Consider the following 57,043-nt stretch of genomic DNA (forward strand, 5'->3'; position numbering starts at 1 on the left):
GGCCATGTTCGAGACCTGCCGCCCAAGGATGGATCGGTCGATCCCGAACACGAATTCGAGATGAAGTGGGAGGTCGGCAATGACAGCCGTAAGCATGTCAAAGCCATCGCCGACGCGCTGAAAGAAGACAATGCCCTGATCCTCGCCACTGACCCCGATCGCGAGGGCGAGGCGATCAGTTGGCACTTGCAAGAGGCGCTGACCAAGCGCCGCTCGATCAAAAAGGACACGCCGGTCAGCCGCGTGACTTTCAACGCCATCACCAAGGACGCCGTGACCGAAGCGATGCAGAACCCGCGTCAGGTCGACATGCCGCTGGTCGAGGCCTATCTGGCCCGCCGCGCGCTGGACTATCTGGTGGGCTTCAATCTGTCCCCCGTCCTGTGGCGCAAGCTGCCCGGCGCGAAATCGGCGGGCCGCGTGCAATCCGTCTGCCTGCGTCTGATCGTCGAGCGCGAGATGGAGATTGAGGCGTTCAAACCCGTCGAATACTGGTCGGTCAAAGCGCTGTTCGAAACCCCGCGCGGCCAGACCTATGAGGCGCGTCTGGTTACGCTGGCCGGGAACAAGCTGGACAAGCACGATCTGAAGAACGCCACGCAGGCGGAACTGGCCGTTCAGGCCATCACCAGCCGCGCGCTCAGCGTGACCTCGGTTGAGGCGAAACCAGCTGCGCGCAACCCCTCGGCCCCGTTCATGACCTCGACCCTGCAGCAGGAAGCCAGCCGCAAGTTCGGCATGGGCGCGCGCCATGCGATGCAGGTGGCGCAGCGGCTTTATGAGGCCGGTTACATCACTTATATGCGGACCGACGGCATCGACATGGCACCCGAGGCCGTGACCGCCACGCGTGACGCGATCACCGACCGCTATGGCGCAGAATATGTGCCGGACAGCCCGCGTATCTATAAGAACAAGGCCAAGAACGCCCAAGAAGCGCATGAATGTATTCGCCCCACGGATATGTCGCGCGATGCCAGCGACCTCAAGGTCACGGATGAGGATCAGCGCAAGCTGTATGACCTGATCTGGAAGCGCACGATTGCCTGTCAGATGGCCGCCGCGCGGCTGGAACGCACCACGGTCGAGATCGGCAGCGATGACGGCCAAGTCGGTTTGCGTGCCACCGGTCAGGTGGTCATGTTCGACGGCTTCATGCGCGTCTATGAAGAAGGCCGCGACGACGTTGCCGATGACGACGATAAACGCCTGCCGCAGATCATGCAGGGCGATCCGGCGCGGTTCGCCAAGACCTCGCTTAAGGATCAGTTCTCGAAAGCCGAGGACAAGGCCGCAGTTCTGTCCGACAATGAGGCCGTTCTGGCCCTGCAACACCATACCCAACCACCCGCACGCTATACCGAGGCCACGCTGGTCAAACGCATGGAAGAGCTAGGGATCGGGCGTCCGTCAACCTATGCCTCGATCGTGACCACGATTCAGGACCGCGAATATGTGCGCAAGGATAAGAACAGGCTGATCCCCGAAGAAAAAGGCCGGATTGTCACGATCTTTTTGCTGAACTTCTTCCGTCAGTACGTGGGCTATGAGTTCACCGCCAATCTGGAAGGCGAGTTGGACGATGTCAGCGCTGGCGAACGCGACTACAAAGACCTGTTGGGCAAGTTCTGGCGCGATTTCTCAGCCGCGATTGGGGAGACGTCCGAGCTACGGATTTCCGAAGTACTGGACAAGTTGGATGAAGCGCTGGCACCCCAGCTGTATCCGCCGCGCGAAGACGGCTCCGACCCCCGCGTTTGCCCGAAATGCGGCTTGGGGCAACTGCACTTGAAAACCTCGCGCACCGGCGGGTTTGTCGGCTGCGGCAACTACCCCGAATGCACCTATACCCGCCCCATCGCGGGCGAAGGGGCTGAGGGCGATGAACGCCTGCTGGGCGAAGATGCGGGCGATGAGATTTGGCTGAAATCCGGCCGGTTCGGGCCTTACGTCCAGCGCGGCGAGCCAACGCCCGAGAACAAGAAACCCCCGCGTGCGTCCCTGCCCCGTGGGTGGAGCAAGGATGACATGGATCTGGACAAGGCGCTGACGCTGCTGTCCTTGCCCCGCCAGATCGGCGAACACCCCGAGGGCGGCATTATCAGCACGAATTTCGGACGGTTCGGGCCCTATATCATGCACCAGATGCCGGAAGAGACGAAGCCGGTATATGCCAACCTCAAAGACCCCAATGACGTCTTTGAAATCGGCATGAACCGCGCGGTCGAGATGTTGGCCGAAAAGCGCGCCAATCCGGGCCGTGGACGCCGGGCGGCGGCAAAACCGCTTAAGGAGTTGGGCGATCACCCCGATGGCGGCGCGATGCAGGTGTTGGATGGACGCTATGGGCCGTATGTCAAATGGGAAAAGGTCAACGCGACCATCCCCAAGGATATCAAGCCCGAGGACGTGACGCAGGAAATGGCCATCGAACTGGTCAATGAACGCGCCGCCAAGAAAGGCACTAAAAAGAAGGCTGCCCCCAAGAAAAAGGCAGCGGCCAAGAAAACCACCAAGAAGGCGGCCTCTTAGGTAGAAATACCACCACCCCCTTGGATTCGTTGACTTCCCCGTGACGTGGCGGCAAAACCTGCCCATCACCATGTCATTGGGGGAGTTTTTCATGAAAAAAGTCTATGCAAACGCGGCCGAGGCGTTGGACGGGCTGCTGCATGACGACATGTTCATCGCGGCAGGCGGCTTTGGCCTGTGCGGTATTCCGGAACTGCTACTTGAGGCCATCAAGGAGGCAGGCACGCAGAACCTGACCTTTGCGTCGAACAACGCAGGCGTCGATGATTTCGGCATCGGCATTCTGTTGCAGACCAAGCAGGTCAAGAAGATGATCAGCTCGTATGTTGGCGAAAACGCCGAATTCATGCGTCAGTACCTGGCCGGCGAACTCGAGCTAGAGTTCAACCCGCAAGGTACTCTGGCCGAACGTATGCGCGCCGGTGGTGCCGGTATTCCCGGTTTCTACACCAAAACCGGCGTGGGCACCGTGATCGCCGAAGGTAAAGAGCATAAGGACTTCAACGGCGAGACTTACATAATGGAGGAAGGCATTTTTGCCGACCTCGCCATCGTCAAGGCGTGGAAGGCCGACGACACCGGCAATCTGGTGTTCCGCAAGACCGCCCGGAATTTCAACGTGCCCGCGGCCACCTGTGGCAAGATCTGTGTGGCCGAGGTTGAGGAGATCGTGCCCCGCGGCTCGCTGGACCCCGATGCGATCCACCTGCCCGGCATCTATGTGCATCGCATCATTCAGGGCAGCCACGAAAAGCGCATCGAACAGCGCACCACTCGCAAGAAGGAGGACGCATAATGCCGTGGGATAGAAATCAAATGGCTGCCCGCGCGGCTGATGAGCTGGAGGACGGCATGTATGTGAACCTCGGCATCGGTATTCCGACGCTGGTGGCGAACTATGTGGGTGACAAGGACATTACCCTACAATCGGAAAACGGAATGCTGGGCATGGGCCCCTTCCCGTACGAGGGCGAGGAAGACCCTGATCTGATCAACGCGGGCAAACAGACGATCACAGAATTGTCCCGCACCGCATATTTCGACAGCGCCACGTCGTTTGGCATGATCCGGGGCGGCAAGATCGCCGCCGCTGTTCTGGGCGCGATGGAAGTCGATGAAGAAGGCGATCTGGCCAACTGGATGATCCCCGGCGTGCTGGTCAAAGGCATGGGCGGTGCGATGGATCTGGTGGCCGGTGTGGGCCGCGTGATCGTAGTGATGGATCACACCAACAAGCACGGCAAATCAAAGTTGCTGAAGAAATGCACCCTGCCTTTAACAGGCAAAAAAGTGGTGAACCGCATCATCACCAATCTGGGTGTGATGGACGTGGTCGACGGCGGCCTCAAGATCGTCGAGATCGCCGAGGGCGTGACCGAGGACGAGATTCGTGCCGCCACCGAGGCCAATATCGTCAACTGAGTATCCAATGAAAAGGCCCGCTGGTTCAAGCGGGCCTATTTCAATTCAGCGTCTGAAACACGCAGCCGTCGGAAATGAATTGGGGTGGCGTGGAACAAAGCGCGCGGGCCACCTGAAACGCCGCTAGCACCTTGGGCACATAGTCCCGAGTCTCGGAAAACGGTGGCACCCCGGCATGTTTGCGCACCGACCCCTCGCCTGCGTTGTAGCCTGCCAGCACCAGAATCGGGTCGTTGTCGAACTCGTTCATCAGCCAGTCCAGATATTTCACACCACCCGAGATGTTCTGGCCGGGGTGAAAACTGTCCTCGACGCCAAAGCGCCTGGCCGTGGCAGGCATAAGCTGCATCAACCCCTGTGCACCTGCTGAACTGACCGCGTCAGACCGGCCAGCCGATTCCACCGAGATCACAGCCAAAACCAATGCTGGCGACACATTAGTGCCCACGGTCTGCCGCAGGATCTCAATCCCTTGCTGCTGTGCAATGGTCTGAAGGGTCTGCAGCCGAGGGGAGGCCACGTTGATTGCGATCAGCGCATTCATCGCATCTTCCAACCGGCCAGCCCGGGCCTGCGCCAATTCAGGAGATATCTTGTCCCAGAAGGCTTTGTAGGACCCAACCGGTTTGTCCGACCCGCCCGGCAAGGCCGGAGGTGCGACGCGGGTACGAGCGATTACCTCCGGCACCTCAATCTCTGCCCCGGTACTGGGCGCGGACGGAGCCGCCGCATGTTCCTGAGGTGTTATCTGCACGGTCACGCGTGGGCGCGTCCCCGGCTTTGGCGCTTTGACACGTTTATAGACACCTCTTGGCTCTTGCGTCTGCGCAAGCGCTTGAACAGGAGCCAATATCGTCGCAACCGCCAAGCTGACGCTCAGCATTACATTCCGGAGATTCATTTTGCCCGCCTCACGGATTTCTTTTGGCTGATATGAACCCGGAATCGACGGCTAAGGCCATAAAAACAACGTGAATTGGGGCAGATTCGCCTCATTTGCCGCAATTTTGCATCGCAGATTTCACATCCTTGAGCAAAAGAGAATATTTTAATTGTTTATTTTCAGTGTCTTATCGTGAAAGTTATCAAAAAGTTAAACTTAAGCGAAAAAATTTGGGGTTTGGCCCAATTCCTGCCACGCCTGCCCGTCAAACATAATGCCATACCGAGACGGTCGGGAGCGGACTGAGAGAGAAAGCTCTGGAAGACGCCGAGGTTTACTTAACTATTTTGATCCTTAGGAGGGACGTAACATGATCAAGTTCATCAAGAACTTCTGCAAAGACGAAGACGGCGCCGTAACAGTTGACTGGGTCGTTCTGACCGCAGCTATCGTTGGCCTGGCCGCAGTTGCTTACACTCAGATCGGCGACGGCACCGCGACTGTTTCGCGCAACGTCGGTACCGCACTTGGCACGGTTGACACTCCGTCCGACATCAACACTTCGTTTGGTACTACTCCGTAATACCACTCCTGTTGAAAACAAATTCGGTGGGGTCATGCTTAGTTAGGCTTGGCCCCATTTTTTTTAAGCGTCCTTGCCATGGTGCCACATGCTAAAAAGACTTAAACAGTTTTTGGATTGCGAACTTGGAGCAGTCACGGTCGACTGGGTTGTTTTGACCGCCGCGATTGTTGGATTCGCTTCTTTCATCGGCCTTTACATAGCGGAACCAGTAAAAGACTTGGACGCCAGAAACGGCGCCGCGGTCTCGTCTGTAGTTGTGCATGAAATAGACCTGGATTTTTCGGACAGCCCAGATTCTTAAGTTCAGTGTAGGCTTGAGTAAGCTCTGCACAAAAAAACGCAAAAACTATCGGGATTGTCCCTCTTTTCGACACAATTAACCGATACCCAAGGTCGAGCATGGCCGAAATCCAATCGGCGATTAAACGACAACAAAATGATACGAGGGGACACGAATGCGTGCAGTATTTGGACTAGTCCTGATTATAGGGGTGGCTTTGGCCGGTGGCGCTGTTTACTTGGCGCGGGACTATATCGCCCAGACTCAGGCAGAAGTGGAGCGACAGAAACGAGCGGCGGAAGAGGCTTTGGCGAATGTCAAATCCGTGCCGACTGTTGACGTTTTGGTATCAACACGCGCCCTGAAATATGGTGAGCGCATCGCCCAGGAAGATGTGCGCGTCGTGAAATGGCCCGAAGATGCGATTCCCGAAGGCACTTTTTCCGAATTGGCAGCATTTTTTCCGGAATCGGCAAAAGGCGACCGTTTTGTCCTGAGGACAATGGAAAAAGATGAAGCTTTGATGGCCGTCAAAGTGACGGAGCCGGGCGAAGCAGCAGGTCTGACCTCGCGCCTTGCCAAAGGGATGCGTGCGTTCGCAATCCGTGTCGACGTGGCCTCGGGGGTTTCGGGCTTCCTACGCCCCAGCGACAAGGTCGACGTGTATTGGACCGGCTCTCTTAGCGGTGCGATTGCCGGCAACAACGGCGAAATCACTCGTCTGATCCAGACAAATATCGAGTTGATTGCAGTCGACCAAACCGCCGGATCAGATCTGGCTGGCGCAACGATCGCGCGTACTGTTACTGTTGCGGCTACACCTGAACAGATTGCCGCCCTAGCGCAAGCGCAGAACACAGGCCGTTTGTCATTGGCTCTGGTTGGCGTACAAGATGAGACGGTCGCAAGCGCCGTCGAGGTTGACCAACGCAAGTTGTTGGGAATCAAAGAGACCGCTCCTGCGGCACCTGCAGCCGTCGAAGAAGTCTGCACGATTAAGACCCGTCGCGGCGCCGAAATCTTTGATACCGGAATCGTGACACCCTGCACAAACTAGCGCCAAATCAGCGCTTTAGGATGACAGGCCGCGCCTCTGCGCGGCTTGTTTCATTTTGGATGTTGCGAATTGTCCACATAAGGAAAATTCCAGAAACCCTTGATTATTGCAATAAATTCGTAATTCGCGCAGGGTTAACAGGCATAAGGTGCTAAACCTAAAACGAGGCGTGATCGGAGAGGCAGGTCACATGAAAATATATTCTTGGATCAGCGCAACCCTGCTGGGGTTGACGCTTGTTATCAGTTCAATCGGTGAGACCGCCTGGGCTGAAAGTCTTCGCGTGGTAAAGAAGGGAACAGCGGAAACGCTGGATGTCCCGATGAACCGCGCCATTGTTGTTGAGAGTGAGCAGCCGTTCGCCGAGCTCAGCATTGCCAACGCTGGCATCGCTGATATTTCGTCGCTTTCGGATCGCACGATCTATGTATTGGGTAAAGCGCCCGGTCTGACCACTCTGACATTGTTCGACGGTGCAGGTAACTTGCTTGCGAATGTTCGGGTCCGGGTTTCGCCGGATGTATCGGAGTTCAAAGAGCGTCTGCGTCAGATCCTTCCCAATGAGCGGATTGAAGTACGAACTGCCAATGACGGGATCGTATTGTCCGGGACAGTATCCAGTTCCGGCAAACTGGCCCGCGCATTGGAGTTGGCCGAGCGCTACGCGCCCGAACGTGTGTCCAACCTGATGTCGGTCGGTGGTGTTCAACAAGTGATGCTGAAAGTTCGCTTTGCCGAGATGAACCGGTCGGTTGCCAAAAGCCTGACCGCTTCGCTGGGCTTTGCCGGGACTGACGCAACGGGTGGTTTCAACACTCTGAACAACAGCTTGGCTCTGACGAATGCGCTGAACAACAACATCCCGGCCATTCAGACGAATACCGGCGCAATCCTCTTTGGATTTGGCGCAGGGTCTACTCAGGTTCGCCTGCTGCTTGAAGCGTTGGAATCCAAAGGTCTGGCCCGCAGCCTGGCAGAACCGAATCTCTCGGCCCTGTCCGGTCAGGAAGCCACCTTCCTTGCCGGTGGTGAGGTCCCGATTCCTGTGCCGCAGGACGATGGCGTCATCGCGATCGAATATCGCGCCTTCGGCGTCGAGATGGACTTTATCCCCTATGTTCTGGATGATGGCATTATCAATCTGGAAATGGCGGCTTCTGTGTCAGCCATTGACGGAAGCTCGGATTTCACAATCCAGGGTGACAACGTTCCCACTTTCATCGTTCGCCAAACCAGCACAACTGTTGAACTGCGCGATGGTGAGAGCTTCGCAATCGCAGGGCTGATTCAGGATGACTTTACCGACATCAACAGCCAGGTTCCATGGATCGGCGACGTGCCGGTTTTGGGTGCCCTGTTCCGCAGCGCGGAATACCAGCGTGCGCAAAGTGAGTTGGTCATCATTGTGACAGCACACCTGGTGTCGCCCACACGTGGCGAAGCTTTGGCATTGCCGACAGATCGGGTCAAACCACCCAGCGAATTTGATCTGTTTATCAATGGCCGTGTCGCACGAACCGAACCCGCCGGAGCCGGCGCGGCTTCCGAGGTCGCCAAGCAGGACTTCGGTAGCTCTTACGGCTACGTCCTGGATTGATAGGAGTATAGGACCAATGCAAAAGTGGATAATCGCACTGGGTCTTTCGGTCTCTGTCACCGCGTGTACGCGAGAGGCCGGATATGAAATCGACCAAGGCGCATTCGGAAATGCGACACTGCACAACACGCGTGTCCTAAACGGCGACCTGAGCTACGCTCAAATTCTGGGTCAGAGATTCGCCGCCGAGGTGCCGACGCAGATCAACTTTGCCTTCGACAGCGCTCAGCTGGATGAATCGGCACGGCGGATTCTGTTGCGGCAAGCGGCTTGGATCAAACAATTCCCAGAAGCGCGCTTCCGGGTTTACGGTCACACAGACGCGGTCGGCTCTCAGGCTTACAACCAAGCCTTGGGTCAACGCCGGGCAAACGCAGCAGTGGCATTCCTGACTCAACAGGGCATTTCACGCTCCCGTCTTGAGGCTGTTGTATCCTTCGGCAAAACACGTCCGTTGATCGACACGCCGAACAGGGACCGCCGCAACCGCCGGACCGTGACAGAGGTTTCCGGCTTTGTGGACGGTAACCCGCTGATTCTGGACGGTAAATACGCCGAAGTGATCTACCGCGAATATGTCGGAAGCGCGACGTATGAAAGCCAGTTACGCTCTGAAACGAACCTCGGTGACACCTCCGACGGCGGCGAATAAAACAATAAACTTGAATTGGGCGACATCGTCGCCCAATTCCCTACAATTGGTTCTTTTGCGCCTAAATCTTGCCTAAGTTCCAAGCCACATTTTCAACAATTGGGTGAAGTCGGCCGTAAAAGGTCGCAGCAGGGCAACAGCCAGCCTGATCGAACGATTGCGTTCGCCGGGATGGCTGCCCTCATGATGAGGATTGGGTTAATGACAAGCGCAACGACGCAAGATGATAACACCGCCATTCTGGCCTGCACGATCAGCAGAGATGTCCAGAATTTCGACTTGCTCATCGAAGATATGGAAGCCGCTCTGGGTGAGCGCTGGGGCGATCTGGGATTTGCGGAAGCACTTGCTTTCTTTGGACAGCCCGAGGCGGACAACCTGGAATTCGTCGCATTGGCCATTGACGGCGAAGACGAGGACAACCTGACCCAGATGGGCGAGATCATCTCGCGCGCTAAAGAAAAGAAAATCAAAGTCGTCCTTATTGCCGAAGATGTGACTCCGGCATCGCTGCATCAGTTGCTGCGCAAGGGCGCGGACGAATTTGTTCCCTACCCTCTTCCCGAAGGCGAACTGCAAGAAGCAATCGCGCGCATGAATCAGCCTGACCCCGTCGTTGTCGCACAACAAGCTGCGGTTCAGCTGACGCAGGGCGAGTCGAAAGAAGGTGCTTTGTTCGTTGTGCATGGGCTGGCTGGCGGCGTCGGATCGACGACAATGGCCGTCAACCTTGCCTGGGAATTGGCAACCGCATCGGACAAGGAAACCCCGAAGGTCTGCCTGTTGGATCTGGATTTGCAGTTCGGCACCGTGTCGACCTATCTGGACCTGCCGCGTCGCGAAACGGTGTTCGAGATGCTGTCAGACACGGATTCGATGGATGACGATGTCTTCTCGCAAGCGCTGCAAAGCTACGAAGACAAGATGCAGGTTCTGACGGCCCCTTCGGACATGGTGCCGCTGGATCTGATCACTCCCGAAGACATCCAGCGCGTGATTGATACCGCGCGCAAGCACTTTGACTATGTGATCGTCGATATGCCGAGTACGCTGGTGCAGTGGTCGGAAACCGTTCTTCAGGCCGCGCATGTGTATTTCGCCCTGATCGAGCTGGATATGCGCTCGGCCCAAAACGCTCTGCGCCTCAAGCGCGCGTTGCAGGCCGAGGAACTGCCCTTCAACAAGCTACGGTTTGCCCTGAACCGGGCCCCGAAATTCACTGATCTAAACGGTAAAAGCCGCGTGAAACGTATGGGCGAAAGCCTGGGTATTTCGATTGATCTGCAACTGCCCGACGGCGGCAAGCCGGTGATGCAAAGCGGCGATCACGGTCTACCGCTGGCCAATTCGGCAGCAAAGAACCCATTGCGCAAGGAAATCGCAAAACTGGCAAAGTCACTTCACACCCTTGGCAGCAGCAGCGCCGAGGCCGCGTAACATCATCCCAAAGGGGGATCCGACGTGTTTTCAAGATACAAGAAACAGCCCGCCGGACAGCCGGTCGAAGCAATCAAGGCGCAAGCCGCGACACCTGCCCCGGCGCCGGAAAAAGCAGCTTCGGCGACTGCGGTCGCGCGGCGTCCGCTCAAGAAAAAAACCGCCGAGCCGGTCGCAAGTGACAAGGAACGCAAGCGTAAGGAGCGGTTGGGCGAGATCAAGATCGAGTTGCATCGTGAACTGCTTGAGAACCTGAACCTGGCGGCCCTTGAGAATGCGGGCGAAGCCGAACTGCGGGCCGAGATCAGCTCGATCGCCAGCGAGGTTCTGGAAGACAAGAACATCGTGCTCAACCGCGATGACCGTTCGCAACTGAACAAAGAACTATATGACGAAGTCACCGGGCTTGGGCCACTGGAAACGTTGCTTCAGGACGATACCGTAAACGATATTCTGGTAAACGGCCCGCAACAGATTTTCGTGGAACGTCATGGTAAGCTGGAAATCAGCGACATCACGTTCAAAGATGAAAAGCACCTGATGCGGATCATCGACAAGATCGTGTCCGCCGTGGGTCGTCGTGTGGATGAATCCAACCCGTATGTTGACGCCCGTCTGGCCGATGGTTCGCGTTTCAACGCCATGGTGCCGCCAATTGCGGTGGATGGCTCGCTTGTGTCCATTCGTAAGTTCAAAAAGGATAAGCTGGGCATTGACGACCTGGTCAATTTCGGCGCGTTCACCGAAGAAATGGCGGCCTATTTGCAAGCCGCCGTGTCGACCCGGCTGAACGTGATCGTCTCGGGAGGTACCGGTTCGGGTAAAACGACCACGCTGAACGCCCTGTCCAGCTTTATCGATGACGCCGAGCGTATCCTGACCATCGAGGATACGGCGGAACTTCAGCTGCAACAGACCCATGTGGGCCGGATGGAAAGCCGCCCGCCCAACGTGGAAGGCAAAGGCGAAGTCAGCCCGCGCGACTGTCTGAAAAACGCCCTGCGTATGCGCCCTGACCGCATCATCGTAGGCGAGACGCGTGGCGCCGAGGTGATCGACATGTTGCAGGCCATGAACACCGGTCACGACGGGTCGATGACCACGATCCACGCCAACTCGGCCCGGGACGGGATCTCGCGTTTGGAAAACATGATTGCAATGGCTGGGATCGAAATGCCGATCAAGGCGGTCCGCAGCCAGATCTCAAGCGCTGTGAACCTGATCGTGCAAGCCAGCCGCTTGCAGGATGGCTCGCGCCGAATGACCTCGATCACCGAGATCACAGGAATGGAAGGTGACGTCATATCGATGCAAGAAATCTTTAGATTTCAACGTGTTGGATTGACGCCCGAGAACAAAATCATCGGTCATTTCACCGCCACCGGTGTACGTAGCCACTATTCCGAGCGGTTCCGTCTGTGGGGCTTTGACCTGCCCCCGGCGATCTATGAACCGACGACAATGTAAGGAGTTCCCATCATGCAACTGCCGGTCGAGGCCCTTATTTACGTCGTCATTTTCGTCGCCGTATTGGCACTGGTCGAAGGGATCTATCTGGTCGCCTTTGGCAAATCCATCAGCTTAAACAGCCGCGTCAATCGACGTCTGGACATGCTCGATAAAGGTGTCGGGCGCGAACAGGTTCTGGAACAGCTGCGCAAGGAAATGCAGCAGCACATGAAATCCCAGAGCATCCCGCTCTATTCGCTTCTGGCCGACAAGGCGCAGAAGGCGGCGATTGCGTTTTCGCCGCGGCAACTGATCATGATCATGGTCCTGGTGTCGGGCTTTGCCTTCATGGGGTTGAGCATCGGAACCGCTACAGATGTGGTCCTGCGTATTGCGCTCTCAATCGCTATCGGCGTTGGAGGCGTGTATGCGTGGGTGAATCACAAGGCCGGCAAGCGCATGGCCATGCTGGAAGAACAATTGCCCGATGCTGTGGAACTGATGGTACGCTCGCTTCGGGTCGGTAACCCGTTCGTCTCCACCATCCAGATTGTCGCGAACGAGGTTCAGGATCCGCTTGCAACCGAGTTTGGCGTGATTGCGGACGAATGTGCCTATGGCCGCGACGTGGGCGAGGCCCTGAAGGATCTGGCCGAGCGGCTCGACATGCAGGATCTGCGCTTTCTGTCCGTTGCCGTCGGCATTCAGCAACAATCCGGGGGTAACCTGGCCGAGGTTCTTGCTGGTTTGGCGCTTGTCATTCGATCACGGTTCCGTCTGTTCCGTCGTGTAAAAGCCATCACGGCCGAGGCGAAATGGTCCGGTAAGTTCCTGTCCGGCTTCCCCGTCTTTTGCCTGGTCTTCATTCTGGTGAAAGACCCTGGATACTATGACGAGGTTCTGGACCATCCCTGGTTTATCCCGGCATGCTTCTTTGTTGGCATCATGCTCACGGTGAACCTGATCGTCATGCGCATTCTCACAAACATTAAGGTCTGAGGAGGACCCCATGGAATTCCTGACCCATATCAATAACTTGATCACAGAACACCTCGGCGAATTCGGCCCGTTGATCATCGTGGGCGCGCTGGGGGTACTAATGATCCTTGTCGCCATTCCGTTGATGATGAATCAGCGTGAAGATCCGCTGAAAAAGTTGCAGCGTTCGCAAGCGGCACCGAAGAAGAGCAAGAAGGACAAGCGCGACAAACTGCGCACCGCAGGCCGCAACGAACAGCTTGAAAAGTTTTCGAGCTTTCTGGAGCCGAAAAATGAAGAAGAACTCTCTGCTATGCAGCTCAAACTGCGTCAGGCGGGGTATCAGTCCAAGGACGCCGTTCGCTTCTTCCACTTTGCGCAATTCGCTCTGGGCATCGTCGGCCTACTGATCGGTATGTCTTTGGTAACCGTTTTTGCCGGAGACCAGGAGTTCACCTCGCAACAGATGATCATTCGCGTTTTGATCCCTGCGGCCGCTCTCTACTTCCTGCCCCGCTATTGGATCACCAGACGCGTCGCCGAGCGGCAGGGTGCCATTGAAGCCGGCTTCCCTGACACGTTGGACTTGATGCTGGTTTGTGTTGAGGCCGGCCAATCATTGGACCAGGCCATCGTCCGGGTCGCGTCCGAAATGAAAGCCTCCTACCCTGACATCGCGCAGGAGTTCGAGGTCGTCGCCTACGAGCTGAAGGCTGGTAAGGACAAAGACACCGTTCTGCGTGACTTTGGGACGCGGTGCGGGGTGCAGGATGTCAACTCGTTCGTGACTGTGATGATCCAGTCGGCCACTTTCGGGACGTCGATCGCAGACGCCCTGCGGGTTTATGCCAGCGAAATGCGTGACAAACGTGTTATGCGGGCCGAAGAGGCCGCTAACAAGTTGCCAACCAAAATGACACTTGCCACAATGATTTTGACGGTGCCGCCGTTGCTGGTCATTTTGGTCGGTCCTTCGGCAAAAGCTATCTCGGATTTCGCAAACACTGGCAGTGGTTAAAAAAACCGATGAAAAACACAAACAGGGGCGTCTCAAACTGGGTGCGCCGCATGCTGCAGGCCATCATGGTTTTTACCATGGTGGCCTCTTGCACGGAAACGACACAGAGTGACAACCTCACCCCGCCTAGTTTTGATCCAGATGGCGAGGCCGAGGATCCGTTGGTGGTCGCCAATCGCCTGCTGGTATCGGGTGAATATGATCTTGCCTTGGATTCCTTTGCCCGTGCAGCTCTGGATCAGGGTATGACCTCCGAAATCCTGACCGGTATGGGCACTGCAAATCTGGGTCTGAAGCAGTTGAAGCCGGCTGAAACCCTGTTGCGCCGCGCGGTTGAAGAGGACCCTGAATGGTCCGTTGCCTGGAACAATCTGGGCGTTTTGCTGATCGAAAAAGGCGAATATCCTGAGGCCGCTCAGGTCTTTCGGCGCGCCTTCGCGTTGGACAATGGCGAAAGTGACGCAATTCTGGACAATCTGCGCTTAGCTCTCGCAAAAATGGAAAATCCTGTTAATACTACTCCAGAAGAAAAAGAATACACACTGGAGCAGCAAGGCGACGGGCAATTCACGCTGCGCAAGCTCCCGGAACCAGAGCCAGAGCAGTAAGGGACGCAAAAATGCGCCAACAATTCTTGATTCCGTCGATGGTTTTGTGTGGGCTGATCCTGTCGGCCTGCGAAAAAGAAACCGAAGAGGAAAAGGTCGAAAAGACGTTTCAGGAAGTAAACGTCATCGACGAGACCAATTTGAACGATGTTCTACTGACCGCCGCAGACCCGAACGAGGCCGTGACCTATTTCCAGGGCGCAGCCGCAAAGAACCCCGGTCGGATTGATTTGCAGCGCGGTCTGGCCATTTCACTGTCTCGCGCGAAACGCACCACCGAGGCGACGGCCGCCTGGAAAAAGGTCACCACCATGAAAGGGTCCGGCAACGTGGACCGTGTGGAGTATGCGGACGCGCTGGTCCGGTCGGGCGATTGGAATCAGGCCAAGACGGTGCTGGACGGTATTTCGCCAACCTATGAGACATTCAAACGGTATCGCCTCGAGGCGGTTGTCGCGGATTCTCAAAAAGATTGGAACCGCGCGGACCATTTTTATGAAACCGCTGTCGGTTTGACGACCCGTCCCGGAAGCGTGATGAACAATTGGGGCTATTCCAAACTGTCGCGCGGCGATTACGAAGACGCCGAGCGTCTGTTCGCTGAAGCAATTCGTCAGGACCGGACCCTCTTTACCGCCAAGAACAATCTGGTTCTGGCGCGTGCGGCTCAGGGAAACTATGCGATGCCGGTTGTCCCGATGACGCAGGTTGAACGCGCTATGTTGCTGAACACAATGGGGATTTCCGCAGTCAAACAAGGCGATGTTGCCACTGCGAAGAACCTGTTCCGGGAAGCGATTTCCACGCACCCGCAGCACTACGAGGAAGCGGTTCGTTCGCTCCGTGCGCTCGAGGAAGCCTAATTGATGCACATCCCAGCAGAGGCCGCGGCCTGGTTTTTGCCGTTCGTCCTGCCGATCTGTTTTTACGTTGCTTTCACCGACATGCGCGAGATGCTGATCAAGAACCACGCTGTGGTAGCGTTGTTTGGCGTCTTTGTGGTGATCGGTCTGTTTCTACTGCCTCCTTGGTCAATGGAGTGGACGCAGGGGCGGCTGGGGCCAATTGCGATTTCCCTTCCACCTTATATCTGGCAACTTCTGCACGCGCTCGTCTTTCTGGTTTTGGGCATCCTGTTTAATGTCGCCGGGGTCATGGGCGCGGGGGACGCCAAGTTCATCGCGGCGGCTTCTCCGTTTGTGTGGACCGCCGATTTTCGTGCGGTGATCCTGATTTTGATGGCAACTACATTGGCGGCATTTGCCACGCATCGGTTGGCCAAGGCGACCCCCTTAAGGGCCATCGCGCCCGAATGGGAAAGCTGGAACAGGGGCAAGCAATTTCCCATGGGATTTGCGCTTGGCGGTAGCCTCGCCCTTTATCTGATACTGGGAACTGTTTACGGCTCGTAAACTATCATTAACCCGCCTTGTCGATGCCTTGGTACTGCCACAAAGCAAGGCCAGTTTTTCTACCAAGCGGCCCCGTGGGGGCTTTTGGCGTGAATACTGGATGGACGGGCGACGCTCATGAATATGCAGACAACCTCGGTCATGGCCCCTCCTGCCCCCAAAGGGCTGGGTGAAATGCGGCTTCCGATCGTGATGATGCGGGACATTCTGTTGAAAACGATGTTCCGCAAGAACGTAGACACCGTTTCGGAAGTGGCCGAAGCGATTTGCCTGCCCGGTGCGGTAACACAGGAATTGATCGATATCTCACGCGAACAAAAATTGCTTGAGGCGACAGGTACGCTGAACGCCAATAGCGGCAATGAGATGGGTTACCAGTTGACCGATGCCGGTAAGGCGCGGGCGCTGGATGCGCTTAGCCAGTCGGAATACTTTGGCGCGATGCCGGTTCCGCTGGACGTGTACCGCGAACAGGTCAAGCGCCAGTCGATCCGCAATATTCAGGTGACACGCGATCAGCTAACCGGTGCTATGGGCCATCTGGTTCTGCCCGACAGCCTGTTGGATCACCTTGGACCTGCGGTCAGCGCGGGTCGCTCGATCCTGATGTATGGACCGCCGGGCAATGGTAAATCCTCGATTTCGAACGGGATTCGCGATGCGTTGGGGGACAGTGTCTATGTTCCGCGCGCAATCGAATATGCCGGTCAGGTGATCACCGTTTATGACCCGATCGTACACACGGCGATCGAACAAGAGGCTGACGACCCCAACAGCCTTCGCCGCCGCAAACGGTTCGACACCCGCTACGTGCAGTGCGAGCGCCCGACCGTTGTGACCGGTGGTGAACTGTCGCTGAGCATGCTGGACTTGGTCTACAACCCCACCGCACGGACCTATCAGGCCCCGCTGCAGCTGAAATCGACCGGCGGCATCTTTATCGTGGACGACCTTGGCCGTCAGGCCGAGCCACCCCAGGCACTGATCAACCGCTGGATTGTTCCGCTGGAAGAAAGCAAGGATATCCTAGGTCTGCAATCGGGCGAGAAGTTTGAGGTGCCTTTTGACACGCTGGTGATCTTTTCGACCAACTTCCACCCGAATGAGATTTTCGACCAAGCGGCTCTGCGCCGGATCTTCTTTAAGATCAAGATCGACGGCCCGAACCAGGAAAACTTCCTGAAAATCTTCGCCATGGTCGCCCGCAAACGCGGCATGCCGCTGGATGAAGCTGCTTTGGTACATTTGTTGAAGGTCAAATACCCAACCATCAACAATATCTACGCCAATTATCAACCGATCTTCCTGATCGACCAGATGATCTCGATCTGCGAATTCGAAGGCATCCCCTATCAGATGAGCCCCGACCTGATCGACCGCGCCTGGGCCAACATGTTCGTCAAAGAAGAAAAGATCGTTCACTAACCCCTGCCATTCTGACGCCGGGCGGGCCATCATACGGCCATGACGCCGATTCCCGCCCGGATCACCGACTGGTTCACGACCAAAGGCTGGTCGATCCACCCCCACCAACAAGATATGTTCGACCGGGCCATGGACCCGGCAACGTTGCTGATCGCGCCCACGGGTGGCGGCAAGACGATGGCCGGGTTTCTGCCGACATTGGCCGAACTGTCCGAAAGTGCTCCAGAGGGTCTGCATACGATCTATGTCTCGCCGCTCAAGGCGCTGGCGGCGGATATCCGGCGCAACCTGCGGGGCCCAGCGGATGAGATCGGCCTGCCCATCCGTATTGAGGACCGCACAGGTGACACTTCGGCCACGCAGAAGAAACGCCAACGGGTGGACCCTCCGCATATCCTACTAACCACGCCGGAAAGCCTGGCCCTGTTGACCTCATACGAAGACGCGCAACGCATGTTTCACGGGGTACAGCGTGTGATCGTTGATGAGATTCACGCGCTGGCCGAAAGCAAGCGGGGAGATCAGTTGATGCTGGCGCTGGCGCGGCTGCAAACACTCGGCCCGACTATGCGGCGTGTGGGGCTATCTGCTACGGTCGAGGACCCGGAAGCCATCGCCCGGTTTCTGGCCCGGCACCCCGACCCCTGCCAAATCGTACAGGCCGACCCCGGACCAGACCCCGACATTCAGATGCTTGAAACCCAGGAGCTGCCGCCGTGGTCAGGCGGCGGGGCCGCCTATGCCATTCCTGCGGTTCTGGAACAGATCAAACAGCACAAAACAACGCTGATCTTTCACAATACCCGCGCGCAGGCCGAGATTTTCTTTCATAATCTGTGGCTCGCCAATGACGACGCCCTGCCCATCGGCATCCACCACGGCAGTCTGGATCGGCAACAGCGTGAACGGGTCGAGGCCGCGATGGTGCGGGGCGATTTGCGCGCGATTGTGTGTACCGGTTCGTTGGATCTGGGCATCGACTGGGGCGACGTGGACCTTGTGATCCAGATCGGTGCGCCCAAGAATGTCAAACGTCTGGTTCAGCGGATCGGGCGCGCCAATCACCGCTACAACGCACCCTCGAAGGCTCTGCTGGTGCCGGCAAACCGGTTCGAGGTGGTGGAATGCGTCGCCGCGCTCGAAGCCGCCCGAGCCCATGATTTGGACGGGGAACCTCGCGGCGCAGGACCTCGCGATGTGCTGTGTCAGCATATCCTGATCGCGGCGGCGGCAGGCCCGTTTGATGCGGATGCGCTTTATTCGGAAATGGTGGCCGCCGGACCGTTCGCCGATCTGTCCCGCCCGCAATTCAATGATTGTCTGGAGTTCTGCGCCACCGGAGGATACGCCCTGCGCGCTTACGACCGTTGGCAGCGGCTGCAACGACGCCCCGATGGCATGTGGCAGTTGCGCGATCCACGCGCGGCGCAGCGCATCCGCATGAATCTGGGAACGATTCAGGACACCGACACGCTGAAAGTTCGGCTGAAACGCAATCGCGGCGGCAAACCGCTGGGCGAGGTTGAAGAGGCCTTTGCCGCCACGCTCACCCCCGGTGACACGTTTCTGATCGGCGGTCAGATCGTGCGCTATGAAGGGCTGCGAGAGATGACAGTTGAGGTCAGCCGACGCGCGGATCGCAAGCCAAAAGTCGCTGTGTTCTCGGGCACGAAGTTTGCCACCTCGACGCAGCTTAGCGATCGTATTCTGCGCATGTTTGCCCAACCGGACTGGCCACAACTGCCCGCGCACACGGCGGACTGGCTGGCCCTGCAACGGCAGGTTTCACGCCTTCCCAGCCGTGAAAGGCTGCTGATCGAAAGCTTCCCCTCGGACGGGCGCGAACATCTGTGTGTTTACGGTTTCGCCGGGCGCAATGCGCAGCAAACGCTGGGTCTGTTGCTGACCAAACGGATGGAGGAAACCGGCCTTGCGCCGCTTGGGTTTGTCGCCACCGACTATGCCACCCTGATCTGGGGGTTGGACGCCGTCACCGACCCGCGCCCCCTGTTTCAGGCCGAGACGCTGCGAGATGGAGTGGACACGTGGCTGGCGGGCAATGCCGTGATGAAACGCACCTTCCGCAGCTCGGCGACCATTGCGGGACTGATCGAGCGCAACACCGGCGGGCAGCGCAAAAGCGGGCGGCAGGCGACGTTTTCCTCGGACATTCTGTATGACACGTTGCTAAAATACGACCCCGACCACCTGCTGATGCAGATCACCCGCGAAGAGGCGATGCGCGGTCTGGCCGACTTTGGCCGGATCGAGGACATGATTGCACGGATTGGCAACCGCATCGACCTGTTGCGGTTGGATAGCGTCTCACCGCTGGCCGCGCCCCTGTTTCTCGAGGTCGGCAAAGTCCCCGTCAAGGGCGCTGCCGAGGAGCGGCTTTTAGCCGAAGAAAGCGCGCGGCTGTTGCAAGAAGCAGGGTTGGCACCATAGCGAATCCGCTTGCAGCGCCGCAGAAAACCCGCAAAGAACGTATCATGAACGATCTGACATTCACCTTTGCGGGGCATACGCTGCGCGCTTTGGGGAGCGGGGCGCTTTGGTGGCCCGAACAAAGCCTGCTTTGCGTGTCTGACCTGCATCTGGGCAAGTCAGAGCGTCTGGCGCGCCGATCTGGCCTGACCTTACCGCCCTATGAAAACCGGGACACCTTGGCGCGGCTTTCCTCGGACATCGCCCACACGCAGGCCGATACGGTAATTTGCTTAGGAGACAGCTTTGACGACCTGGACTCGACGCAGGGCCTGAACGAAGCCGAAAGATTGCAGATCGCAGCCTCGCAAGCCGGTCGCCGCTGGATTTGGATCGAAGGCAATCACGACCCCGGACCGGTCGATCTGGGCGGCGCGCATCTGGCCGAGCATTCAGTTTCGGGCCTGACCTTCCGCCATATCGCGCACCCGGACAGGAAGGCCGAAATCTCTGGTCACTACCATCCCAAGGTGCGGCTAAAACTACGAGGACGGTCAATCTCGCGCCCCGCATTTCTGCTGGACAAACGCCGCCTGATCCTGCCAGCCTATGGCACCTATACCGGCGGTCTTCGCAGCACACAGGCTGCTGTGTCCGAACTAATGGGGGTTGACGCAATGGCCATTTTGATCGGGACGCACCCCCAAATGGTCCCTATGCCGACATAGCGAATTCAGACAATCCCTTGCTGTTCCAGCATGGGCTTGTACTTGCGGCTGATCGGAACCAGGTCGCCATTTTCAAGGCGCAGAAACGTCTTGCCACCATGTTTTTCGACACCAGCAATGGCGCTGCCAACCACCCAATGCGACCGATGGGTACAATACCCAAGGACAGGCTCCATCTCGTCAATCGCATCTGAAAGCCGTGACCGGATGGTAAATGTACCCTCTGATGTCACGACATCCACGGAATGGTCCCGCACCGCCAATCGGTAGATCTGTCCGGAAAACCCCTTGGGCAAGCGTCGGGTCAGACGGGGTTGAACAGCAATCTCTCCCGGTGCCTCGGGCATTGGGCTGCGCGTAATCAATAGCCCGGTCGCGAACAAAGCCCCATAGGAGGCAACCGGCAAAAATCCGGGCGACTGGGCTCCCTGCGCGGCGAAGAGCAGCCAGACCATCACCCATAAGCAGGGAAGGAACAGCACCAATATTACCGGAATTACCGCCAGATCACGCCGCGACAATTCTAACTTTCTGAACCAGTTGCAGCTGATCCTCCGCGCAGCCCATGTTGCCGCGATGGCCAAAGCCGTGACACCGGACCAGAACACCAGACGCGACAGGAATGGCAGGCTTAGTTCAGGGAAAGGTTGGAGCGCAAAAGCCAACAAAGGCAGAAAAACGAAACCCGCGATCACTCGGCGCAAAGTAAACTCGGCCAGAATTGAGTTCAGTATGGTCTTCATATTGGCTCTGCAAATCCCCCCGGCCCCGGCCAATCCATCGACCTAGGTCGTAACCAGCTGGGATTACTGATTTATCACCGTTTCCTTCCACGTAAAAGCCTGACCGTGCAAATTTAATATTTCCAAAATGAATCGCAAAAGAGGCCGAAGAGTCGATGAACTCCACGGCCTTTTCTATTCGCCCTGAGTAAAAATTCAGGTCAGGCCGTCAGCCCCTCGGGCTCGGGCAGGCCATTCGCGCGGCAGCACGCTGTCAGAGTGTTGGCCAGCAGGCAGGCGATGGTCATCGGACCTACGCCACCCGGAACCGGCGTGATCGCGCCTGCGCGCTCAGCGGCGCTGGCGTAGTCGACGTCTCCGACCAGCTTGTTCTTGCCGTCACGCTCAATGCGGTTGATGCCCACGTCGATGACAGTCGCACCTTCCTTGATCCAGTCACCCGGCACCATTTCGGGGCGGCCCACAGCGGCGACAACGATGTCGGCGCGGCGCACGACGTCCGGCAGGTCTTTGGTGCGGCTATGCGCGATGGTCACGGTGCAGCTTTCGCCCAGCAGCAGTTGCGCCATCGGCTTACCCACGATGTTCGAACGACCGATCACAACAGCGTCCATACCCGACAGAGAGCCGTGGTGGTCGCGCAGCATCATCAGACAGCCCAGCGGCGTGCAAGGCACCATCGACTTCTGGCCGGTGCCCAACAGACCCACGTTCGAGATGTGGAAGCCATCCACATCCTTGGCCGGGTCGATCGAGTTGATCACCAGATCTTCGTTCAGGTGCTTGGGCAGCGGCAGCTGCACCAGAATGCCGTGCACGGCCGGATCGTTGTTTAGCTTGTCGATCAGTGCCAGCAGGTCTTCTTCCGAGGTCTCGGCGTCCAGCTTGTGCTCGTACGAGTTCATGCCGACCTCGACGGTCTGCTTGCCCTTTGAGCGGACATAAACCTGGCTGGCCGGATCCTCGCCCACCAGAACCACGGCCAGACCGGGCGTGATACCGTTTTCCTCTTTCAACTTTGCAACCTGATCAGCCACTTGTGCACGCACATTCGCTGCAAAGGCCTTACCGTCGATAACCTGGGCTACCATCCTGTGATCCCTTCTTTCCAAAAACGGATCGGGCGCAAAGCGCCCGGTCATTCATTCCGGCCCAAGAACGCGCTCCTCACGCGCAATCGACCAGTCAATCAAAATGCGCCACAACTGCTCGGCCAGATCAGGATCCATACCCAACGCATCCGAGCTGTCGCGTACCCGCTGCACCACTTCTTCAACACGATCCGGGATACGGGCTGGCAGCCCTTCGGCCGGTTTAAGCTGCGTGGCGCGGTCGATGTAACCTGCGCGCGTCACCAACATCTCGATCAGTTGGCGGTCCAGCTTATCGATCTGAACCCGCAATTCCTGCATAGAATGACAGTCTTGCGGAGGTGTCAGAGTGGGCATAGCGATCTCCTCATGGACCGGGGATATCCCCGGACCATGAGATGGTTCAAAAACCGGCTTAGAACAAGCCTTCGATCTCACCTGCGTCGTTAAGGCAGATGGTTTCCGCAGCAGGTTTACGCGGCAGGCCAGGCATGGTCATGATCTCTCCACAGACAACCACGATGAAGCCGGCACCAGCGGACAGGCGGACTTCACGCACCGGGACCGAGTGGCCGGTGGGCGCACCGCGCAGGGTCGGATCGGTCGAGAACGAGTACTGGGTTTTCGCCATGCAGACCGGCAGGTTGCCATAGCCCGCGTCTTCCCACTCGCGCAGTTGGTTACGGATTTTGTTGTCAGCCAGAACCTCATCGGCGCGGTAGATGCGCTTGGCGATGGTTTCAACCTTCTCGAACAACGGCATGTCATCGGGGTAGATCGGCGCGAAGTTAGCAGTGCCACCTTCGACGATTTCCACGACTTTTTCGGCCAGCGGCGCCGAGCCTTCCGAGCCCAGTTCCCAGTGACGTGACAGAACCGCTTCGACTCCGTGATCGGCGCAATATTTCTTGACCGCATCAACTTCGGCATCAGTGTCGGTGACAAAATGGTTGATGGCGACAACAACAGGCACACCGAAGGACTTCACGTTCTCGATGTGACGGCCCAGGTTGGCGCAGCCGGACTGAACCGCGTCCACGTTTTCGGCACCCAGATCGGCCTTAGCAACGCCGCCGTTCATCTTCATCGCGCGTACGGTGGCAACCAGCACCACTGCAGACGGGGCAATTCCCGCCTTGCGGCATTTGATGTTCATGAACTTCTCGGCACCCAGGTCGGCCCCAAAACCTGCTTCGGTGACGACATAGTCAGCCACTTTCAGCGCGGTCTTGGTCGCGATGACCGAGTTACAGCCGTGCGCGATGTTTGCGAACGGGCCGCCATGGACGAAGGCCGGGTTGTTTTCCAGCGTCTGTACCAGGTTCGGCTGCATTGCGTCTTTCAGCAGAACGGTCATTGCGCCTTCGGCCTTGATGTCGCGGCAGTAGACCGGAGTCTTGTCGCGGCGGTAAGCAACGATGATGTCGCCCAGGCGCTTTTCCAGGTCTTTCAGGTCGTTGGCCAGGCACAGGATCGCCATAACTTCCGACGCCACGGTGATGTCAAAGCCAGCTTCACGCGGGAAACCGTTCGACACGCCGCCCAGCGAGGCGGTGATCTGACGCAGAGCGCGGTCGTTCATGTCGACCACACGACGCCATGCAACGCGACGGATGTCGATGTCACACTCGTTGCCCCAATAGATGTGGTTGTCGATCATCGCCGACAGCAGCGAGTGGGCCGAGGTGATGGCGTGGAAGTCACCGGTGAAGTGCAGGTTCATTTCCTCCATCGGAACAACCTGCGCGTAACCGCCACCTGCAGCGCCGCCCTTCATGCCGAAGTTCGGGCCAAGCGAGGCTTCGCGGATACAGATCATCGCGTTTTTGCCGATGCGGTTCAGGCCGTCGCCCAGACCCACGGTGGTGGTGGTCTTGCCTTCACCCGCAGGGGTCGGGTTGATCGCGGTGACAAGGATCAGCTTGCCGTCTTCACGGTCCTGAACCGAGTTGATGAAGTCCTGGCTGACCTTTGCCTTGTCGTGGCCATAAGGCAGCAGATCGGCGGATTCGATGCCGATCTTGGCACCGATTTCCTGAATCGGTTTCTTATTCGCTTCGCGGGCGATTTCGATGTCGGATTTGTAGCTCATTGGGCAAGATCCCTGATTGAATGCCTTGCAAACCGGCGCAAATAGCCCGGTGCTGATCAATCCATACAATTGTGTACCAAAGCGATGGATATGGATTCCGACATAATCACGCCGTGAAACGGCGTAGCGTCACTTAGGGGGTCGCGTAACGTAAGCTTGATCGTTTCCCATCGGAAATCCTGTGTCTTAAGGTGCCCAAGCGCGCTGATCGGGGACGAACAGCTTTAGCTGGTCACCCAGATGTAGCGCTCCGGGCCTTTCAACCCATGCAGTCACCCCACGCCGCCCCTTGGCTGCGGGCTTGAACGCGGCACCATGGCCGGGCAAATCGGCCTCGACCTCGCGGCCGGGAATCACGCAAGGGCGGTTTTCCATATCCACCGTGATCGTTACTCCATCCGGCCCCTGCAGACGCGACGAAGGCGGGATATGGGTAAAGTCAGGAATACCGCGCAACAGGATGCTGACCCCCAGGTAGGACGCGTCCAGCGTTTCAAGCCCCATCTCGGTAGCGGTTGCCCGCATCTCCTCTTCAGACAGCACCGAGAGTTGCCGCACATTTCGGATTTCTGTGCCTTTGGGATAAAGGTTCGTCATCCGCACACATGAAGCGCGGTTTTCGCCCTCATGCCGCTCTCCGGCGACACCTGCAAAACCCAGCGACAAAGCGGGTACGGAGTCGGCACGGATGGACTGACCAGCCGGTACATGGCCCAACCAGACCACTTCGCCCATGAATTCCGTTTCGCGCATGACCGGCATAATCATCCCCTTTACAGCTTTTCACGGGCACTAGACGGCAGGCACGTCGGAAAGAAAAGAAAACCCGAGCCTTAGCTCGGGTTTTTGCTGTTACGCGGTCGGTTCTGGCTCCATCCCGCCATCGGGCGGAGTTTTCTTGACCTTGGTCTTCGGAATGGCCGTAACGCTGGGCGCGTTGCCCTCGTCAGGGCTATCGCCTTCGTCGTCACCTTCGGTCGGAGAGTCGCCGTTCATCACGCGCTTGATCTCGTCACCGGTCAGGGTCTCGTATTCCAGCAGGCCTTGCGCCAAGCGTTCCCATTCTTCGTTTTTGTCGGTCAGAATCTTGTGGGCACGCTCATATCCTTGCTGGATCAGGCGCTTCACCTCTTCCTCGATCAGCTCTTTGGTATGGGCAGAAACCGAGAAACCAGCAGTGTTGCCCTGATAGCCTTCATGCGCCTCGGCATAGTCGATATTGCCGACTTTGTCCGACATGCCCCAGCGCATCACCATCGCACGCGCCAATTGACTGGCCTGCATGATATCGCCAGCGGGACCGTTCGACACATGATCCTCACCGTATTTGATGACTTCGGCGGCCTTACCGGCCATGGTCATGGCCAGCTTTTGTTCGCACTCATCTCGGTGATAGTTCAAGCGGTCCATTTCGGGCAGTGAGACCACCATACCCAATGCACCACCGCGCGGGATGATCGTGGCCTTGTAAACCGGATCGCACAGCGGCAATTCCAGACCGACCACAGCGTGACCAGCCTCGTGATACGCTGTCTTTTCCTTCTGGTCTTGCGTCAGCACCATACTGCGGCGCTCAGCCCCCATCATCACCTTGTCTTTGGCGTTCTCGAAATCTTCCATGGTGACGAAGCGGCGACCAACACGCGCGGCCATCAGTGCGGCCTCATTCACGAGATTCGCCAGATCGGCACCCGAGAAGCCCGGCGTCCCCCGCGCAATGATGCGCAGGTCAACATCGGGGCCCAGAGGCGTCTTGCGCGCATGCACGCCCAAAATCTTCTCACGACCTTTGATGTCAGGGTTGCCGACGGTCACGTTGCGGTCAAACCGGCCCGGACGCAGCAGCGCGGGGTCCAGAACGTCCTTACGGTTAGTGGCCGCCAGAATGATCACGCCTTCATTGGCCTCGAACCCGTCCATCTCGACCAGCAACTGGTTGAGCGTTTGTTCGCGTTCATCGTTGCCACCGCCATAACCCGCACCACGATGGCGGCCCACCGCGTCGATTTCGTCGATGAACACGATACACGGCGCGTTTTTCTTTGCCTGTTCGAACATGTCGCGCACACGCGATGCACCGACACCCACGAACATCTCGACAAAGTCCGATCCTGAGATCGTGAAGAAGGGCACGCCTGCCTCACCTGCAATCGCACGGGCCAGAAGTGTCTTACCAGTACCCGGAGGGCCGACCAACAAAGCGCCTTTCGGGATCTTGCCGCCCAGACGGCTGAATTTCTGCGGGTTGCGCAGGAATTCGACGATCTCCTCCAGCTCTTCCTTGGCCTCGTCGATACCGGCGACGTCGTCAAAGGTCACTCGGCCATGCTTTTCGGTCAGCATCTTGGCCTTGGACTTGCCAAAACCCATCGCGCCACCTTTACCGCCGCCTTGCATCCGGTTCATGAAATAGACCCAGACACCGATCAGCAGCAGGAAGGGCAGCAATGTGATCAGGAACGACTGAAAGCCCGACTGCTGCTGTTTTTCCGCCCGCACCGGGATGTTCTCGTCGATCAACAGCTTGGTGACTTCGGCATCCCCGGGTTTGATGGTGACATAGCTGGCACCACTTTGCGTGGTGTAGCGAATCTGTTCGCCATCCAGCGTCACATTCTTAACTTCGCCGCTTTCAACGGCTGTGACGAAATCGGAATAAGTTCTTTCATTGCTCTGAAGCGTTCCACCCGGTCCGCTGAACAGATTGAACAGTGCTAGGATCAGTAAAAACAGAACGACCCAGAAGGCGATGTTACGAGCGTTGCCCAAGGAAAATCTCCCAAAAGATTTCGGCAGATGGGGGTCTGCCGGGTTGCCCTATAAAATAGAGATGATTCAAGCAGGTTCAATGCGATAAAAAAGAAGAGTGCAACTCGAACACTTCTGACGCCAATTCCGCCCGCCAACCATTGGAAAAACCCGCCAAAGGCGCCGACAGCAGCGTGTCTTCTGCCCAAATCGCGGGCGATGCCACAAGCGCCGCGCGCGGTTTTCCCAAAGCACGCCAGTCGGGCAACTGCCGCAGCCCGGCCTCTGCCAATGGGCGGACTTGCGCGTCTGATCTTTGCGGACCGGTCAAGATCCAGCGGCTATCCCACAAATCGCCCGGCTTGGAAGGTTGTACGGAAATCGCCCCTAGTTCCCTGCAAATCCACGTGTTCTCGTCCTTGGCAACCACCATACATCCCCCGATTGTGGTTGTTTCTGCTTGGCGCAAAGCCGACAGAGCCTGTTCGACCGCCATCTGCCGCGGCGGATAGCCTGCACCCGCGATCCATTGGATACTGCCCACCAACAGACGCCGTTGGATTTCGCTGGGCAGCGCCACAAAACCAGCGCGATCAACGCAAATGTCGCCCGTCTCAGCCCGCAGAACCTGACGCGCGGTTTCCTGCGTAAACACGTCCAAAGCCTCGCGCGCTTGTGCAAGGTTGTCAGCCACCCGGCTGAGGGAACGGGCGGTTATGCCGATCTCTTCCAACCCTGCCAGAGCCTCACGTGCCTTGATCCGATCAAAGCGCAGGTCGTGATTCGAAGGGTCTTCTATCCAGTCCAACCCGTGTGCATTCAGGTAGTCGCGCAACTCCTGTCGGGTGACATCCAAAAGCGGTCTGAGCAGTTGAACCCCGTTCAGCTCGCGCGCAGCAGGCATCCCAGACAGGCCTGTGACGCCGGACGCGCGACCAAGCCGCAGCAGGACGGTTTCGGCCTGATCGTCGGCAGTGTGACCAAGTGCGATAGCGGGTACATCATTGCGCCGGGCCCAGTCGGTCAGCAACCTGTACCGGGCCTGCCGCGCTTGATCCTGCAAGTTGCCGCTGCCATCCCATCCGGTCCACCGCAACGCTTCATGGGCCAAACCCATGTCTCGGGCCATTTCGGCAACCCGATCGGCTTCAGTGCGAGATTCAGGGCGCAATCCATGATCCACCGTTGCAACGTACAGCGAAACGCCCTGCGCGTTCTCCGCAAGAAGGTGCAGCAAAGCGACCGAGTCGCCGCCGCCTGAAACTGCAACCCCCAAGCGGGCAGGAAGTTGCGCGGGCAGTCGCCTGCGTAACGCATCCTTCAACTTGTCGGGGAATGTGGTCAAGAACAGCCCAGCGACGCCATTTCCTGTGTCGCGCTAGAGGCCGCTGGGGATGCCGGGAACCGCACCCCAACCTCGCTGAGTGTTATACAAGCCTGATCGGTTTGTCCCAGTCGACCCAAGGCCGAGCCGAGCTCAAACAAAGCCTCGGGCGCAAAAGTCCCCTCGGAATCACCGGTGAAACTGGCCAGAAAGGCACGCGCCGCTTCGCGAGTGTCGCCCAACCCTTCCAACGCTTGCCCGCGCTTCAGGTTAGCTTCGGGCGCAAGAGGGCTGCCGGGATATGAGGTATCAAAGCTTGCAAACTGGTCGGCTGCGGCCTGAAAATTGCCCTCGGCCAGCGCTTGCGCGGCAGCGTCGAAATCCGCGCGTTCGCCTATCGCCAACTCACCCTGATCAATCGCCGTGGGCGCAGCAGGCGTTGTCGGAGCAGCTGCCGTAATCTGCGTCTCACCCCCTAGGGTCGAGGTTTCGCCCAGCGTGCTCAGATCGCCACCTTCCAATTCAACCAGACGGAACTCCAGATCGCCGATGCGGTTGGTGCCGTCGGTGACGATATTCTGCACCCGCTGGTTCAACTGCTCAGTCTGACGGGTCAGGCGCTGCAATTCAGCTTCAATCGCGTCCACGCGTTCAAGCACCGAACTGCCGGACAGGTTGGGTGACGGAGACCCCGTCGTCGAAAACTCACGTTTCAGACGCTGGATTTCCACATGCAACACGGTCAACTCCTGCCGGATATCGGCTAGGGTCTGCTGATCCTGTGCTTGTGCCACCCCGGCGGTCGCCAAAACCGCGGCCAGAACCCATCCTGCAACTTTCATCATCTTACCCCAGTGTTGAGCCGGTCAGCACCGTAACCGCACGGCGGTTCTTGGAATAGCAATCCTCGGTACTGCAAATCTCGATCGGGCGTTCCTTGCCAAAGCTGACCGTGGTCAGACGGTTGCCCGCCACCCCGCGCGAGATCAGGTATTCGCGGGCCGCATTCGCCCGACGTGCGCCCAGTGCAAGGTTGTATTCGCGAGTGCCCTGTTCATCTGCGTGGCCCTCGATGGTTGCCACGAAATCGGGGTTCGCCAACAGCCAGTCCGCCTGACCCTGCAGAACGGTCTGCGCTTGCGGTGTAAGGGTCGACTGATCGATCGCAAACAGAACCCGGTCGCCGACGGTCTGCTGGAAATAAGCCGGTGAGCGCGGATCGCTGGGCGATCCTGCGGCCAGACCACCACCATTTGCGCCGCCGCCAAGGCCGCCTCCTAATGTCGAGGGATCGTTGCTGGTGCAGGCGGCCAGAATGCCTAGCACGCCCAAAGCTACCACTTTGCCCAATACGTTCATTTCAAGTGCCTCGTTGTGTTTTCTGTTTATTGCCGCCTGTGTATCACAGCGCGGGTTTCTTGTGAACTTTTCCGACCGCCCCCGCGATCAATTCTGCAAAGGCCCCCAGGACGGATCGCTGCCACCATCCGGCGTGCGCACCGGGCGCAGGTTCCGGCCCGAAATATCCACCGAATACAAAGTCGCCCGACCGCTCGCCCCTTGGGTTTCGCGGGTAAACATGATCACCCGGCCATTGGGCGACCATGTCGGCCCTTCGTCCAGAAAAGACGAGGTCAATAGGCGTTCCTCACTGCCATCGGTGCGCATCACGCCGATATGGAACCGACCTTTGTTTTGCTTGGTGAAAGCGACCAGATCGCCCCGCGGGGACCAGACCGGCGTACCATAACGCCCCTGACCGAAACTGATCCGCGTCGCCTCACCCCCATTTGCGGGCATGATATACAGTTGCGGCGTGCCCGAGCGGTCGCTTTCGAACACGATTTGCGACCCATCTGGCGAATAGCTGGGCGCGGTCTCAATCGCCGGCGTGTTAGTCAAACGCACGCTCTGCCCCGAGGCTAGATCCATTTTCCAAAGATCCGTATTCCCCCCTTGAATCAGCGAATAGACAATCGAGCGTCCATCCGGCGAGAAACGAGGTGAAAAGCTCATCGTGCCGCCGGGCGTGTTCAGCTCGGTGCGGCGGACACGGTCCACATCCAGCACATAGATGCGCGGCTGGCCGGTTTCATAGCTGGTATAAAGCAACCGATCCCCCGTCGGTGAAAAGCGCGGGGCCAGCACGATGGCGGCACTGTCAGTCAGGTACTGCACGTTTGCACCATCGTAGTCCATGATCGCCAGACGTTTCAGACGCTGATCCTTGGGGCCACTTTCCGACACGAAGGCCACGCGACTATCGAAATAACCGCCCTCACCCGTCACGCGGCTATAGACCTGATCGGCCACCTTATGCGCCATGCGCCGCCAGCCATCCGTAGTACCTGCGAACTGCAGCCCGTTGCCAAGCTCTTGCCCGGAGAATACATCCCATACCCGGAAGCGGACCGTTAGCCGGTTGCCCGAGACATTTACCGCCCCAGTAACAAGCGCCTCGGCATTGATCGCCTTCCAGTCGGCAAATTGCAGTGGCGCCTCAAAGCTGCTGACCCGGCTGATAAATGCATCAGACGAGATTTCGCGGAACAGCCCGGTGCCGGTGAGGTCCGCTGCGACAACCCGTGTGATATCTTGCGCGTACTGAGCCGCAGCGGGACCGTCGGGCACGAAACTGGGCACCGCGAAGGGCAAGGGTTCGATGATCCCCTGATCCAGTTCCAAGCGCAGCGGTCCGTTCTGGGCATGAACCGGCGCTGTCAGAAGCGTCAGGCCGAGCAACAGGCTGGTCAGAAATCTCATCATTTGATCCGCATCCTCTCGGGATTGAATGTAATCTCAATATCCTGCCATTGCGCGTATTTGTCAGCAGGCAGGTTGTATCCTTTTGCCCCGCAGCGCAGGATCGCACGTCGGGCGGCCTCATAGGCTTGTCTTGCTGCGCCGTCGGAACCGCCTGAACTGTCGATCAAACGCAAACTGCCACCCACCACCTTGCCATCGGGGGTCAGCGAAAATCCAACGACTACCACCGTTTGCAGCGCATCCGTTGACAAGGACCCAACGTTCCAACACCGCGACACTGCCAAACGCATTGCATCTTTCTCACCACTGGTCAGCGGCGGGCCAGAGGGTTCTGTGCCCTGCCCCAGCGCCTCGGCCAACGCATCTTCGATGGCGCTTTCATCCGCAGGCTGCGGCGCAGGTGTCTCGGGCTCGACTTCGGGTGTTTCTGCCACCTCAGACTGCACCGGAGGGGGCGGTCGGTTTGGCCGAACCTGTGGCCGCGGAGAACTGCGGGGCGCGTATTCCCTGGCTTCCTCGGCCTCGGTCACGATCTCATCCGTGGCCTCTTCGGGAGCGGTCTGATCCTGTTGCTCTTGCTGGATCTCGGCGCCTTCTTCCAAGGACACAGCGGGCGTTTCAATGTCATCGGGTGCAGCCTCGGGCGGAGGCGGTGCAACGGGTTCTGGCGCAACCTTGTCTGCCGGGCGCGGCTGCGCCTCGGGGCCGGGGGGCACGGGCAAGGCGGCCACCTCTGGCGCGGGCGGCTCAAGCGCCGGGGGTTGTTCGATTACCACCGGCTCGGGCGGCGGTTCCACCGCCTCGGGCACCGGGTCAGGCTCGGGCTCGGATGGCTCCGACACCTCGGGCACCGTCTGATCTTCTTCGACCGGCTCGGGCGGCGTCACCTCTTCAACCGGCGTGTCAGGCTGCTGCAAGGCCGCAGGCGTTGTCACCTCGGGCGCATCCCGCTGGGCGGTCATTGCCGCAAATTGCTCAGCCGAGATCACCGAGACATCCTGCACGGCCATCGGCAAGGGTTCGGACCGGAACGTGCCGCCGAACAAGGCCCATCCGATCAAACTGACATGGGCAATCGCCGAGATCTTGGTGCCGGTATCCACCGTGCCGCCTCACTCTCCACCTTCGTCAAGCGTCGGACCGCCCGTGTCGGTGACGAGACCGACATTGGAAAACCCACCCGCATTCAACGCACCCATTACCTGCATTACCTGCGCATAAGGGATCGAGCCATCCGCCCGCAGGAACACACGGTCACTGCTGCGCTCGGACGCGATGGCGCGCAATCTGCCAATCAATTCTTCACGCTGAACATCTGTCGTCTGAATCTGCACCTGACCATCTGCGGTCAGCGTCACGGTCAAAGGTTCCTCATTATCACCGGGCAATGCACTGGCCGCCGTCTTGGGCAGGTCCACCGGCACCCCGACAGTCAACAATGGTGCGGCGACCATGAAGATGATCAGCAACACCAACATAACATCCACAAAGGGCGTGACGTTGATCTCAGCCATCGGCTGGGCACGACCGCGACGACGTCCGCGTCTGCGTCCATTGCTGCCCGAGCTTTGCTGAACCGCAGCGCCCATCCTAGCTGTCCAACTGACGCGACAGGATGGTGGCGAATTCGTCTGCAAAGGCCTCATAGCCGCCCACGATCCGGTCACTATCCGCGCTGAGTTTATTGTAGAAAATCACCGCCGGGATCGCGGCCAACAGGCCCAGACCGGTCGCCAGCAAAGCCTCGGCAATACCGGGGGCTACAACCGCCAGATTGGTGTTTTGTTGTTCGGCAATCTCGATAAAGGCGTTCATGATGCCCCAAACCGTGCCGAACAGCCCGATAAAGGGCGCGGTCGAGCCAACCGTCGCCAAGACCGGCAGACCCTTTTGCAGCGTCTCGGACTCTTTGGCGATGGCCACATCCATTGACCGGTCAATCCGCGCCGTGGCCCCCGCGATCAGCCCGCCATCGGTGCGGTGTGAACGACGCCATTCGATCATGCCCGCAGCGAAAATCTTTTCGGAACTGCCATCGGGCTGCGTGCCGATCTGCTCAAACAACTCATCCAAGGGGTTGCCGGACCAGAACGCCTCATCAAACACCTGCGCCTCACGCCGCGCGGCCCGGTAGTTGATGATCTTCTGAATGATAATCCCCCAGGACCAGATCGACGCACCGATCAGCATCAGCATCACCAGTTTGACGATAAAGGTCGCGCGGGCATACAGCCCCCACATGGAGAAGTCGATCTCCTGCGCCAGCGCCAGCGTTTCAGCTTCCATGAACCTGCTCTTTAGTTTTTGCCTGATGGCCGTTCGTTTGGCCTTGTTTTGATAAACGCTAACGCAGTTGGATATGAAAAGCCAACAGAACCACCCCGGTCCCGCAAAATGTTACATCAATGCGCGAATCTCTGCCGGAAGACGCACCGGTTTGCCCTGCGCATTCATGCAGACCGCCGTGACCGAGGCGGTGAAAACTTCGGTCTCGCCCCGTGTCACCCGCTGCGCCATCGTCAGCCGCGCGCCAGACAGCGACGTGATCCAGGTTTCAATCGTCAACTCATCATCGAATTTCGCAGGGGCCAGATATTCGGCCTCAATCTTACGCACGACCCAGACAATACCCGCATCGCGCATCGCATTCTGGTCGTTACCGATATTGCGCACATAGTCCGAGCGCGCCCTCTCGATGAATTTCAGATAGTTCGCGTGATAGACCACACCCCCCATATCGGTGTCTTCATAGAAAACCCGGACGGTATAGGTATGGGTCATTGCGGTTGCTCCAATCTGGCAAACAGGCGCAACGCATGAGAGGCATCCTGCGCCGCACCCGGCAATACCGGATCGTAGGCCGCACGGATCAGACCCGCAATGTCTGGCCGCAAAATCGTGGCCTCACCCGCCAACGCCAAAGGTGATTGTGTGCGAAATGCCGTGTCGGACCATAGCAAAACGGTCTGCACCACCTGGCTGAGCGCCAGAGTTTCGGCAGGCACCTTCGACAGCTCTTTGTCCATTCGCAAAAACACGAACGCGGCACGGATTGCGCCGTCTTCCTCGAACCGGAAGATACGATATTGGTTGGCATCTACCGCAACCAGTCGTTCGACCAAAGGTGCTAGGTCCGGGACAAGACGATCGAGGTCCGGCACTTCCAACAGCTCATTCCAGTCCCGGAAGAAGAACACCATGCAGTTGGCCCCCAGTTCAGGGTCCGTTTCCGCCATTTTGTGACCGGCCAGCGTGACGACCGCTTCGAACGCCCCTTTGACCGTGGCCAAGGTGTCATCTTCCACCCCGAAAACGATGGGCACAATCGGACGCCCCCAACGTGCGAACAAAAACTCGCCGCTTTCGCGGGTGAACAGCGCTTCGATTTGATCAGGTGTCACGCGCAGACCCTTCTTCTCGTTTCAAATATGGCCGCCGGAGGCTTAAAATCCCTAGCGCTATAATTCAACCAAACAGATCGCTTTGCCCCCGAGGCGCTGCCATACCCAAATGCGTCCACGCCTTTTGTGCCAGCATCCGCCCGCGCGGTGTGCGCTGGATCAAACCCTGCTGCAACAAATAGGGCTCAATCACTTCCTCAAGCGAATCCCGGCTTTCCGACAACGCTGCTGAAAGGGTTTCGATCCCAACTGGTCCACCGGCGTAGTTCTCGGCGATCAGCTTAAGATACCGACGATCCGCGCCGTCCAATCCCAGATTGTCCACGCCCAAACGTGTCAAAGCACCATCGGCCAGATCCCGCGTGATCCGCCCGTCGCCTTCGACGATAGCGAAATCCACCACGCGACGCAGCAGCCGCCCCGCGATCCGAGGGGTCCCGCGCGACCTCCGCGCGATCTCGCGCGCGCCTGCGTCGTCAGCAGGAGCCCCCAGTTTACGGGCGTTTCGCGTGACGATCTCGTGCAGTTCATCGACCGTGTAGAATTGCAGCCGGGTCGGAATGCCAAAGCGATCCCGCAGAGGCGTGGTCAGCAGACCCATCCGGGTCGTCGCCCCGACCAGAGTAAAGGGCTGCAACTCGATCCGCACGGTCCGCGCGGCGGGGCCCTCGCCGATCACCAAATCAAGCTCAAAATCTTCCATCGCCGGGTACAGAACCTCTTCGACGGCGGGGTTCAGGCGGTGGATTTCGTCGATAAATAGAACGTCGCGCGATTCCAGATTGGTCAGGATCGCCGCCAGATCACCCGCCTTGGCCAGAACCGGGCCAGAGGTCATGCGGAAATTCACCCCCAGCTCGCGCGCCATGATCTGCGCCAGCGTCGTCTTCCCAAGGCCCGGAGGACCATGGAACAGTGTATGATCCATTGCTTCGCCCCGCTGACGAGCCGACTGGATGAAGATGCGAAGGTTGGCGCGCGCCTCGGCCTGACCGATGAATTCATCCAATCCCTGCGGGCGCAGGGCGCGGTCATTGTCCTCGGGCAAAGGGTCAGGGCGCAGGGTGGGGTCGGCGTCAGTCATCCATTCAGCCTTTCGGAGCCAGCAGTTTCAACGCCGCCCGGATCAGATCAGCCTCACCCGCGTCCGGCAAGGTGGCGGCCGCTTCGGCCACGGCCGAGGCCGCCTCGGACGGGCCATAGCCGAGGTTCGACAGGGCCGACAACGCACCAGCCGAGGCCGCCGCATTGCCCGAGGCCGGATTCGCAGCGCGTTTGGGCGCAGGCGCTGGCTCAATCAGTTCGACCGGCTCAGGCACAGGGCCGTCCATCGCCTCGGTCACGGTGCCGCCCATGGCCATCACGCCCGGCGCTTTGTCCTTCAGGTCCAATACGATGCGCTGCGCGGTTTTCGGCCCCACGCCTTTGGCCGCCTTGACCGCGCCCCAATCACCCAAGGCAATCGCACGGCTGACCCCATCCGGGCCCAGCGCAGACAGGATCGCCAAAGACACTTTGGCCCCCACCCCCTGCACCGAACACAGCAGGCGATGCCATTCCTTCTCGACCAAAGACAGAAACCCATAAAGCTGCATCAGGTCTTCGCGCACCACCATGTCCGTGTAGATCGAGACCGCCTCCCCCACGCCCGGCAGAGCCGCCATGGTCCGGTCCGAGCAATAGACGATATAACCAACCCCGCGCACGTCGATCAGCACGTGGTCTGCTGCGCGGTAATCCAGGCGTCCAGTGAGTTTTCCGATCATGCCCGCACCTCTTTCATCCGCGCCTGCGGCGCTGCGCCATAGTAGGAATGGCAGATCGCAATCGCCAGCGCATCTGCCGCATCTGCGCCCTTGGGCTGACACCCCGGCAGTTGCAGCTTGACCATGTGCAAGACTTGCTCTTTCTCGGCATGCCCCACGCCCACAACTGTTTTCTTGACCCGGTTGGGCGCATATTCCCCTACCGGCAACCCGGCTTGCGCGAGCGTCAGAAGCGCAACCCCGCGCGCCTGGCCCAGTTTCAACGTGCCCGCACCGTCCTTGTTCACGAAAGTCTGTTCGATCGCGGCCTGATCGGGCGTGTGTTCGGCGATCACCTCGACAATCTGGTTGTGCAGAGACAACAACCGCTCGCCCAAATCATCACCGTCGGATTTGCATAGCCCGTTGGCCACGTGGCTCAGGCGGCTGCCATGCGATTCGATGACGCCCCATCCCAGGGTTCTCAGCCCCGGATCAATGCCCAAAATCCGCATGTTGTGCCCCAGCCTGCTCGGGTTTTTGTGATCTTTCTTACGGGTTAGCACGAAGCGTGAACATTTTCCAAGCGAATTGACGGAAAGTCCAAAAACGACAGACCTGCTCGAGGGGCGACACAATGGCCTGTTTGCGACCGCGAAATGCCTGAATTCGACGTGTTTGATTAAGCAAAAATGACCAGTAAATTAAGGGGCTTTCACGTTTTCAGAGCATTGCAGAAAACGCATAGGACACATGCAATTTCGTCGCTTGTGGTGTCAGATCGACATCCCTAAATGCCGCTCAAACGAAGGATTGAAACTGAACTCTAACCAGAAGGAAACAGGATATGGCCGTACTGGATACCACCCGCGCCACCACTGGCTCGTTCGGCCTTGCTGGCCGTATCGGCGGATTTTTTGCAGCGGTTGTGAACGCCGTTGTGGAATGGAACGACGCCCGAGTGACCCGCAACGCGCTGAGCGGTCTGAGTGACCGTGAACTGGACGATATTGGCATGTGCCGCGGCGATATTGACGTCGTAGCGGATAGCCGCCGGTAAGATTTAGACCACCACTCACACGCCCCTATCTCCTCCCTCGGGGGCAAAGCAGAACGCCGCGCATTGATTTATGCGCGGCGTTTCTGATTCAGATTTGCAAAAAATCAGGGCAGATAGCTTGAGACCTGCGCGGCCAGAAAGGCAGAAATCGGGTCAATCTGCATGATCCAGGCCCCAGCCTGTTCGACCGACGTCCCTTGGCTTAGACTGTCAACGCGGTATTCATAGGCGGACGGCCCAAGGCTCGCTAAAAGAAAGGTCTTGAATGCAAAAAAGCCCACAAGGCACATCAGCAACACTTTGGCAGGCACCGCAGACTGAACGCGCTGCGGCCTCATCACCACCAGGCCATCTTTGCGCATCGTCGCACGATAACCACGGCTGAGTTTCGCGTGTTTTTTGTTCAGACGATGAACGCGCTGATCAAATTCCAGTTGTTTTCCAGTCATGGCAGCCTCCAATAACCGCCCCCGATATGCATCTTTGAACGGTAGACAGAGATTGCGCCAAAAAAGTGGCAGGAATCCACAAAACTCCTGTAAATGGCCCGATTTTAGCCCTGTTTGCTTAAGATTAGCGTCGTCCATTCGCCAATCTCGTCCCGACGGGCCAGATTGAACCCGTTTTGTGAATAAACGGAAACCACATCATCGGCCTGTTCATTGAGGATTCCCGACAAGATCGCGTACCCCCCTGCCCGCAGATTCGCCCCAATTTCCGGCGACAACGCGACCAGCGGCCCCTTGAGGATATTGGCAAAGATCAGGTCATAGGGCGCGTGGGCCTTCAGGTCGGGGTGATCGAACCCGGCAGCCTCGACGCACTGCACCTGACCGGCCATGCCATTGGCTTTCAGGTTCGCCTCGGCCACATCCACGGCCACCTGATCAATATCGCTGGCGATGATATCTCCATCCCAGACTCGCGCGGCGGCCATGGCAAGAACGGCAGTGCCACAGCCGATATCGGCCACTTTTGTCGCCTCGAACCCCTCATTCAGCAGATGATCCAGCGCCTTGAGGCAACCAAGTGTGGTGCCGTGATGCCCGGTGCCAAAGGCCATCGCGGCCTCGATCAGCAGGGGAATGCGGCCTTCGGGCAGTTTGTCGGCGTCGTGACTGCCGTAAACAAAGAAGCGCCCGGCCTCGACCGGAGCCAGTTCGCGACGCACATGGGCGACCCAATCGGTTTCGGGCAGCTCCGAGACGACAAAGGGCTTGGCTTGGAACGCGGCGGCCAGAACGGCCAGCGCGGTTTCATCTGGGGTTTCGGTGAAATAGCCGCCAACCTCCCATAGGCCCGAGCCGTCCTCGACCTCGAACACACCAACGCCGGTAGGTTCCGGCTCCAGACGCTCCATTGCTTCGCCCAAGCCTTCGGCGGCTTTCTTGCCCATCAGAGTGGTCAGCGCAGTGAATGTGGGCATGGGGGCCTCCTGTTTGGGTTTCCCCTGCGCCTAGGCCGCCGGGCAGGCAAGGTCAAGCGCTGGCTTATTCCGCAGGGGCCGGGGCGTATTTTGACAGGATGGTTTCATTGCCCGGCTCGGGGTGGCGCGGGATCAGCAACGACAAGGCCAGCGAGATCATCGCCATCGCTGCCGCCAGCGTAAACACCGCGCCGGGCGAGACCACCCACAGCAAACCCAGCAACGCCGGCAGGAACACGGCGGCGATGTGGTTGATCGTAAAGGCCACGGCTGCGGTTGGTGCGATATCGGCAGGGTCGGCGATTTTCTGGAAATAGGTTTTCAGCGCCAATGCCAGCGCGAACAGCACGTGGTCGATCACGTAAAGGATCGCGGCCAGCACCACGCCCCAGCCAAACCAATAGATGCCGCCATAGGCCGCGAACACGATGGCCAGACCGGCATATTCAAAGATCAGCGTGCGGCGCTCGCCGAACACGGACACGGCTTTGCCCAGCATCGGAGCGGCGGCCATGTTGATCACTAGATTGATCAGATAGAGGCTGGTTAGCTCATGCACCTCGAACCCAAATTTCTCGACCATCATGAAGCCTGCGAAGACGACAAAGATCTGCCGCCGGGCACCGGCCATGAATTGCAGGGCGTAATACAGCCAATAGCGTTTGCGCAGGATCAGTTTCTTGGTCTGCGGCGTCGGCGCATCGAATTGCGGGTAAGCCAGCAGGCAGAACAGCGCCAACAGGGCCGTCACGCCGCCCGCCGCCATGAAGACGAAGTTATAGGACAGATCGAACCGGTCCCATGTCAGTACGATCAAACCGTACACCACTGCTGTCGCCGCTGAGCCCATCGCGACCAGCCAGCCCAACACCTGCGGCGCACGATCCTTGGGCAACCATTGCAGTTGCAGCGACTGGTTTACCGTCTCGTAATAGTGAAACCCGATCGAGCTGAACAGCGTCACGAACAGCAGCCCGCCAAGGCTGGGGAACCACGCAGTGATTGCCGTCGCAACGCCCAGCATCATCAGCGAGATCATCGCCAGCACTTGCTCGCGGATAAAGATGATCACCGCGATCACGCCTACGGCCAGAAATCCGGGAATTTCACGCACTGTATGCAGCAGGCCTATGTCTGCGCCGTCGAAATTCGCGACCTCGATGACGAAATTGTTCAGCAGCGCGCTCCATGCGTTAAACGCAATGGGCATCATCAACGCCATCATGAACAAGAGCGTTATGGGACGGCGCCAGAACGGAAGGCTCTGCGCATCAGAGAGCGGCATGGGTTTCAGCATGACACCGCTCTACGCTCATTTTTTCGGTTTGGCGAGGGGGCAGACGCACAGGCGGTCTGCACCGGTGCAGAGGTCAGTAAAAACTCTGCGGGTCGATATCGACGGTCAGGCGGATATCGCCCTTCAGACGCAGGGGCGCAATCCAGCGGGCGATAGCATCCTGAATCGGCGTGCCTTTGGGGGCTTTGACCAGCAGGCGTACACGGTGCCGCCCACGTATTCGTGCTATTGGCGCGGGCGCAGGTCCGAAGACTTGGGCATCTATGGCGCGTAGCGGCGCATCGTTGCGTGCCATCGCGTTGCCGATGTCGAAAACCGGACCGACCTCGGGCCCGGACAGCACGATCCCGGCCATGCGCCCATAGGGCGGAACGCCTGCGGCCTGACGCCCGGCGGCCTCGGCCTTCCAGAACCCTTCTTCATCGCCCGACAGGATGGCGCGGATCACTGGGTGTTCGGGCTGGAATGTCTGTAACAGCGCCTGCCCCGGTTTATCCGCCCGTCCCGCCCGGCCTGCAACCTGCCGCATAAGCTGGAATGTGCGCTCCGCTGCCCGCAGGTCGGCCCCGTGCAGCGACAGGTCGGCATCAATCACTCCCACCAAAGTCAGCTTTGGAAAGTTGTGCCCCTTGGCCACCAGCTGCGTGCCGATGACGATATCCGCGTCGCCCTCGGCAATCTCTTCGATCTTAGCCTTCAACGCGCGGGCTGAACCGAACAGATCGGAACTCAGCATCGCGATCTTAGCCTCGGGGAAAGTGGCCTCCGCCTCTTCTGCCAGCCGCTCGATACCCGGCCCGACCGGGGCAAGCTTGCCTTCGACCCCGCATGACGGGCAGGTATCCGGCATGGGCTTTGTCTCACCGCACTGGTGGCACATCAGGCGTTTAAGGAACCGGTGTTCCACCATCCGCGCATCGCAATGATCACAGGCAATCTGTTCGCCGCACGCCCGGCACAGCGTCACTGGCGCATAGCCACGGCGGTTGATGAACAGCAGCGATTGTTCCCCGCGTTCGATCCGCTGCCGCACCGCCTGCCGCAGCGACGGCGAAATCCATGTCCCCGGCTGCATCTGCTCAGCCCGCATATCGATGGGCTTCATTTCGGGCAGCACCGCCGCCCCAAAGCGCGAGGTCAGGTCCAGCCGCTCATATTTTCCGGCCTCGGCATTCGCCCAGCTTTCCAGCGAGGGCGTCGCACTGGCCAGAATCACGCGCGCCCCGCAGATCGAGGCGCGCAGCACCGCCATATCCCGCGCGCTGTAATGCACGCCGTCTTCCTGCTTGTACGAGGTGTCGTGTTCTTCATCGACCACCACCAGCCCCAGATCGCGGAACGGAAGAAACAGCGCCGAACGCGCGCCGACGACCAGTTGCGCTTCCCCCTGCCCGACCATGCGCCAGACCCGCCGGCGTTCGGTCATGGTTGCACCCGAGTGCCATTCGGCAGGCCGCGCGCCGAACCGAGCCTCGACCCGCGTCAGAAATTCGGCGGTCAGGGCGATCTCGGGCAGCAGAACCAGCGCTTGCCGCCCCATGCGCAGGGCTTCGGCGACGGCCTCTAGGTAAACCTCGGTCTTGCCCGAGCCGGTGACACCCTTCAGCAACGTTGTCCCATAATCCCCGGAACGTTGCCCAGCCTGCAGGCGCGCGACCGCGGCGGCCTGATCGTCAGTCAACGCCTTGCCCGGCAAGTCCGGGTCCAGCCGGGGATAGGGCAAATCACGTGGGCTGTCTTCCTCGCGCACTGCGCCTTGCTTGACCAACCCCTTGACGACCGAGGACGTCACCCCCGCCTGCTCGGCCAACTCCTTTAACGTGAACGCCAAGCCGCCGTAGTCGCGCAGCACCTCAAGCACGCGGGTCCGCGCATCGGTCATGCGGTCTGGCTCGGCACTGCCCAAACGATAGATTTTCCGCATCGAGGGCGGATCGCCCAGCCCCGGCGCACGGGTCGCCAAGCGCAGCATCGCAGGCATCGGTGTCAGCGTGTAATCGGCCACCTTGCCCAGAAACAACCGCATCTCTTCGCGCATCGGCGCAACCTCGAGCACCCGGATCACGGATCGCGCCTTGGCCAGATCAAAACCGCCCTGCCCCGGCCCCCAAACCACACCCAGAACCTTGCGCGGGCCCAGCGGCACCTCGACAAACGCGCCCAGAAAACACCCGCCCTCGGGCGCTTTGTAATCCAGCGTCCGGTCCAAGGGCTGTGTGGTCAGCACAGCCACCAGCTCACCCTGATCGAAATACTCCTGCGCGCTCACCGCATCTCCTCGGGTCGGGGGTTTCAGCATCGGTGTTATTGGGGTAAAGCCATCCGCAACCAAGGCCAACCCATCAAAGGACTGCCCGCATGAAATTCTTCGTAGACACCGCCGAGATCGACGCCATCGCCGAACTGAACGATCTGGGAATGGTAGACGGTGTGACCACCAACCCCTCGCTGATCCTGAAATCGGGCCGCGATATTCTAGAAGTCACCAAAGAGATCTGTGATCTGGTCGACGGCCCCGTATCCGCCGAAGTCGTCGCGACCGAGGCCGACGACATGATCGCCGAAGGCCGTAAGCTGGCCCAGATCGCGCCGAACATCGCCGTGAAGGTTCCGCTGACATGGGCGGGGCTGAAAACCTGTAAAACCCTGTCCGACGAAGGCCAGATGGTCAACGTCACGCTCTGCTTCTCGGCCAATCAGGCACTGCTCGCCGCCAAGGCGGGCGCGACCTTTATCTCGCCCTTCATCGGCCGTCTGGACGATATCAACCTCGACGGCATGGATCTGATCGCTGATATCCGCCAGATCTATGACAATTACGGATTCGAGACCGAAATTCTGGCCGCCTCGATCCGCACCGTGAACCACGTGACCGACAGCGCTCGCATCGGCGCCGACGTGATCACTGCCCCGCCCGCCGTGATCAAGAAACTGGCCGATCACCCGCTGACCGACAAGGGGCTTGAAACCTTCCTGGCCGACTGGGCCAAGACCGGTCAGAAAATCCTCTGATCCCTGACACTGCCGCGCGGTGCTGCCAGGCACCGCGCCCGGCCCAACTGCCAGCCCTGATCGCAGATCAGGGTCTTGCAGACGGGAGAGGCCCCGTCGCGCAAATGACGGGAAATCCAACCACAGGCTCACTTTTCCCAAGGCAAATCGGTCCAGCCGTGTTATAAGGCCGCAAAACATAAAAAAGACCGGACGGGACATGAGCAGCAATACCAAACTCAAGGACACTCTCCGCGAGGCGATTCTGGCCGAGCCTGACGCCGTGCTGGACGACAAGGACCTGATGCAGGCCCTCGTCGCCGCCAATGAACAAGCGCGCGGAGATAACATCGTCGACCTGCGCGGCATCGCCATGCAGCGGCTCGAAGCGCGGCTGGATCGGCTTGAAGACACCCACCGCTCGGTCATCGCGGCCGCTTATGAAAACCTTGCGGGTACCAATCAGGTGCACCGCGCCATCCTGCGCCTGCTGGAGCCCACAGGGTTCGAGGACTTCCTGACCACCCTTGGCTCAGACGTCGCCGAAATTCTGCGCGTGGATCGGATCACGCTGGTCCTGGAAACCACCGTCCTGCAGGAAGACCCCGCGATCGAAAAACTGGGCGGAGCGCTGGCCGTAGTCGAGCCCGGCTTTGTCGACAACTACCTGACTTTCGATCGCAGCGGCCCCGCCCGCGAAGTCGTGCTGCGCGAGGTCATCCACCCCACACACCGTATCTTCGGCGATCAGGCCGATCACCTGCGGTCCGAAGCCTGCATGCGGCTGGACTTGGGCGAAGGCCGCCTGCCCGGCATGATCATCATGAGCGCGAAAGACCCCAACCACTTTTCGCCGCAACTGGGCACCGACCTGCTGACCTTCTTTGCCGGTGTTTTTGAACGGTCCATGCGCAACTGGCTGTCATGAGCCTGATCTCTCCGGCCTGCCGCGACGCGTTGCAGCACTGGCTCGAGGGTCTCGTCGCGCTTTCAGGTCGATCAACCAACACTCAAGCCGCTTACCACAGCGACGTGAATGATTTCCTATCCTTTATGACCCTGCACCATAGCGAGCGTCAGGGTTTGGCAGCACTGGCTCGGATCACCGTATCCGATATGCGGGCCTGGATGGCGGATCAGCGCGGCTCGGGCGTCGGCGCGCGTTCGCTGGCGCGCAAGTTATCGGCTGTCAAAAGCTTCTACCGCTGGCTGGCAGAACGTGAAGGGTTCGAGCCGACCGCGGTCTTGTCGACCCGCGCGCCCAAATTCACCAAGAAACTGCCCCGCCCCGTCGACGAAGATGCTGCCCGCGCCCTGATCGAAACGGTCGAACTGCAATCGACCAATGATTGGGTCTCTGCGCGCGACGTGGCCGTGGTCACATTACTCTATGGTTGCGGGTTGCGGATTTCCGAGGCGCTGTCGCTGACCGGCGCTGACGCCCCCCTGCCACAATCGCTGCGAATTGTTGGCAAAGGCAACAAGGAGCGCATCGTCCCGGTCCTGCCCGCCGCACAAGCAGCTCTGGACCGGTATCTGGCGCTCTGCCCTCATCCGCTGGACAAGACCAAGCCATTGTTTCGTGGTGTCCGCGGCGGGGCGCTGAACCCGCGTGCCATTCAGGGCGTCATGGCCAAGGCGCGTCAGCAGTTGGGCCTGCCCGCGACGGCCACCCCACATGCGTTGCGCCACAGCTTTGCCACGCACCTGCTGTCTGCGGGCGGCGATCTTCGCGCCATACAGGAATTGCTGGGGCATGCCTCTCTGTCGACCACGCAAACCTACACCGCCGTGGACACCGCCCGGTTGATGGAAGTCTACGACCGCACTCACCCGAAAGCCTGACATAATTGCAATTTCACCAAACAGGGCATTTTGCTTTGCATCTTGGACACGCATCGTACATGACACGCGCATGACACTCAGATTCAAAGCTCTCTCCGTCCATCTCTTTACTGCAACCGGCGCCGTTTTCGCGATGCTGGCCATGCTGGCCGCTGTCGAAGAAAAATGGAGTCTGATGTATCTGTGGCTGGTCGTGTCCTTTATTGTCGATGGCATCGACGGCCCACTGGCGCGGCACTATCACGTCAAGAAAAACGCCCCCGAGTTTGACGGCGTATTGCTGGATCTGATTATCGATTACCTGACTTATGTATTCATTCCCGCCTTCGCCCTGTTTAAATCCGGGCTGATGGATGGCTGGACCGGCTGGTTTGCGATCATCGTCATCACCTTCGCCAGCGCGATGTATTTCGCGGACACTCGGATGAAGACCAAGGACAACTCGTTCTCGGGCTTTCCCGGCTGCTGGAACATGTTTGTCATTGTGATCTTCGCGCTCGAACCCAATTTCTGGGTCATCCTGCTCATGGTCTCCCTACTGGCTCTGGCCATGTTCCTGCCGTTAAAATTCGTGCATCCCGTCCGGACCGAGCGTTGGCGCAGCGTCACCCTCCCCATGGCCCTCGCCTGGACCTTTTTCGCCGGATGGGCGGCCTGGGTGGATTTTCATCCCGAAAGCTGGGCGCATTGGGGGCTGGTGATCACCAGCCTGTACCTGGTCTTTGCAGGGATCGCCCAACAGGTGATCCCACAGCAAAAAGCCTAAAGGATTTCCTCGACCTCAAACTCGGTCCCGTTATGGGTGAACACGTCGCCCTCCTGCAGGCCGGTCATCGCCAGATAGATCGGGCTTTGGGTCGAAATCCCCATATAGGTCGTCCCGTCCACATCGAACCGCGTTGTCGACACGCAGACCACAAAACTCCGGTTGTTAAACTTTACAACGGCACCGGGCTGGACTGTATCGGTCAGCCCAAAATCGGTGTTCTCGATCACGTCGATCTTGGCATGATGCGCTTGCAAGGGCGCGTCGAAAGCCGCCGCCAGATCCGCATTCTCACGCGAAGCCGCGATATCATCCTTGTCGTGCCCTTCCCGGTCGTCCAACTGAGAATCCTTCAGAAACGCATCGTAATGCGCCTGCGCGGTCGCCAGCTCCTGTTCTTCCAGTGACATCAAACGGTCAATAATGGCTTTCTTGCGCGCGGCGGGGTCGGCTTGAACGGTCATGCCAAAAACATCCTTCGAATTCTCTATGTGATACAAGTTGGGACGCAAGCGGATGGATTGCAATAGCTTTCCACTCTCAGATCAGCAACCCTGCCGCGCCCTCGTGCCGCAACAAGGCCACCTTGGTCTCCACGCCGCCGTCACCGGAAAACCCACCCAATCCACTTGCCCCCAACACCCGATGGCACGGAATAATGACCGGGATCGGGTTCGCCCCACAGGCCTGCCCCACAGGTTGCGCCGGGCGACCAAGCTGTTTGGCAATATCCCCATAGGTCACAGTCTCGCCCAGTGGAATCGCATACATCAGATCACATACCTGCCGCTGAAAGTCAGAACCGGCCACACGATAAGGCAGATCAAACCGCTCCAACCGCGCCTGATCATAGGCCGCCATCTGCGCTGCCGCCTCACGCAACAAGGCTGACGCCTCACCTTCATTGCGTCCATCCCAGACCAAACGGGTAATCGCACCACCCGTCTCTTCAATCCCCAGACGTCCAAATCGCGTATCGACAGCAATCATCGGCATAGCCAGAACCTGACCGCGAATTGAGAAAAGGCGCAACCCCCAACAGGCTGCGCCCCAATCTTCTTCTGTTCAAAAATACCTCGGAGCGCGAGGCAGAGCCTCGCAGAACTCCAAATCCAGAGACGTTACGCCAACGCCTCGTCACAGCGCCCGCAGACACCCGTATGAGCATGACGCCCGACATCCGGCAGGATTTTCCAGCACCGCTGACACTTCTCGCCCTCGGCCTTTTCGAACACCACCGCAACGCCCTCAATCTCGGGCACGCGGAAAGCCTCGGCCGGGGCCGGATCACCCGTAACAGTCAACCCCGAGGTGATGCACATATCGTCCACATCGAAAGTAGCCAGCAGATCACGGGTTTCCTGGTCCTCAACATAGACGATCGGCGCGGCCTCAAGGCTGGACCCTATGACTTTGTCCTGACGCTGAACCTCCAGCGCAGCCGTCACCGAACGACGCACGCGGCGCACCTTGGCCATGCTTGCTTCCAGTTCCGCATCGCGCCAATCGGCCGGCGTGTCCGGGAAATCCACCAGATGGACCGAGCTGTCATCACCGCCAAACCGCTCCAGCCAGACCTCTTCCATGGTAAAGACCAGAACCGGCGCCAGCCATGTGGTCAGACGGTGGAACAGGATATCCAGGACGGTGCGGGCTGCGCGGCGACGCAGGTTATCGCCGTCGCAATAGAGCGCATCCTTGCGGACGTCGAAATAGAACGAGGACAGATCTACCGTGGCAAAAGTGAACACAGCGCTGAACACACCCTGGAAATCGAACGCGGCATAGCCCTTGCGCACCTGTTCATCCAGATCGGCCAAACGGCTCAGAACCCAGCGTTCCAGACGCGGCATATCTTCGGGCGCGACGCGATCAGCCTCGGTGAAATCAGCCAATGATCCCAGCATAAACCGCATGGTATTCCGCAGACGACGATAACTGTCAGCGGTGCCTTTCAGAATCTCCGGCCCGATCCGCTGGTCGGCGGTATAGTCAGTCTGAGCCACCCACAAGCGCAGGATATCGGCCCCATATTGCTTGATGACCTCTTCCGGCACGATGGTGTTGCCCAGCGATTTGGACATCTTGTTGCCCTTGGCGTCCAGCGTAAAGCCGTGCGTCACCACGTTGCGATAGGGCGCACGGCCCTTGGTGCCGCAGGCCTGCAGCATGGACGAATGGAACCAACCGCGGTGCTGGTCGGTGCCCTCCATATAGACATCGGCGATGCCGTCCTCGGTCCCGTCCTCACGGTCGCGCAGAACGAAGGCGTGGGTCGAACCCGAGTCAAACCATACGTCCAGCACATCGAACACCTGATCATAGTCGTCCGGGTTGGCGATGCCGTCCAGCACCTGTTCCTTGAACCCGTCCGTGTACCAGATATCCGCGCCGTTTTCCTCGAACGCGGCTTTGATACGTGCGTTCAGATCGGCGTTGCGCAGCAGGTAATCGGCATCGGTGGGCAGAGCGCCCTTCTTGGTGAAACAGGTCAGCGGCACACCCCACGCACGCTGGCGGGACAGCACCCAATCCGGGCGGGCCTCAATCATCGAATACAGGCGGTTACGACCCGTCTGCGGGGTCCATTTCACCAGTTCATCAATCGAGCGCAGGGCGCGTTCGCGGATGGTGTCGCCCATCTCGCCCATGCCGTCGTCCAGCTTGCGGTCGACGGAGGCAAACCACTGCGGCGTGTTGCGATAGATGATCGGAGCCTTCGAGCGCCACGAATGCGGATAGCTGTGCTTGATCTTGCCGCGCGCCAGCAGCCCACCGACCTCGGCCAGCTTGTCGATGATCGCTTTGTTGGCGTCACCCTCGCCGCCCTTGCGGGACAGGATGTATTTGCCACCAAAGAACGGCAGATCAGCGCGGAAGCTGCCATCGTCCATCACGTTGTAGGTGATGACCTGTTCCAGCATACCAAGATCGCGGTAAAGCTCGAATTCTTCCATACCGTGTGACGGCGCGCAGTGGACAAAACCGGTCCCTTCGGTATCGGTCACGAAGTCAGCCGCACGGAAGTCACGGATGTCGTCCCATTCGCCGTTGCCACCTTCGGCCCCGGCCAGCGGGTGGGTCAGTTGCACGCCCTCCAACTCATCTGCGGTCACATCGCGGACACGGGTCCATTGGTCATCGTTCAAACGGGCGCGACCCAGAACGTCGGCAGCCAGATTGTCGGCCAGCAGGAATTTGTCACCTACTTTGGCCCAGCATTCATCCGGCGCGCCGGTGACTTCGTAAAGGCCATACGCGATGTCCTTGCCGTAAACGACCGCCTTGTTCGACGGCATCGTCCAAGGGGTCGTCGTCCAGATCACCACAAACGCATCATCCAGATCGCCTGCATTCACGACCTTGAACTTCACCCAGATGGTGAAGCTTTCCTTGTCGTGATACTCGACCTCAGCCTCGGCCAGAGCGGTCTTTTCGACAGGCGACCACATCACGGGTTTGGACCCCTGATAGAGCGTGCCGTTCATCAGGAACTTCATGAACTCATCGGCGATCACGGCCTCGGCGTGATAATCCATGGTGATGTAAGGATCAGGCCAATTGCCGGTGATCCCCAGACGCTTGAACTCTTCCCGCTGGATATCGATCCAGCCCTCGGCGAACTTGCGGCATTCCTGACGGAAGTCGACGATGTTCACCTCGTCCTTGTTCTTGCCCTTCTTGCGGTACTGTTCCTCGATCTTCCACTCGATGGGTAAGCCGTGGCAGTCCCAGCCGGGCACGTAACGCGCGTCATGGCCCATCATCTGATGCGACCGCACGATCATGTCCTTGATGGTCTTGTTCAGCGCGTGGCCGATATGCAGGTGGCCGTTGGCATAGGGGGGACCATCGTGCAGGGTAAAGGGCGTGCGGCCTTCCTTCTCGCGCAGGCGGTCATAGACGCCGATTTTCTCCCAACGCTCCAGCCATGCGGGTTCGCGCTTGGGCAGGCCAGCGCGCATGGGGAAATCGGTTTTGGGCAGGTTCAGCGTGTCTTTGTAGTCAGGTGTCTGGATCGTGTCGGCGCACATTGGGGGCGTCCTTTGGATGATCTGGTCGTATGGATCGAAGCGGTCGGTGCGAGGTCTCAAACACCTTTGCCCGGCGTCTCAGGATGTCAGAGCGCCGGGGATATAATTCGAATAATGATGGCCATCCGGTCATACATGGCCGCGCTTATAAGACGCCCTTGGCAGATGGTCCAGAGCTTCCGCCCCCTGCGGCGAATGGCGCGGTTCAAAACAGCTCGATCGGGGGGCGCGCAATCATCAGCCACAGGATGCTCAGCACCGAAAGAAAGGCCGGGATGCCGCATAGAAACCAGATGCGGAACAAGCGGTGATAGCTATCAGGCAACGGTGCACTCAGTGCAGCAGCCGTCAGTGCCAGATCCCGCAGCCGGACCTGTATCCACACCACACGCAGCCAGAACACGCCCGTCACGACGTAAAGCATCAGCGACAGCTCGATCCACCCTTCGGCAAGGGACCAACCCAGTCGCCAGGCCAACAAAGCTCCGGTCACGGGTTGGACGACTACGGCGGTCGTCGTGAACAGAAGGTCAGCCAGAATGACCACACGGGCAGTTTGCGCAATAAACCGCGCGTCGCCGGACCGATGCGCCATCAGCATGAAAAACGCGATCCCGGCTCCCGTGCCCAGCAGAACGCTTGCACCGATGACGTGCAGCCATCGCAGGATCAGGTCTGGATCCATCATCGACTTTGCACCATAGGCCAGGCAACCAGCGACAGCAGCATCGCGGGCAGCACTTTGACGAGCGGGCCCAACGGGTCCAGCCACAGGCCTGGTGTCACGACCGTTGCCGCCAGCACATAGAACGCTGCCACCCCAACTTGCGCCAGGCACACGCGCGCGGTCCAAGGACCATATAGAACGGCCAGTCCCAAAGCGATATCGACGAAAGACCAGAACACTACAGAACTGACGGCAGCGGCATCGGCCCATCCGGCCTCGGTCAGAACACCGGCAGCCTCGGGCAATCCGACCAATCCGAAAATGCCGGACAGGACCCAGAAGAGACTCAGTACGGTTATGACAAGCGGGGCCAGCAGGGACATGCGCGCGGTCAGCCGGTGTTCACGCGCGCTGGTCATTGACCCATAAATTTCGGGCAGCGGCCTGAGCGACCGACTCGTTGCTGCGCGATAGGGCGCGGGATCACCCACAACACCCGAAGCCATGACCGTCATCGCCGTGCTGCGCAGGGGCGAGCGCCACCCAAGATAGCCCAGCGCGTCAGCACACCGTGCAACTGCCTTGGTCAAGACCGGAGGCATGACAAGCCGAAAACGGGCCGCCGGGAAACCCAGCCAACGGCGCGTGGTGGCCAGGACATCCCTTAACGATTGGGCTTGATCCTCAACCAGATCGTAGGCGCCTTGCGGTACCTCATCGGCACAGCAGGTAACCACGGCATGGCACAAATCCTCCATCCCGACGCACCGCACCGGTGTCGCGGGATAAGCAATCGGCTGCACCAGCGGAACCGCTGCCAGCATCCGCAGCAATGTCGTTCCACCGTAATCTGATTGCCCGATAACCAGTCCGGGGCGCAAAATCCACAGGTCCGCACCGCTGTGTTCAAGCGCCGCATCACCAGCGGCCTTGGTGCGCATGAACTCGGTGTCCGCATTGGGCGTCGCCCCGATGGCTGATATTTGTACGACCGAAACACCCCGTTGTCCGCAGGCCTGACCCAGCGCTGCAATGGCGTGATGATGCACCGCCGCAAGATCATCCGAGGGGCCGTCCTGCAACGCGCCTGCGCAGTTCACAACGCAGTCGATGCCAGTGAGTGCGGCCTCCCAATCCTGCGGGTGCGTAAAGCGGCGCAAATCGCCCTGAACCAACTTAATTCCGTCCAGTAGCAACGCGCCTTGCACAGGCTTACGAACGAGCCCCGTAACCTGCGCGCCCCGGCATCGCAAGGCGCGGACCACCGCCGCGCCTATGAAGCCGTAAGCGCCTAGAACAAGGATATTTTTCCCAGTGAGTGTCAGAGCACACCTCGCCACCACGTTGATGCCTTCACCCTAGCCATCTGAGGTATATCCGCCATGGGGACTGTGCCGCCTGCGACAATTCTAGCCGTCAGGGATGAAACAGCGATCCAACCAGATAGGCGATTGATGCCGCAGCGCCCCCAATCAACAAGGTCTCACCACCCGACCGCCACCACGGGGCCAGCGACCAGCGGCTTTTGAGCGCGCCGATGGCAAAAAAGACCCCCATCGTCATCCAAGCTGAGAGCGCAAAGGCGCGCTCGACCCCGGCCAGAAACGGCAAGAGCGGGATCATGCCCGCAACCAGAAAGGCCAGAAACGTCGCCATCGCGGCCTTCATCGGGTGCGGGTCCACACTGCCCAGACCATATTCACCCTCGATCATCAGGTTGATCCAGTTGTCGTGATTGGCGGTGATGGCATCGGTTGCCTCATCCAGAACGCGCCCCGAAAGGCCCTTCTGCGAAAGGATTTCCCGGACTTCATCGCGCTCACCATCCGGGTAAAGGTGGATGTGGCGCTCTTCGATTGCGCGGATGCGGCGGATATTGTCCAACTCGGCTTTGGTACCCGAGTAGTTGCCTGCCGCCATGGAAAACCCATCAGCCAGCACATTGGCCAGCCCCAAGGCCACGATGATGAACGGCGACAGCCCTGCCCCCGCGACGCCAGCGACAATCGCAAAAGTGGTCACCGATCCGTCGATGCCGCCATAGACGATATCGCGCAATACGCCCCGACCGGGCGGCGCATTGATCCGGGCTGCAATTTCCTGCTGGCTGTGTCCGTGCTCGGTCATGGCTGGCTCCACCTTTGGTATGGCAACCAGCAGGGCAGAGGTCTTTGCGTCAGGTCAAGTCTTGGAAAACAATCCCGCCAACGCCCGTTTGATGATCCGCCGAGTCGAGGGCTTGTGACGGTCCGAGAAAGGCAGCGGGCGGCAGACCTCCATCGCGGCCATGCCGACGCGCGCGCTGAGCGCGCCGTTGACCAGACCTTCGCCGAACCGGCGGGACAGTTTGCTTAGGACCGAGCCGCCCAGAACCGGTTCCAGCAGGTCATCGCCCACAGCCACCGCGCCCGTGGCCACCAGATGCACGAACACAGCGCGAGTCAAACGCCAGCTGCCCAGAAACCCGGCGCGGCCACCGTAGATTTCAGCAATTCGCCGGATCATCCTCAGGGAAGCCGCCAGTGCCGTCACCACATCTGCCAGCGCCAGCGGAACCAGCGCCGTCACCGTGGCCACCTGACGGGCGGCGGCCTCAACCTCGCGGCTGGCGGCTTCGTCCAGCGGGGCCAGAAGTTCGTCTTCGGTCAGGGTCAACAGGCCGGAGGCATCGAACTGCTCGCCCATGCGTTCGGACAGGCGGTCGCGGCCCCATTTGGTGTCGTCGCGCCCCTTGTAGAAGGCCATCAGCCGGTTTGTGACTGCCCGCGCCTGCCCCAGATCACCCTCGGCCAGCGCGGCATCGGCGGCGCGGCGCATCCCGTCCACCCGCGACAGACGCCCAATCGCAGCCAACTCGCGCAGGGCGATGATCAGCCCGACCACCAGCAACGCGCCGATCAGGCCCGTTACGACCCAGCCCAGAACCGGCGCGCGCAGCAACAGAGACGTCACGAAATCCCAAGCCGCGACCGAGACCACAGCCCCTATCACAGCCGCCGCCAGCCCCCAGAACCAACGCGACAAGGCCGAAGGTTTTCGCGCTGCCAACCGCGCAGCGGTCTGCATCGCCTGCCCCTGCGGAGCGGCGACATCCGGAACCGGCGGTGCCTGCGCCACGTCCGCACCGGGGGCCTCGGCCTCCAGATCAATCAGGACCGGACCTTTAGCCATCTGCGTGTTCCTCTCGATGCCAGACATATTTAATGTCGGGCAGGTTTTCGTCGTTGTCAGAACCATCGCTGCGGGCAACCTCGGCGAACCCGTTGCGTTCGTAGAACCGGCGCGCGCCACCATTGGCCTGAAAGGCGAACAGCGACAGGTGTGAGCGTTCGGCTTTGGCGTGATCCAGCAAGCGCTGTCCGATCCCCTGCCCACGTGCCGGGGCACTTAGATATAGTGAGTGTACCTCGACCCCGTTCAGGGCCAGAAACCCGACTACACCATCGTCGGATTCCGCGACGGTGACCCAATCCTGATCTATCATCCGGCCGCAAAAGGCGATGGTTTCCGCGCGGGAATGCAGCTCGGGCATCCAGTCATGCTCGCGAGCGAATCCGTGCAGGATTTCTCCGGTGGCTCCGGCATCGGTGCTGCGGGCAGGTCGCAAGATTACCGTCATAGCCGATCTCCGATCAGGAACTGGGCCGCGCGGTCCAGCCGGATATGCGGAGGGCCGTCACCGGGGCGCAGGGTCAACTGCGCGGGCGCAAAGGCCATGAACCCATAGTCTTCGCCCAGCCAGCTTTCAGCCCCGTTGCGCGCAGGCCCCAACAGATGCGCGGGGTCTTCGGGCAACTCGCCGGGATAGAAAGCGGCTTGCTTCCCGTCTAGTAAAGTGCCGCGCACGCAGGGCAAGTCCACCCCATCATGTGTGCGAATTTCTTCGGTCGTGGCCCGGAGCGCGGCCAGCGACAATGCCGCCGTTTCCGCCCCGGCAAAGCTGGCGCGATTGCGGGCGTCGCGGGTCAGCGCCTCCATGATGTGGGTTAGACGGGCGTGTTGGTGGTGGTGCAGATGATCCGCCTTGGTGGCGGCAAACAGGATGCGTTCAACACGCTTTCCCAGCAGCAACCGGCTGAGCCACGCGTTCCGCCCCGGCCGGAACGCCGACAGGATATCGCCCATCGCGCGGCGCATATCCTCAACTGCCTGCGGCCCTTTGTGAATCGCGCCCAGCGCATCAACCAGTACCACTTGCCGGTCAATGCGCGAAAAGTGATCACGGAAGAAGGGTTTGACCACTTGCGATTTATACGCCTCGAACCGACGGGCCATTTCGCGGTGCAGGCTGCGTCTTGCACCACTACCTTCGACAGGCAGCGGCGCGAAGGTCAAAACCGGAGAGCCCGCCAAATCCCCCGGCAGCAAAAACCGCCCGGGCGTGCAATCATAGTAGCCGGCATCGCGCGCGGTGTTGAGGTAATCGGAAAACGCCTTCGCCAGGGCCTGCGCCTGCGGCTCATCATGTTCGGCCTCTGGGACGGCGGCTTTGGCCTGCGCAAGGTAGCCTGCCGCTTCGGCGCGGTTGGCGATACGGTCTAGTGTCTCGGACGACCAAGTGGCATAGGACTTGTCCAGCAAAGCCAGGTCCAAAAGCCATTCGCCGGGGTAGTCCACGATGTCCAGATGAACCTTACGCGGGCCTTGCAGGCCGGACAGCAACCCCGCAGGCCGGGCCTTGAAGGACAGGCGCAGTTCAGAAACCGCCCGCGTGCTGTCCGGCCAATGCGGCTTTGGGCCGGTCAGGGCTGCCAAATGGTTTTCATAATCGAACCGCGGCACCGTGTCGTCGGGCTGGGGTTGCAGATAGGCTGCGTTGATCCGCCCCTCTTGCTGCGCCACTAAGCCGGGCATCCGGCCTCGGTCCAGCAGGTTGGCCACAAGTGACGTGATGAACACCGTCTTACCCGACCGTGCCAAGCCGGTCACACCCAGACGGATCACCGGTTCGAACAATGCCTCGGACACGCTGTCGCCCACGGTTTCAAATCCGCGCACAAGACTGTCTGCCAGCGATGAAATGGCCAAATTGTCGTCCCGCTTTTGTCGTTTTTCCCAAGATAGGTAGCAGGTGCGCGACATACCAGCGCTTTCCTGCCCTTGCCCGTCTCGTCACCGCGCGCTACCAGCAGCACATGCCCAGATACGCGCTGAAAGTCGAATACCAAGGAGAACCGTTTGCCGGATGGCAGCGGCAAAAGGATCAACCCTCGGTTCAGGGGGCGATCGAGCAGGCCTTGTCGCGCATTCAACCCGGCGCGCATACCATTGCCGCCGCTGGTCGTACTGATGCGGGCGTTCACGCGTTGGGGCAGGTCGCTCATTGCGATCTGGTCAAGGATTGGGATCCGTTTCGCTTGTCCGAGGCGCTGAACTTTCACCTCAAGCCTGACCCCGTTGCAATCGTGCAGGCGGCGCGGGTTGAGGACGACTGGCATGCCCGGTTTTCAGCGGTCGAGCGGCAGTATCTGTTCCGTATCCTGATGCGCCGCGCGCCCGCGACCCATGACGCAGGGCAAGTTTGGCAGATCAATCATCAACTGGACGTGGCGGCGATGCAGGCCGGGGCAGATATGCTGATCGGGCGGCATGATTTCACCACCTTCCGGTCGTCTATTTGTCAGGCCGCCAGCCCGGTGAAAACGCTGGATGAGCTGCGGGTTGAACAGGTGCAGGGCTTCTCTGGTCCCGAGCTTCACTTTCACGTCCGCGCGCGGTCTTTCCTGCACAATCAGGTCCGCAGTTTCGTCGGCACGTTGGAACGGGTGGGCGCTGGTGCTTGGTCACCCGAAGATGTGCGCGACGCGTTAGAAGCCCAAGACCGCACCGCCTGCGGGCCCGTATGCCCGCCGCAGGGGCTGTATCTGGCGCGGGTCGGCTATCCCGAGCCCATCTTCAACTAGATCGCACGCAGCAGCAGCCCGCTGGCAATAACGGCAATCAACAGCCCTGCCACCAGTTCAATCGTGGGGGCCAGCACCTGCGCGAAGCGGGTGGCCGAGGCTGACGCCAACAACCCGCCACGCAAGCCAAACGAAGTCCAACCGACCAGAGTCGTCACTGTCGCTGTGCCCAGTGCCATGGCGAACGCACCGGCAACACCCACCATTGCAATGCCCATCTGCCACGTCAGGATCAGCACGAACAAAGCGCCGGTACAGGGACGCGCCGCGATGCCTGCGATTAGCAAAGCGGCCTCTTTCCAATTGCCGATCTGCGCCACTTCTTCAGCGGTGGGGCTGTGGCGGTGACCGCAATCGGAACAGACCTCATGATCATGGTGATGATGATCGTGGTGATGATGCGCGTGAGATTTCTCTGCCCGGTTTCGGCGGGCGAAACTACGCAGGCCCCGGAACACCAGCCACAGACCGATTGCAGCGATGGCGCCGTAGCTGACCGGGGCCATGACCTGCTCGGTCGTGCCAACCAGACTGTCCCGCGACATCTGGAACACCAGAACACCCGCATAAACCAGCACAACAGCCGTGACGGCCTGGCCCAGGCTGGACAGCACGCTGATCGCGGACAAACGCCAAAAGGCGACGTTGCGGCC

Annotated in this window: 56 protein-coding genes (2 of these 56 running past the window's edge); 23 read left to right on the forward strand and 33 right to left on the reverse strand. The window is 59.4% G+C overall.

What is annotated here, in order from left to right; all coding sequences use genetic code 11:
* The 3 genes from topA to AC2FJ6_RS04840 all read left to right on the forward strand — a co-directional run.
* On the forward strand, positions 1-2,532 hold the 3' portion of the coding sequence (topA, locus tag AC2FJ6_RS04830) for a type I DNA topoisomerase (protein ID WP_496668535.1). The gene continues 87 nt to the left of window position 1, outside the view; only the last 2,532 of its 2,619 coding nucleotides appear in the window; the start codon falls outside the window, past its left edge; it ends in the stop codon at positions 2,530-2,532.
* Between the two features lie 91 nt (positions 2,533-2,623).
* Positions 2,624-3,328: a CoA transferase subunit A gene (locus tag AC2FJ6_RS04835; RefSeq protein WP_170769989.1), complete on the forward strand. Its 705-nt coding sequence runs from the start codon at positions 2,624-2,626 to the stop codon at positions 3,326-3,328.
* Positions 3,328-3,954 (forward strand): CoA transferase subunit B, encoded by a 627-nt coding sequence (locus AC2FJ6_RS04840; protein WP_170769988.1) that lies wholly within the window; start codon positions 3,328-3,330, stop codon positions 3,952-3,954. Before AC2FJ6_RS04835 ends, AC2FJ6_RS04840 begins: the two co-directional genes overlap by 1 nt.
* Before the next feature lie 40 nt (positions 3,955-3,994).
* Here AC2FJ6_RS04840 and AC2FJ6_RS04845 read toward each other — a convergent pair whose 3' ends face one another.
* Entirely contained in the window at positions 3,995-4,855 is an 861-nt protein-coding gene (locus tag AC2FJ6_RS04845) for a lytic transglycosylase domain-containing protein (RefSeq protein WP_170782871.1), read from the reverse strand.
* 352 nt (positions 4,856-5,207) lie between these two features.
* On the opposite strand from AC2FJ6_RS04845, the gene AC2FJ6_RS04850 reads away from it, so the two are divergent.
* The 14 genes from AC2FJ6_RS04850 (at position 5,208) to pdeM (ending at position 20,491) form a co-directional block, all read left to right on the forward strand.
* A complete protein-coding gene (locus AC2FJ6_RS04850) occupies positions 5,208-5,420 on the forward strand; it encodes a Flp family type IVb pilin (protein WP_170769986.1) in 213 nt (70 codons plus the stop codon).
* 458 nt (positions 5,421-5,878) lie between these two features.
* Positions 5,879-6,760, forward strand: coding sequence for a Flp pilus assembly protein CpaB (gene cpaB, locus AC2FJ6_RS04855; protein ID WP_170769985.1), 882 nt, complete (start codon positions 5,879-5,881; stop codon positions 6,758-6,760).
* 190 nt (positions 6,761-6,950) lie between these two features.
* The gene (locus AC2FJ6_RS04860) at positions 6,951-8,357 is read left to right on the forward strand and encodes a type II and III secretion system protein family protein (protein ID WP_170769984.1); all 1,407 of its coding nucleotides are present in this window, start codon (positions 6,951-6,953) and stop codon (positions 8,355-8,357) included.
* 16 nt (positions 8,358-8,373) lie between these two features.
* Positions 8,374-9,009 (forward strand): OmpA family protein, encoded by a 636-nt coding sequence (locus AC2FJ6_RS04865; protein ID WP_170769983.1) that lies wholly within the window; start codon positions 8,374-8,376, stop codon positions 9,007-9,009.
* 201 nt (positions 9,010-9,210) lie between these two features.
* Complete coding sequence (locus AC2FJ6_RS04870) at positions 9,211-10,446, forward strand: CpaE/TadZ family protein (RefSeq protein WP_170769982.1); 1,236 nt, start codon at positions 9,211-9,213, stop codon at positions 10,444-10,446.
* A 24-nt stretch (positions 10,447-10,470) separates the two neighbouring features.
* Positions 10,471-11,913 carry a TadA family conjugal transfer-associated ATPase gene (locus AC2FJ6_RS04875; RefSeq protein WP_170769981.1) on the forward strand — a complete coding sequence of 481 codons (1,443 nt, stop codon included), beginning with the start codon at positions 10,471-10,473 and terminating at the stop codon, positions 11,911-11,913.
* A gap of 12 nt (positions 11,914-11,925) precedes the next feature.
* Positions 11,926-12,894 (forward strand): type II secretion system F family protein, encoded by a 969-nt coding sequence (locus tag AC2FJ6_RS04880; RefSeq protein WP_170769980.1) that lies wholly within the window; start codon positions 11,926-11,928, stop codon positions 12,892-12,894.
* A gap of 10 nt (positions 12,895-12,904) precedes the next feature.
* The gene (locus AC2FJ6_RS04885; protein WP_170769979.1) at positions 12,905-13,891 is read left to right on the forward strand and encodes a type II secretion system F family protein; all 987 of its coding nucleotides are present in this window, start codon (positions 12,905-12,907) and stop codon (positions 13,889-13,891) included.
* A 50-nt stretch (positions 13,892-13,941) separates the two neighbouring features.
* Positions 13,942-14,499, forward strand: coding sequence for a tetratricopeptide repeat protein (locus tag AC2FJ6_RS04890; protein ID WP_496668537.1), 558 nt, complete (start codon positions 13,942-13,944; stop codon positions 14,497-14,499).
* An 11-nt stretch (positions 14,500-14,510) separates the two neighbouring features.
* Entirely contained in the window at positions 14,511-15,362 is an 852-nt protein-coding gene (locus AC2FJ6_RS04895; RefSeq protein ID WP_170769978.1) for a tetratricopeptide repeat protein, read from the forward strand.
* Positions 15,363-15,365: 3 nt separating this feature from the next.
* A complete protein-coding gene (locus tag AC2FJ6_RS04900; RefSeq protein WP_170769977.1) occupies positions 15,366-15,911 on the forward strand; it encodes a prepilin peptidase in 546 nt (181 codons plus the stop codon).
* A gap of 117 nt (positions 15,912-16,028) precedes the next feature.
* A complete protein-coding gene (locus AC2FJ6_RS04905; protein WP_170769976.1) occupies positions 16,029-17,336 on the forward strand; it encodes a DUF8689 domain-containing protein in 1,308 nt (435 codons plus the stop codon).
* 39 nt (positions 17,337-17,375) lie between these two features.
* Positions 17,376-19,784, forward strand: a complete 2,409-nt coding sequence (locus tag AC2FJ6_RS04910; RefSeq protein WP_496668539.1) for a ligase-associated DNA damage response DEXH box helicase — start codon at positions 17,376-17,378, stop codon at positions 19,782-19,784.
* A 44-nt stretch (positions 19,785-19,828) separates the two neighbouring features.
* Positions 19,829-20,491, forward strand: a complete 663-nt coding sequence (gene pdeM, locus AC2FJ6_RS04915; RefSeq protein ID WP_170769974.1) for a ligase-associated DNA damage response endonuclease PdeM — start codon at positions 19,829-19,831, stop codon at positions 20,489-20,491.
* A 5-nt stretch (positions 20,492-20,496) separates the two neighbouring features.
* On the opposite strand, the gene AC2FJ6_RS04920 is transcribed toward pdeM, so the two are convergent.
* The 18 genes from AC2FJ6_RS04920 to ruvC form a co-directional block, all read right to left on the reverse strand.
* The gene (locus tag AC2FJ6_RS04920) at positions 20,497-21,234 is read right to left on the reverse strand and encodes a LytTR family DNA-binding domain-containing protein (protein WP_170769973.1); all 738 of its coding nucleotides are present in this window, start codon (positions 21,232-21,234) and stop codon (positions 20,497-20,499) included.
* A 200-nt stretch (positions 21,235-21,434) separates the two neighbouring features.
* Positions 21,435-22,325 carry a bifunctional methylenetetrahydrofolate dehydrogenase/methenyltetrahydrofolate cyclohydrolase FolD gene (gene folD / locus AC2FJ6_RS04925; RefSeq protein ID WP_170769972.1) on the reverse strand — a complete coding sequence of 297 codons (891 nt, stop codon included), beginning with the start codon at positions 22,323-22,325 and terminating at the stop codon, positions 21,435-21,437.
* Positions 22,326-22,376: 51 nt separating this feature from the next.
* Positions 22,377-22,682, reverse strand: a complete 306-nt coding sequence (locus AC2FJ6_RS04930; RefSeq protein ID WP_170769971.1) for a chorismate mutase — start codon at positions 22,680-22,682, stop codon at positions 22,377-22,379.
* 58 nt (positions 22,683-22,740) lie between these two features.
* A complete protein-coding gene (locus AC2FJ6_RS04935; RefSeq protein WP_170769970.1) occupies positions 22,741-24,417 on the reverse strand; it encodes a formate--tetrahydrofolate ligase in 1,677 nt (558 codons plus the stop codon).
* Positions 24,418-24,603: 186 nt separating this feature from the next.
* Positions 24,604-25,179: an MOSC domain-containing protein gene (locus tag AC2FJ6_RS04940; protein ID WP_496668541.1), complete on the reverse strand. Its 576-nt coding sequence runs from the start codon at positions 25,177-25,179 to the stop codon at positions 24,604-24,606.
* A gap of 90 nt (positions 25,180-25,269) precedes the next feature.
* Positions 25,270-27,186, reverse strand: a complete 1,917-nt coding sequence (gene ftsH / locus AC2FJ6_RS04945; RefSeq protein ID WP_170782882.1) for an ATP-dependent zinc metalloprotease FtsH — start codon at positions 27,184-27,186, stop codon at positions 25,270-25,272.
* 76 nt (positions 27,187-27,262) lie between these two features.
* Complete coding sequence (gene tilS / locus AC2FJ6_RS04950; RefSeq protein WP_496668543.1) at positions 27,263-28,510, reverse strand: tRNA lysidine(34) synthetase TilS; 1,248 nt, start codon at positions 28,508-28,510, stop codon at positions 27,263-27,265.
* Positions 28,507-29,331: a tol-pal system protein YbgF gene (ybgF, locus tag AC2FJ6_RS04955; RefSeq protein ID WP_170770606.1), complete on the reverse strand. Its 825-nt coding sequence runs from the start codon at positions 29,329-29,331 to the stop codon at positions 28,507-28,509. The genes tilS and ybgF overlap by 4 nt, the downstream gene beginning before the upstream one ends.
* Positions 29,332-29,335: 4 nt before the next feature.
* Positions 29,336-29,848: a peptidoglycan-associated lipoprotein Pal gene (pal, locus tag AC2FJ6_RS04960; RefSeq protein ID WP_170769966.1), complete on the reverse strand. Its 513-nt coding sequence runs from the start codon at positions 29,846-29,848 to the stop codon at positions 29,336-29,338.
* 87 nt (positions 29,849-29,935) lie between these two features.
* Positions 29,936-31,255 (reverse strand): Tol-Pal system beta propeller repeat protein TolB, encoded by a 1,320-nt coding sequence (gene tolB, locus AC2FJ6_RS04965; protein WP_480548902.1) that lies wholly within the window; start codon positions 31,253-31,255, stop codon positions 29,936-29,938.
* Positions 31,252-32,358 carry a cell envelope integrity protein TolA gene (tolA, locus tag AC2FJ6_RS04970; RefSeq protein WP_496668545.1) on the reverse strand — a complete coding sequence of 369 codons (1,107 nt, stop codon included), beginning with the start codon at positions 32,356-32,358 and terminating at the stop codon, positions 31,252-31,254. Before tolA ends, tolB begins: the two co-directional genes overlap by 4 nt.
* A gap of 9 nt (positions 32,359-32,367) precedes the next feature.
* Positions 32,368-32,844: a protein TolR gene (gene tolR / locus AC2FJ6_RS04975; RefSeq protein ID WP_480502793.1), complete on the reverse strand. Its 477-nt coding sequence runs from the start codon at positions 32,842-32,844 to the stop codon at positions 32,368-32,370.
* A gap of 1 nt (position 32,845) precedes the next feature.
* A complete protein-coding gene (gene tolQ / locus AC2FJ6_RS04980; RefSeq protein ID WP_170769962.1) occupies positions 32,846-33,541 on the reverse strand; it encodes a protein TolQ in 696 nt (231 codons plus the stop codon).
* 111 nt (positions 33,542-33,652) lie between these two features.
* Positions 33,653-34,036 carry a tol-pal system-associated acyl-CoA thioesterase gene (ybgC, locus tag AC2FJ6_RS04985; protein WP_486532211.1) on the reverse strand — a complete coding sequence of 128 codons (384 nt, stop codon included), beginning with the start codon at positions 34,034-34,036 and terminating at the stop codon, positions 33,653-33,655.
* A complete protein-coding gene (locus AC2FJ6_RS04990; protein ID WP_496668547.1) occupies positions 34,033-34,656 on the reverse strand; it encodes a hypothetical protein in 624 nt (207 codons plus the stop codon). The genes ybgC and AC2FJ6_RS04990 overlap by 4 nt, the downstream gene beginning before the upstream one ends.
* A gap of 64 nt (positions 34,657-34,720) precedes the next feature.
* Complete coding sequence (ruvB, locus tag AC2FJ6_RS04995; RefSeq protein ID WP_170769959.1) at positions 34,721-35,740, reverse strand: Holliday junction branch migration DNA helicase RuvB; 1,020 nt, start codon at positions 35,738-35,740, stop codon at positions 34,721-34,723.
* 4 nt (positions 35,741-35,744) lie between these two features.
* Positions 35,745-36,422 carry a Holliday junction branch migration protein RuvA gene (gene ruvA, locus AC2FJ6_RS05000; RefSeq protein WP_480877737.1) on the reverse strand — a complete coding sequence of 226 codons (678 nt, stop codon included), beginning with the start codon at positions 36,420-36,422 and terminating at the stop codon, positions 35,745-35,747.
* Complete coding sequence (ruvC, locus tag AC2FJ6_RS05005; RefSeq protein ID WP_170769957.1) at positions 36,419-36,916, reverse strand: crossover junction endodeoxyribonuclease RuvC; 498 nt, start codon at positions 36,914-36,916, stop codon at positions 36,419-36,421. Before ruvC ends, ruvA begins: the two co-directional genes overlap by 4 nt.
* Before the next feature lie 332 nt (positions 36,917-37,248).
* Here ruvC and AC2FJ6_RS05010 point away from each other — a divergent pair, with 332 nt between their 5' ends.
* Entirely contained in the window at positions 37,249-37,461 is a 213-nt protein-coding gene (locus tag AC2FJ6_RS05010; RefSeq protein ID WP_170769956.1) for a DUF1127 domain-containing protein, read from the forward strand.
* A 104-nt stretch (positions 37,462-37,565) separates the two neighbouring features.
* Here the strand turns inward: AC2FJ6_RS05010 and AC2FJ6_RS05015 are convergent, their stop codons facing one another.
* The 4 genes from AC2FJ6_RS05015 to AC2FJ6_RS05030 form a co-directional block, all read right to left on the reverse strand.
* Positions 37,566-38,048, reverse strand: coding sequence for a hypothetical protein (locus AC2FJ6_RS05015; RefSeq protein ID WP_237218034.1), 483 nt, complete (start codon positions 38,046-38,048; stop codon positions 37,566-37,568).
* Positions 38,015-38,887 (reverse strand): 50S ribosomal protein L11 methyltransferase, encoded by an 873-nt coding sequence (locus tag AC2FJ6_RS05020; protein ID WP_170769954.1) that lies wholly within the window; start codon positions 38,885-38,887, stop codon positions 38,015-38,017. The genes AC2FJ6_RS05015 and AC2FJ6_RS05020 overlap by 34 nt, the downstream gene beginning before the upstream one ends.
* A 64-nt stretch (positions 38,888-38,951) precedes the next feature.
* Positions 38,952-40,184, reverse strand: coding sequence for an MFS transporter (locus AC2FJ6_RS05025; protein ID WP_170769953.1), 1,233 nt, complete (start codon positions 40,182-40,184; stop codon positions 38,952-38,954).
* 73 nt (positions 40,185-40,257) lie between these two features.
* Positions 40,258-42,483, reverse strand: a complete 2,226-nt coding sequence (locus AC2FJ6_RS05030) for a primosomal protein N' (RefSeq protein ID WP_174819351.1) — start codon at positions 42,481-42,483, stop codon at positions 40,258-40,260.
* Between the two features lie 59 nt (positions 42,484-42,542).
* On the opposite strand from AC2FJ6_RS05030, the gene fsa reads away from it, so the two are divergent.
* From fsa to AC2FJ6_RS05050, 4 genes are all read left to right on the forward strand, one after another.
* Entirely contained in the window at positions 42,543-43,196 is a 654-nt protein-coding gene (gene fsa / locus AC2FJ6_RS05035) for a fructose-6-phosphate aldolase (RefSeq protein ID WP_170354905.1), read from the forward strand.
* Between the two features lie 199 nt (positions 43,197-43,395).
* Complete coding sequence (locus tag AC2FJ6_RS05040) at positions 43,396-44,103, forward strand: DUF484 family protein (RefSeq protein WP_170769951.1); 708 nt, start codon at positions 43,396-43,398, stop codon at positions 44,101-44,103.
* Positions 44,100-45,020: a tyrosine recombinase XerC gene (locus AC2FJ6_RS05045; protein WP_170769950.1), complete on the forward strand. Its 921-nt coding sequence runs from the start codon at positions 44,100-44,102 to the stop codon at positions 45,018-45,020. The genes AC2FJ6_RS05040 and AC2FJ6_RS05045 overlap by 4 nt, the downstream gene beginning before the upstream one ends.
* A 70-nt stretch (positions 45,021-45,090) precedes the next feature.
* Positions 45,091-45,786, forward strand: coding sequence for a CDP-alcohol phosphatidyltransferase family protein (locus AC2FJ6_RS05050; protein ID WP_170769949.1), 696 nt, complete (start codon positions 45,091-45,093; stop codon positions 45,784-45,786).
* On the opposite strand, the gene AC2FJ6_RS05055 is transcribed toward AC2FJ6_RS05050, so the two are convergent.
* From AC2FJ6_RS05055 to AC2FJ6_RS05095, 9 genes are all read right to left on the reverse strand, one after another.
* Positions 45,783-46,250, reverse strand: a complete 468-nt coding sequence (locus AC2FJ6_RS05055) for a hypothetical protein (RefSeq protein WP_170769948.1) — start codon at positions 46,248-46,250, stop codon at positions 45,783-45,785. The genes AC2FJ6_RS05050 and AC2FJ6_RS05055 overlap by 4 nt on opposite strands.
* 76 nt (positions 46,251-46,326) lie before the next feature.
* Complete coding sequence (locus tag AC2FJ6_RS05060) at positions 46,327-46,782, reverse strand: methylated-DNA--[protein]-cysteine S-methyltransferase (protein WP_170769947.1); 456 nt, start codon at positions 46,780-46,782, stop codon at positions 46,327-46,329.
* A 125-nt stretch (positions 46,783-46,907) separates the two neighbouring features.
* Positions 46,908-49,820 (reverse strand): isoleucine--tRNA ligase, encoded by a 2,913-nt coding sequence (ileS, locus tag AC2FJ6_RS05065; RefSeq protein WP_170769946.1) that lies wholly within the window; start codon positions 49,818-49,820, stop codon positions 46,908-46,910.
* Positions 49,821-50,025: 205 nt separating this feature from the next.
* Entirely contained in the window at positions 50,026-50,505 is a 480-nt protein-coding gene (locus AC2FJ6_RS05070; protein WP_496668599.1) for a DUF2269 family protein, read from the reverse strand.
* Complete coding sequence (locus AC2FJ6_RS05075; RefSeq protein WP_496668549.1) at positions 50,505-51,830, reverse strand: SDR family oxidoreductase; 1,326 nt, start codon at positions 51,828-51,830, stop codon at positions 50,505-50,507. Before AC2FJ6_RS05075 ends, AC2FJ6_RS05070 begins: the two co-directional genes overlap by 1 nt.
* A gap of 73 nt (positions 51,831-51,903) precedes the next feature.
* The gene (locus AC2FJ6_RS05080) at positions 51,904-52,614 is read right to left on the reverse strand and encodes a VIT1/CCC1 transporter family protein (RefSeq protein ID WP_170769945.1); all 711 of its coding nucleotides are present in this window, start codon (positions 52,612-52,614) and stop codon (positions 51,904-51,906) included.
* 54 nt (positions 52,615-52,668) lie between these two features.
* Positions 52,669-53,658, reverse strand: coding sequence for a YcjF family protein (locus tag AC2FJ6_RS05085; RefSeq protein WP_214646778.1), 990 nt, complete (start codon positions 53,656-53,658; stop codon positions 52,669-52,671).
* Entirely contained in the window at positions 53,651-54,106 is a 456-nt protein-coding gene (locus AC2FJ6_RS05090; protein WP_170769943.1) for a GNAT family N-acetyltransferase, read from the reverse strand. Before AC2FJ6_RS05090 ends, AC2FJ6_RS05085 begins: the two co-directional genes overlap by 8 nt.
* Positions 54,103-55,515, reverse strand: a complete 1,413-nt coding sequence (locus tag AC2FJ6_RS05095) for a YcjX family GTP-binding protein (protein ID WP_496668601.1) — start codon at positions 55,513-55,515, stop codon at positions 54,103-54,105. Before AC2FJ6_RS05095 ends, AC2FJ6_RS05090 begins: the two co-directional genes overlap by 4 nt.
* A gap of 107 nt (positions 55,516-55,622) precedes the next feature.
* On the opposite strand from AC2FJ6_RS05095, the gene truA reads away from it, so the two are divergent.
* Positions 55,623-56,390: a tRNA pseudouridine(38-40) synthase TruA gene (truA, locus tag AC2FJ6_RS05100; RefSeq protein ID WP_170769942.1), complete on the forward strand. Its 768-nt coding sequence runs from the start codon at positions 55,623-55,625 to the stop codon at positions 56,388-56,390.
* Here truA and AC2FJ6_RS05105 read toward each other — a convergent pair.
* On the reverse strand, positions 56,387-57,043 hold the 3' portion of the coding sequence (locus AC2FJ6_RS05105) for a nickel/cobalt transporter (RefSeq protein ID WP_496668551.1). Its footprint extends 264 nt past the window's final position; the window shows 657 of its 921 coding nt (coding positions 265-921); its start codon lies off the right edge, out of view; the stop codon is at positions 56,387-56,389. The genes truA and AC2FJ6_RS05105 overlap by 4 nt on opposite strands.

The organism is Ruegeria sp. CDSA089 (genome assembly GCF_059612205.1).

Excerpts from the sequence above, each read along its gene's own strand:
- AC2FJ6_RS04835 (WP_170769989.1), top strand. The coding sequence starts at position 2,624 with ATGAAAAAAGTCTATGCAAACGCGGCCGAGGCGTTGGACGGGCTGCTG.
- AC2FJ6_RS04840 (WP_170769988.1), top strand. The coding sequence starts at position 3,328 with ATGCCGTGGGATAGAAATCAAATGGCTGCCCGCGCGGCTGATGAGCTG.
- AC2FJ6_RS04845 (WP_170782871.1), bottom strand. The coding sequence starts at position 4,855 with ATGAATCTCCGGAATGTAATGCTGAGCGTCAGCTTGGCGGTTGCGACG.
- AC2FJ6_RS04850 (WP_170769986.1), top strand. The coding sequence starts at position 5,208 with ATGATCAAGTTCATCAAGAACTTCTGCAAAGACGAAGACGGCGCCGTA.
- cpaB (WP_170769985.1), top strand. The coding sequence starts at position 5,879 with ATGCGTGCAGTATTTGGACTAGTCCTGATTATAGGGGTGGCTTTGGCC.
- AC2FJ6_RS04860 (WP_170769984.1), top strand. The coding sequence starts at position 6,951 with ATGAAAATATATTCTTGGATCAGCGCAACCCTGCTGGGGTTGACGCTT.
- AC2FJ6_RS04865 (WP_170769983.1), top strand. The coding sequence starts at position 8,374 with ATGCAAAAGTGGATAATCGCACTGGGTCTTTCGGTCTCTGTCACCGCG.
- AC2FJ6_RS04870 (WP_170769982.1), top strand. The coding sequence starts at position 9,211 with ATGACAAGCGCAACGACGCAAGATGATAACACCGCCATTCTGGCCTGC.
- AC2FJ6_RS04880 (WP_170769980.1), top strand. The coding sequence starts at position 11,926 with ATGCAACTGCCGGTCGAGGCCCTTATTTACGTCGTCATTTTCGTCGCC.
- AC2FJ6_RS04885 (WP_170769979.1), top strand. The coding sequence starts at position 12,905 with ATGGAATTCCTGACCCATATCAATAACTTGATCACAGAACACCTCGGC.
- AC2FJ6_RS04890 (WP_496668537.1), top strand. The coding sequence starts at position 13,942 with ATGCTGCAGGCCATCATGGTTTTTACCATGGTGGCCTCTTGCACGGAA.
- AC2FJ6_RS04895 (WP_170769978.1), top strand. The coding sequence starts at position 14,511 with ATGCGCCAACAATTCTTGATTCCGTCGATGGTTTTGTGTGGGCTGATC.
- AC2FJ6_RS04900 (WP_170769977.1), top strand. The coding sequence starts at position 15,366 with ATGCACATCCCAGCAGAGGCCGCGGCCTGGTTTTTGCCGTTCGTCCTG.
- AC2FJ6_RS04905 (WP_170769976.1), top strand. The coding sequence starts at position 16,029 with ATGAATATGCAGACAACCTCGGTCATGGCCCCTCCTGCCCCCAAAGGG.
- AC2FJ6_RS04910 (WP_496668539.1), top strand. The coding sequence starts at position 17,376 with ATGACGCCGATTCCCGCCCGGATCACCGACTGGTTCACGACCAAAGGC.
- pdeM (WP_170769974.1), top strand. The coding sequence starts at position 19,829 with ATGAACGATCTGACATTCACCTTTGCGGGGCATACGCTGCGCGCTTTG.
- AC2FJ6_RS04920 (WP_170769973.1), bottom strand. The coding sequence starts at position 21,234 with ATGAAGACCATACTGAACTCAATTCTGGCCGAGTTTACTTTGCGCCGA.
- folD (WP_170769972.1), bottom strand. The coding sequence starts at position 22,325 with ATGGTAGCCCAGGTTATCGACGGTAAGGCCTTTGCAGCGAATGTGCGT.
- AC2FJ6_RS04930 (WP_170769971.1), bottom strand. The coding sequence starts at position 22,682 with ATGCCCACTCTGACACCTCCGCAAGACTGTCATTCTATGCAGGAATTG.
- AC2FJ6_RS04935 (WP_170769970.1), bottom strand. The coding sequence starts at position 24,417 with ATGAGCTACAAATCCGACATCGAAATCGCCCGCGAAGCGAATAAGAAA.
- AC2FJ6_RS04940 (WP_496668541.1), bottom strand. The coding sequence starts at position 25,179 with ATGCCGGTCATGCGCGAAACGGAATTCATGGGCGAAGTGGTCTGGTTG.
- ybgF (WP_170770606.1), bottom strand. The coding sequence starts at position 29,331 with ATGAAAGTTGCAGGATGGGTTCTGGCCGCGGTTTTGGCGACCGCCGGG.
- pal (WP_170769966.1), bottom strand. The coding sequence starts at position 29,848 with ATGAACGTATTGGGCAAAGTGGTAGCTTTGGGCGTGCTAGGCATTCTG.
- tolB (WP_480548902.1), bottom strand. The coding sequence starts at position 31,255 with ATGATGAGATTTCTGACCAGCCTGTTGCTCGGCCTGACGCTTCTGACA.
- tolR (WP_480502793.1), bottom strand. The coding sequence starts at position 32,844 with ATGGGCGCTGCGGTTCAGCAAAGCTCGGGCAGCAATGGACGCAGACGC.
- tolQ (WP_170769962.1), bottom strand. The coding sequence starts at position 33,541 with ATGGAAGCTGAAACGCTGGCGCTGGCGCAGGAGATCGACTTCTCCATG.
- ybgC (WP_486532211.1), bottom strand. The coding sequence starts at position 34,036 with ATGACCCATACCTATACCGTCCGGGTTTTCTATGAAGACACCGATATG.
- ruvB (WP_170769959.1), bottom strand. The coding sequence starts at position 35,740 with ATGACTGACGCCGACCCCACCCTGCGCCCTGACCCTTTGCCCGAGGAC.
- ruvA (WP_480877737.1), bottom strand. The coding sequence starts at position 36,422 with ATGATCGGAAAACTCACTGGACGCCTGGATTACCGCGCAGCAGACCAC.
- ruvC (WP_170769957.1), bottom strand. The coding sequence starts at position 36,916 with ATGCGGATTTTGGGCATTGATCCGGGGCTGAGAACCCTGGGATGGGGC.
- AC2FJ6_RS05010 (WP_170769956.1), top strand. The coding sequence starts at position 37,249 with ATGGCCGTACTGGATACCACCCGCGCCACCACTGGCTCGTTCGGCCTT.
- AC2FJ6_RS05015 (WP_237218034.1), bottom strand. The coding sequence starts at position 38,048 with ATGGACGACGCTAATCTTAAGCAAACAGGGCTAAAATCGGGCCATTTA.
- AC2FJ6_RS05020 (WP_170769954.1), bottom strand. The coding sequence starts at position 38,887 with ATGCCCACATTCACTGCGCTGACCACTCTGATGGGCAAGAAAGCCGCC.
- AC2FJ6_RS05025 (WP_170769953.1), bottom strand. The coding sequence starts at position 40,184 with ATGCTGAAACCCATGCCGCTCTCTGATGCGCAGAGCCTTCCGTTCTGG.
- AC2FJ6_RS05030 (WP_174819351.1), bottom strand. The coding sequence starts at position 42,483 with ATGCTGAAACCCCCGACCCGAGGAGATGCGGTGAGCGCGCAGGAGTAT.
- fsa (WP_170354905.1), top strand. The coding sequence starts at position 42,543 with ATGAAATTCTTCGTAGACACCGCCGAGATCGACGCCATCGCCGAACTG.
- AC2FJ6_RS05040 (WP_170769951.1), top strand. The coding sequence starts at position 43,396 with ATGAGCAGCAATACCAAACTCAAGGACACTCTCCGCGAGGCGATTCTG.
- AC2FJ6_RS05045 (WP_170769950.1), top strand. The coding sequence starts at position 44,100 with ATGAGCCTGATCTCTCCGGCCTGCCGCGACGCGTTGCAGCACTGGCTC.
- AC2FJ6_RS05050 (WP_170769949.1), top strand. The coding sequence starts at position 45,091 with ATGACACTCAGATTCAAAGCTCTCTCCGTCCATCTCTTTACTGCAACC.
- AC2FJ6_RS05055 (WP_170769948.1), bottom strand. The coding sequence starts at position 46,250 with ATGACCGTTCAAGCCGACCCCGCCGCGCGCAAGAAAGCCATTATTGAC.
- AC2FJ6_RS05060 (WP_170769947.1), bottom strand. The coding sequence starts at position 46,782 with ATGCCGATGATTGCTGTCGATACGCGATTTGGACGTCTGGGGATTGAA.
- ileS (WP_170769946.1), bottom strand. The coding sequence starts at position 49,820 with ATGTGCGCCGACACGATCCAGACACCTGACTACAAAGACACGCTGAAC.
- AC2FJ6_RS05070 (WP_496668599.1), bottom strand. The coding sequence starts at position 50,505 with ATGGATCCAGACCTGATCCTGCGATGGCTGCACGTCATCGGTGCAAGC.
- AC2FJ6_RS05080 (WP_170769945.1), bottom strand. The coding sequence starts at position 52,614 with ATGACCGAGCACGGACACAGCCAGCAGGAAATTGCAGCCCGGATCAAT.
- AC2FJ6_RS05085 (WP_214646778.1), bottom strand. The coding sequence starts at position 53,658 with ATGGCTAAAGGTCCGGTCCTGATTGATCTGGAGGCCGAGGCCCCCGGT.
- AC2FJ6_RS05090 (WP_170769943.1), bottom strand. The coding sequence starts at position 54,106 with ATGACGGTAATCTTGCGACCTGCCCGCAGCACCGATGCCGGAGCCACC.
- truA (WP_170769942.1), top strand. The coding sequence starts at position 55,623 with ATGCCCAGATACGCGCTGAAAGTCGAATACCAAGGAGAACCGTTTGCC.